52 protein-coding genes (1 of these 52 only partly in view) are annotated in these 57,671 nt (G+C 51.1%); 9 read left to right on the top strand and 43 right to left on the bottom strand.

Features of this window, described 5'->3' with window-relative positions:
• Positions 1 to 17: 17 nt before the first annotated feature.
• The 7 genes from tssG to R5268_RS04180 all read right to left on the bottom strand — a co-directional run bounded on the left by tssG (position 18) and on the right by R5268_RS04180 (position 7,141).
• Positions 18 to 992 carry a type VI secretion system baseplate subunit TssG gene (gene tssG, locus R5268_RS04210; RefSeq protein WP_052926273.1) on the bottom strand — a complete coding sequence of 325 codons (975 nt, stop codon included), beginning with the start codon at positions 990 to 992 and terminating at the stop codon, positions 18 to 20.
• On the bottom strand, positions 982 to 2,829 hold the full coding sequence (tssF, locus tag R5268_RS04205) for a type VI secretion system baseplate subunit TssF (RefSeq protein WP_317418613.1): 1,848 nt from the start codon (positions 2,827 to 2,829) through the stop codon (positions 982 to 984). Before tssF ends, tssG begins: the two co-directional genes overlap by 11 nt.
• Positions 2,830 to 2,863: 34 nt before the next feature.
• The gene (locus R5268_RS04200; protein WP_046893640.1) at positions 2,864 to 3,307 is read right to left on the bottom strand and encodes a type VI secretion system baseplate subunit TssE; all 444 of its coding nucleotides are present in this window, start codon (positions 3,305 to 3,307) and stop codon (positions 2,864 to 2,866) included.
• A gap of 100 nt (positions 3,308 to 3,407) precedes the next feature.
• Complete coding sequence (locus tag R5268_RS04195) at positions 3,408 to 3,926, bottom strand: Hcp family type VI secretion system effector (RefSeq protein WP_107680400.1); 519 nt, start codon at positions 3,924 to 3,926, stop codon at positions 3,408 to 3,410.
• A gap of 132 nt (positions 3,927 to 4,058) precedes the next feature.
• Positions 4,059 to 5,573, bottom strand: coding sequence for a type VI secretion system contractile sheath large subunit (gene tssC, locus R5268_RS04190; RefSeq protein ID WP_317418614.1), 1,515 nt, complete (start codon positions 5,571 to 5,573; stop codon positions 4,059 to 4,061).
• Entirely contained in the window at positions 5,570 to 6,127 is a 558-nt protein-coding gene (tssB, locus tag R5268_RS04185) for a type VI secretion system contractile sheath small subunit (protein WP_046893643.1), read from the bottom strand. Before tssB ends, tssC begins: the two co-directional genes overlap by 4 nt.
• Before the next feature lie 30 nt (positions 6,128 to 6,157).
• On the bottom strand, positions 6,158 to 7,141 hold the full coding sequence (locus R5268_RS04180) for an ImpA family type VI secretion system protein (RefSeq protein WP_317418615.1): 984 nt from the start codon (positions 7,139 to 7,141) through the stop codon (positions 6,158 to 6,160).
• Between the two features lie 429 nt (positions 7,142 to 7,570).
• Between R5268_RS04180 and R5268_RS04175 the strand changes: the two genes are divergently transcribed.
• Positions 7,571 to 8,281 (top strand): DNA -binding domain-containing protein, encoded by a 711-nt coding sequence (locus R5268_RS04175; RefSeq protein ID WP_182104774.1) that lies wholly within the window; start codon positions 7,571 to 7,573, stop codon positions 8,279 to 8,281.
• Positions 8,282 to 8,432: 151 nt separating this feature from the next.
• Here the strand turns inward: R5268_RS04175 and R5268_RS04170 are convergent, their stop codons facing one another.
• The 5 genes from R5268_RS04170 to R5268_RS04150 form a co-directional block, all read right to left on the bottom strand.
• On the bottom strand, positions 8,433 to 12,002 hold the full coding sequence (locus tag R5268_RS04170) for an autotransporter outer membrane beta-barrel domain-containing protein (RefSeq protein WP_317418616.1): 3,570 nt from the start codon (positions 12,000 to 12,002) through the stop codon (positions 8,433 to 8,435).
• Between the two features lie 445 nt (positions 12,003 to 12,447).
• The gene (locus tag R5268_RS04165; protein WP_218455176.1) at positions 12,448 to 12,789 is read right to left on the bottom strand and encodes a YfiM family lipoprotein; all 342 of its coding nucleotides are present in this window, start codon (positions 12,787 to 12,789) and stop codon (positions 12,448 to 12,450) included.
• A 56-nt stretch (positions 12,790 to 12,845) separates the two neighbouring features.
• Positions 12,846 to 14,204: a CDP-diacylglycerol--serine O-phosphatidyltransferase gene (gene pssA / locus R5268_RS04160; protein ID WP_317418777.1), complete on the bottom strand. Its 1,359-nt coding sequence runs from the start codon at positions 14,202 to 14,204 to the stop codon at positions 12,846 to 12,848.
• A 183-nt stretch (positions 14,205 to 14,387) separates the two neighbouring features.
• A complete protein-coding gene (locus tag R5268_RS04155; protein ID WP_218455177.1) occupies positions 14,388 to 17,045 on the bottom strand; it encodes a bifunctional acetate--CoA ligase family protein/GNAT family N-acetyltransferase in 2,658 nt (885 codons plus the stop codon).
• A gap of 37 nt (positions 17,046 to 17,082) precedes the next feature.
• Positions 17,083 to 17,787, bottom strand: coding sequence for a tRNA-uridine aminocarboxypropyltransferase (locus R5268_RS04150; RefSeq protein WP_218455178.1), 705 nt, complete (start codon positions 17,785 to 17,787; stop codon positions 17,083 to 17,085).
• 181 nt (positions 17,788 to 17,968) lie between these two features.
• Here R5268_RS04150 and R5268_RS04145 point away from each other — a divergent pair, with 181 nt between their 5' ends.
• Positions 17,969 to 19,093 (top strand): tRNA/rRNA methyltransferase, encoded by a 1,125-nt coding sequence (locus tag R5268_RS04145; protein ID WP_317418617.1) that lies wholly within the window; start codon positions 17,969 to 17,971, stop codon positions 19,091 to 19,093.
• Positions 19,094 to 19,140: 47 nt separating this feature from the next.
• On the opposite strand, the gene R5268_RS04140 is transcribed toward R5268_RS04145, so the two are convergent.
• The 12 genes from R5268_RS04140 to nrdH all read right to left on the bottom strand — a co-directional run bounded on the left by R5268_RS04140 (position 19,141) and on the right by nrdH (position 33,373).
• A complete protein-coding gene (locus tag R5268_RS04140) occupies positions 19,141 to 19,317 on the bottom strand; it encodes a hypothetical protein (protein ID WP_218455180.1) in 177 nt (58 codons plus the stop codon).
• Positions 19,318 to 20,028: 711 nt separating this feature from the next.
• Positions 20,029 to 21,564, bottom strand: a complete 1,536-nt coding sequence (gene emrB, locus R5268_RS04135; protein ID WP_218455181.1) for a multidrug efflux MFS transporter permease subunit EmrB — start codon at positions 21,562 to 21,564, stop codon at positions 20,029 to 20,031.
• Positions 21,565 to 21,576: 12 nt separating this feature from the next.
• The gene (emrA, locus tag R5268_RS04130) at positions 21,577 to 22,755 is read right to left on the bottom strand and encodes a multidrug efflux MFS transporter periplasmic adaptor subunit EmrA (protein WP_046893654.1); all 1,179 of its coding nucleotides are present in this window, start codon (positions 22,753 to 22,755) and stop codon (positions 21,577 to 21,579) included.
• Between the two features lie 243 nt (positions 22,756 to 22,998).
• Positions 22,999 to 23,514 carry a transcriptional repressor MprA gene (gene mprA, locus R5268_RS04125; RefSeq protein ID WP_107680386.1) on the bottom strand — a complete coding sequence of 172 codons (516 nt, stop codon included), beginning with the start codon at positions 23,512 to 23,514 and terminating at the stop codon, positions 22,999 to 23,001.
• Positions 23,515 to 23,998: 484 nt separating this feature from the next.
• Positions 23,999 to 25,225, bottom strand: coding sequence for an MFS transporter (locus R5268_RS04120; RefSeq protein WP_107680385.1), 1,227 nt, complete (start codon positions 25,223 to 25,225; stop codon positions 23,999 to 24,001).
• Between the two features lie 331 nt (positions 25,226 to 25,556).
• Entirely contained in the window at positions 25,557 to 26,555 is a 999-nt protein-coding gene (gene proX / locus R5268_RS04115) for a glycine betaine/L-proline ABC transporter substrate-binding protein ProX (protein WP_107680384.1), read from the bottom strand.
• Between the two features lie 88 nt (positions 26,556 to 26,643).
• Positions 26,644 to 27,783 (bottom strand): glycine betaine/L-proline ABC transporter permease ProW, encoded by a 1,140-nt coding sequence (gene proW, locus R5268_RS04110; protein ID WP_317418618.1) that lies wholly within the window; start codon positions 27,781 to 27,783, stop codon positions 26,644 to 26,646.
• Positions 27,770 to 28,975 carry a glycine betaine/L-proline ABC transporter ATP-binding protein ProV gene (gene proV / locus R5268_RS04105; RefSeq protein ID WP_046893659.1) on the bottom strand — a complete coding sequence of 402 codons (1,206 nt, stop codon included), beginning with the start codon at positions 28,973 to 28,975 and terminating at the stop codon, positions 27,770 to 27,772. The genes proW and proV overlap by 14 nt, the downstream gene beginning before the upstream one ends.
• Before the next feature lie 605 nt (positions 28,976 to 29,580).
• On the bottom strand, positions 29,581 to 30,543 hold the full coding sequence (gene nrdF / locus R5268_RS04100) for a class 1b ribonucleoside-diphosphate reductase subunit beta (protein WP_004235573.1): 963 nt from the start codon (positions 30,541 to 30,543) through the stop codon (positions 29,581 to 29,583).
• A 21-nt stretch (positions 30,544 to 30,564) separates the two neighbouring features.
• Positions 30,565 to 32,685, bottom strand: coding sequence for a class 1b ribonucleoside-diphosphate reductase subunit alpha (nrdE, locus tag R5268_RS04095; RefSeq protein ID WP_317418619.1), 2,121 nt, complete (start codon positions 32,683 to 32,685; stop codon positions 30,565 to 30,567).
• 30 nt (positions 32,686 to 32,715) lie between these two features.
• Entirely contained in the window at positions 32,716 to 33,132 is a 417-nt protein-coding gene (nrdI, locus tag R5268_RS04090; RefSeq protein ID WP_052926261.1) for a class Ib ribonucleoside-diphosphate reductase assembly flavoprotein NrdI, read from the bottom strand.
• A 22-nt stretch (positions 33,133 to 33,154) separates the two neighbouring features.
• The gene (nrdH, locus tag R5268_RS04085) at positions 33,155 to 33,373 is read right to left on the bottom strand and encodes a glutaredoxin-like protein NrdH (protein ID WP_046893662.1); all 219 of its coding nucleotides are present in this window, start codon (positions 33,371 to 33,373) and stop codon (positions 33,155 to 33,157) included.
• A gap of 308 nt (positions 33,374 to 33,681) precedes the next feature.
• Between nrdH and mnmH the strand changes: the two genes are divergently transcribed.
• From mnmH to cspE, 3 genes are all read left to right on the top strand, one after another.
• Positions 33,682 to 34,764, top strand: coding sequence for a tRNA 2-selenouridine(34) synthase MnmH (gene mnmH, locus R5268_RS04080; RefSeq protein WP_317418620.1), 1,083 nt, complete (start codon positions 33,682 to 33,684; stop codon positions 34,762 to 34,764).
• Between the two features lie 181 nt (positions 34,765 to 34,945).
• Positions 34,946 to 35,413: a methylated-DNA--[protein]-cysteine S-methyltransferase gene (locus R5268_RS04075; RefSeq protein WP_107680379.1), complete on the top strand. Its 468-nt coding sequence runs from the start codon at positions 34,946 to 34,948 to the stop codon at positions 35,411 to 35,413.
• Positions 35,414 to 35,604: 191 nt separating this feature from the next.
• A complete protein-coding gene (cspE, locus tag R5268_RS04070; protein WP_004235583.1) occupies positions 35,605 to 35,814 on the top strand; it encodes a transcription antiterminator/RNA stability regulator CspE in 210 nt (69 codons plus the stop codon).
• 91 nt (positions 35,815 to 35,905) lie between these two features.
• Here cspE and R5268_RS04065 read toward each other — a convergent pair whose 3' ends face one another.
• From R5268_RS04065 to rsfS, 10 genes are all read right to left on the bottom strand, one after another.
• Positions 35,906 to 36,754 (bottom strand): EamA family transporter, encoded by an 849-nt coding sequence (locus R5268_RS04065; protein ID WP_107680378.1) that lies wholly within the window; start codon positions 36,752 to 36,754, stop codon positions 35,906 to 35,908.
• Between the two features lie 188 nt (positions 36,755 to 36,942).
• Positions 36,943 to 37,908, bottom strand: coding sequence for a lipoyl synthase (gene lipA / locus R5268_RS04060; protein ID WP_317418621.1), 966 nt, complete (start codon positions 37,906 to 37,908; stop codon positions 36,943 to 36,945).
• Positions 37,909 to 38,039: 131 nt separating this feature from the next.
• Positions 38,040 to 38,672, bottom strand: a complete 633-nt coding sequence (gene lipB, locus R5268_RS04055; RefSeq protein ID WP_317418622.1) for a lipoyl(octanoyl) transferase LipB — start codon at positions 38,670 to 38,672, stop codon at positions 38,040 to 38,042.
• A gap of 142 nt (positions 38,673 to 38,814) precedes the next feature.
• Positions 38,815 to 39,078, bottom strand: coding sequence for a DUF493 family protein YbeD (gene ybeD, locus R5268_RS04050; RefSeq protein ID WP_046893668.1), 264 nt, complete (start codon positions 39,076 to 39,078; stop codon positions 38,815 to 38,817).
• Positions 39,079 to 39,147: 69 nt separating this feature from the next.
• Positions 39,148 to 40,362 (bottom strand): D-alanyl-D-alanine carboxypeptidase DacA, encoded by a 1,215-nt coding sequence (gene dacA / locus R5268_RS04045; RefSeq protein WP_218455190.1) that lies wholly within the window; start codon positions 40,360 to 40,362, stop codon positions 39,148 to 39,150.
• Positions 40,363 to 40,453: 91 nt separating this feature from the next.
• Complete coding sequence (rlpA, locus tag R5268_RS04040) at positions 40,454 to 41,443, bottom strand: endolytic peptidoglycan transglycosylase RlpA (RefSeq protein ID WP_317418623.1); 990 nt, start codon at positions 41,441 to 41,443, stop codon at positions 40,454 to 40,456.
• A gap of 17 nt (positions 41,444 to 41,460) precedes the next feature.
• On the bottom strand, positions 41,461 to 42,573 hold the full coding sequence (gene mrdB / locus R5268_RS04035; RefSeq protein WP_107680414.1) for a peptidoglycan glycosyltransferase MrdB: 1,113 nt from the start codon (positions 42,571 to 42,573) through the stop codon (positions 41,461 to 41,463).
• A 5-nt stretch (positions 42,574 to 42,578) separates the two neighbouring features.
• Positions 42,579 to 44,459 (bottom strand): peptidoglycan DD-transpeptidase MrdA, encoded by a 1,881-nt coding sequence (gene mrdA, locus R5268_RS04030; RefSeq protein WP_317418778.1) that lies wholly within the window; start codon positions 44,457 to 44,459, stop codon positions 42,579 to 42,581.
• A gap of 56 nt (positions 44,460 to 44,515) precedes the next feature.
• The gene (gene rlmH / locus R5268_RS04025; RefSeq protein ID WP_004235593.1) at positions 44,516 to 44,986 is read right to left on the bottom strand and encodes a 23S rRNA (pseudouridine(1915)-N(3))-methyltransferase RlmH; all 471 of its coding nucleotides are present in this window, start codon (positions 44,984 to 44,986) and stop codon (positions 44,516 to 44,518) included.
• Between the two features lie 3 nt (positions 44,987 to 44,989).
• Entirely contained in the window at positions 44,990 to 45,316 is a 327-nt protein-coding gene (gene rsfS, locus R5268_RS04020) for a ribosome silencing factor (RefSeq protein ID WP_317418624.1), read from the bottom strand.
• A gap of 287 nt (positions 45,317 to 45,603) precedes the next feature.
• On the opposite strand from rsfS, the gene R5268_RS04015 reads away from it, so the two are divergent.
• A complete protein-coding gene (locus tag R5268_RS04015) occupies positions 45,604 to 46,131 on the top strand; it encodes a YbgA family protein (RefSeq protein ID WP_317418625.1) in 528 nt (175 codons plus the stop codon).
• Here the strand turns inward: R5268_RS04015 and R5268_RS04010 are convergent.
• Entirely contained in the window at positions 46,101 to 46,460 is a 360-nt protein-coding gene (locus tag R5268_RS04010) for a winged helix-turn-helix transcriptional regulator (RefSeq protein ID WP_046893672.1), read from the bottom strand. The genes R5268_RS04015 and R5268_RS04010 overlap by 31 nt on opposite strands.
• Before the next feature lie 103 nt (positions 46,461 to 46,563).
• Here R5268_RS04010 and R5268_RS04005 point away from each other — a divergent pair, with 103 nt between their 5' ends.
• A complete protein-coding gene (locus R5268_RS04005) occupies positions 46,564 to 47,283 on the top strand; it encodes an SDR family oxidoreductase (protein ID WP_052926256.1) in 720 nt (239 codons plus the stop codon).
• A gap of 1 nt (position 47,284) precedes the next feature.
• On the opposite strand, the gene nadD is transcribed toward R5268_RS04005, so the two are convergent.
• From nadD to R5268_RS03965, 8 genes are all read right to left on the bottom strand, one after another.
• Positions 47,285 to 47,941: a nicotinate-nucleotide adenylyltransferase gene (gene nadD / locus R5268_RS04000; protein ID WP_317418626.1), complete on the bottom strand. Its 657-nt coding sequence runs from the start codon at positions 47,939 to 47,941 to the stop codon at positions 47,285 to 47,287.
• Entirely contained in the window at positions 47,922 to 48,965 is a 1,044-nt protein-coding gene (gene holA, locus R5268_RS03995) for a DNA polymerase III subunit delta (RefSeq protein WP_317418627.1), read from the bottom strand. Before holA ends, nadD begins: the two co-directional genes overlap by 20 nt.
• Positions 48,962 to 49,516 carry an LPS assembly lipoprotein LptE gene (gene lptE / locus R5268_RS03990; protein WP_107680533.1) on the bottom strand — a complete coding sequence of 185 codons (555 nt, stop codon included), beginning with the start codon at positions 49,514 to 49,516 and terminating at the stop codon, positions 48,962 to 48,964. The genes holA and lptE overlap by 4 nt, the downstream gene beginning before the upstream one ends.
• A gap of 13 nt (positions 49,517 to 49,529) precedes the next feature.
• Entirely contained in the window at positions 49,530 to 52,112 is a 2,583-nt protein-coding gene (leuS, locus tag R5268_RS03985) for a leucine--tRNA ligase (protein ID WP_218455194.1), read from the bottom strand.
• A gap of 216 nt (positions 52,113 to 52,328) precedes the next feature.
• Positions 52,329 to 53,054 (bottom strand): amino acid ABC transporter ATP-binding protein, encoded by a 726-nt coding sequence (locus tag R5268_RS03980; protein WP_218455195.1) that lies wholly within the window; start codon positions 53,052 to 53,054, stop codon positions 52,329 to 52,331.
• Positions 53,051 to 53,728 carry a glutamate/aspartate ABC transporter permease GltK gene (gene gltK / locus R5268_RS03975; protein ID WP_046893679.1) on the bottom strand — a complete coding sequence of 226 codons (678 nt, stop codon included), beginning with the start codon at positions 53,726 to 53,728 and terminating at the stop codon, positions 53,051 to 53,053. The genes R5268_RS03980 and gltK overlap by 4 nt, the downstream gene beginning before the upstream one ends.
• Complete coding sequence (locus R5268_RS03970; RefSeq protein ID WP_046893680.1) at positions 53,728 to 54,465, bottom strand: amino acid ABC transporter permease; 738 nt, start codon at positions 54,463 to 54,465, stop codon at positions 53,728 to 53,730. Before R5268_RS03970 ends, gltK begins: the two co-directional genes overlap by 1 nt.
• A gap of 198 nt (positions 54,466 to 54,663) precedes the next feature.
• A complete protein-coding gene (locus R5268_RS03965; protein ID WP_247719169.1) occupies positions 54,664 to 55,566 on the bottom strand; it encodes a glutamate/aspartate ABC transporter substrate-binding protein in 903 nt (300 codons plus the stop codon).
• 423 nt (positions 55,567 to 55,989) lie between these two features.
• Here R5268_RS03965 and R5268_RS03960 point away from each other — a divergent pair, with 423 nt between their 5' ends.
• Together R5268_RS03960 and R5268_RS03955 are read left to right on the top strand one after the other, a co-directional pair.
• Positions 55,990 to 56,358 (top strand): hypothetical protein, encoded by a 369-nt coding sequence (locus tag R5268_RS03960; protein WP_046893682.1) that lies wholly within the window; start codon positions 55,990 to 55,992, stop codon positions 56,356 to 56,358.
• Positions 56,359 to 56,415: 57 nt separating this feature from the next.
• Positions 56,416 to 57,671 carry the 5' portion of a protein-disulfide reductase DsbD family protein gene (locus tag R5268_RS03955; RefSeq protein ID WP_317418628.1) on the top strand. Its footprint extends 781 nt past the window's final position, so only the first 1,256 of its 2,037 coding nucleotides appear in the window; it begins with the start codon at positions 56,416 to 56,418; the stop codon falls past the right edge of the window.

The raw sequence follows: 57,671 nt of genomic DNA, 5'->3' as shown, positions 1-57,671 counted from the left end.
ATATCGGGTTAATTGCATCAGGCTGCGGTTGTATACAGGGACTGAATCCGGATTGTGCCGTCCGGTTTCAGCCAGCCGCTGCGGCCCAGTTTTCCGCTGCCGGTGTGACCGGCCATATCAGGGGATGTCCGGATCAGCAGCTTCACATCCAGTACACGGCGGTGTGCGACAAAATCGTTGCAGACCGCCACCAGCACTTTCAGACGTTCACTGCCGCGCTGGAACAGGTGATATTGCTGACTGCCCACCGGGCCTATCTGTACCGACAGGCTGTGTTCGACATCAAAAAAACGTTTTCCGGCGCGGGTTTTGCCGAGGCGTCCCATCCGCTGGCTGGCGGCATTCTGCGGATCATCAATCCACATACCCTGCCTGGCCTGAACAGTGACGGGAACGGCAAAATAGTGTGTCAGCAGTGACTGTAAGTTTTTCAGGATACTGCGCCCGGGCAGATAGCAGCCGGGAAACGCCTGCCGGAGCCGGTGAACATGCTCACCGGCAGAGAGCTGCGGTGAAATGCCGGTCACCTGGTTCATCCGCTGCTGAAATGCATTTTTATTGTTTTTGTCATGTCCGGCCGCGACATGCAGCTGAGTCTGTGCCCGGTAGGAAAACAGCGCCAGACGCTGGCTGAGCAGCGATGAAAAGTCCTGAAAAGCATGGCTGCGGCGCGCCAGTAATTCGGTACGGGCATGCTCGGTAATGTGAATCGGCAGCGGGCCGTAAGGGGCAAACATCCCGAAATGGCGGCACCAGACGGTAATTTCCGCGGCATTGGTGACCGGATTGGCAGACTGGCGGATATCGGCTACCTCACGCGGGGCAAATCCGGTATCGGCGGTCTGGATTATCCGCAGCCGGGCGGGGCTGCTTCCGCGCACCACACCGTTTGCCGCGAGATCCGGGCTGACCCGTTCAATGCGGCGCAATACTTCGGCAAAATCCTGTCTGGCACTGAGCCCGTTGATACGGAGCGGTGTTTTATCTGCCATCAATCGGCTCCCATTGTGCAAGTGGTTCACTATCAACATTCAGCTGCATCCTCAGTGTCTGCCCCAGTTCGCAATACTCCGCGAGAGCATGATGAAGAATGCGGGCAAACAGCCACGCACCGCGGTCACTGTGATGATTACCCCGTAAATCGATTGTGATTTCCGCGCCCCGGCTCCAGGCCAGCGGGCCGGGCAGCGGGTTACATTCAAAGCGGTGTGCAATAACGGCGTGCCGCAGACTGTCGATCCGGCGCTGCTGGCGGCTGTCATCCGGCGGACAGAACAGGGAAAGCCATTCTCTGAGCAGCTGGCTGTTATCCGGAAAATCCGGCAGGGCGTAGCGCAGCGGGTTGACAGAGAGCAACTGGAGCACTTTCCACGCCTGTGTGCTGCACGGTACGCCCTGCGGGCGGGACGGTGTGCGCAGGATTTCGACCGGACCTACCGGCAGCGCGGTATCCGGCCGGAAAACCGGCTGTTGCAGACGGGAAGGATCAAGATGGCGATCACACACCAGTGCTTCAATGCTCAGGGAACGGACACTGTCCGGCGAAAAATTATCGGGACCGGCGGAGAGCGAGATAAACAGGCTGTCTTTCGGCATGGCCGGTGCGCTGTCATATTTGTCTTCTGTCACCCGGCGGACACGGCGCAGGCTGTAACCGGCGGAAACCTGCGGCTCGTCAAAGCGTGCATAGCCGTGCAGCGGGGAGAAGGGCACATAGCCTTTATCCGCCAGCAGGCCGTCCACCTGTAACAGATGATGGATTTCATACAGACCGGGGTTGAGTTTATCGACAATAACCGGATATTCGGTATGCTCGCCGTTGATCAGCACCGGGCTGCACCGGCGGCGCGATAAATTAATCACCGGGGTGGAAAACAGACGGAAATCATCCCTGCTGACATTACCGGTTAACTTGACCGGCGTTTTATTCAGCACAAAAATCATGTTGAATTCCGTGCATTTGTCGCCCGCCTGTAAAAACGGCATCAGGCCGTGCAGTTCAATACTGAAAAAGCGGGACGGGGCGGCAAAGTATTCCCGCAGCAGGCGGCTGCCCGGCAATTCCCCGCTGACCGCCGGTAACAGTGCATCTTCCGCCTGTAACCCGGCCTGACGGATATTTCCCGGCTCCAGCAGATGCATCTGCGGTGCTTTATTATCCTGTCTGCACCACAGGATCACTCTCAGCGTATCACTCTGAATAGCGGTCAGCAGTTGGTTGGCATGCACGATATCGCCTGCAAATGTCAGTGTCATCGGCGAAAAATTCAGTTCAGATAATGACACTACCCCCTGTGTGTTCATGGTCAGGGAGATATGTGCTCTGCCATCCTGCATGCATTGCAGCACGGACTGCGGCAGTTGTGCTGACGGGGTGGTGGCACATTCGGCATGTGCAATCACCAGCGGCTGAATATTCAGATCACGGCCGGTGGTAAAGGTCGCATTTCTGTGGCCGGGAGCGGTATCGTGAAGCGTCAGTTTACTGCCCCGCGGCAGTGTGACATCCGAATGCCACTGCGGGGACGTCAGATCCGGTTCCACAGCGACAGTGGCGATGGAGGGCAGCGGGGTAAACCAGTAAGGCGCGAGGCGGTTTATCATCTGAATAGCCACTTCCGGCTGTTCATTATTGAGCCGCTCATGCACACGCGCGCTGAGAAAAGCGGTACCTTCCAGCAGGCGTTCAACGAAAGGATCGAGAACGCCGTCCGGCATCATGCCGAGATGCTGCGCCACCTGGGGATTGGCTTTGGCGAACAGCAGCCCTTCCTCCCGCAGGAAACGCAATTCCTCGTTGTACAATGTCAGAAAACGGTCACTCAGCATAAGGGTATCCTGTCGTTAAAGTCAGTGTGCCGGATCAGATGACGCGGACACTGCCGTATGAATAATCCAGGGCGATACGTAAATTCACGGTAAGATCTTCACCCGGCAAATTGGTTTTGGCATAAATGTCGAAAAGCAGTGCCAGGGTCCAGGTTTCATTCTTATTCACAAACGGCGTGACCCGGATTGAGCGCGGGTCTAGTCTCGGTTCAAATGTTGCAATGATTTGCTGTATTTTTTTTGCCAGCACAATCGGGTCTGTATTTACCGGAACTTTTGCACTGAGTGTCGGCAGCCCGTAATTAATCACTGAATTAATACAGTATGTTTTTTTATCTAATGCTAATGAGGCGCTGTGTGCGGCGTCATTTAATAACAATTCAATATCGCGCAATAAAACATCACGCCACTGCGGCAAATGTATTCTTCGTCTGTTCAGACTTAATTTATCAAATAACATCGGAGCGGATGATTTCATGTTTTATTTTCCGTAAAGGGAAAACCATACCGCAATACATTATTTATCCGTCTTACAGATAAATAATAATCGCGACATAGTTTTCCTGTATTACAGCCGGTTAAATACGGGCGTTTGCCTTCAGGTCATAACCTGCTTTAATAATGGCACCCATGGAACCATCATTTTTCTGCTCTTTATATTCCACTTCAATGCGGGCAAAGTTCAGACTGATAACATCTGTCGGCAGTACGGTATCTGTATCCACTTTAGTCTGCGGGTCCAGAGGCATATTACCGACCGTTTTAAAGGTTGAAACCAGACAATTACTGAAGGTAACAGTCATAAAATCCTGCTGACCGTTACCGGATTTACGGCATACCAGTTTTGCCTGCGGAATATGTTCCCCGGTCGCACACATCAGAAACAGTTTTGGTGATGCTTTGTTACTGATCATGCGGAATTCAAAGTCTTTCATTTCCACTTTACCGGAACCGCCGCCACTGCCGAAACCCCAGCGTCCGGCGTTTTCTTCGGACCATTGCCAGGCCTGAAGCTGGATCCAGCCGCCATATTGCTGATCCGGAGATTCACCCTCAACACCTTCAATTTTTAAAAAATAATCGACTAATGCTGTCATTTAATTCACTCCTGAATTGATATTACGACAATTAAATATATTTCTGATATGAAATATAGATATCATTTTCTCGTCCCTGAGAATGTATCTCCTGATGGTAAAAATACGTATTCATGCTCAGCAATAAATCTTTTATTTATTATTTTCTTTACTGGAAGGTAATTTAGAAACCAGGCGCAATGACACGGTCATTCCTTCCAGCTGATAATGCGGGCGTAAATAAAAATGTGCTTTATAAAAACCCGGATCATCTTCAACATCTTCCACATGCACTTCGGCAGCGGCTAACGGACGTTTTGCTTTTGTGGCTTCCGTGGAAATAGTCGGATCGCCGTCAACATATTTCATCAGCCAGTCATTCAGCCAGATCTGCATATCATCCCGTGAGCGGAAAGAACCGATTTTGTCCCGCACAATACATTTGAGGTAATGTGCAAACCGGCAGGTGGCAAAAATATAAGGCAGGCGGGCGGATAATTTCGCATTCGCAGTGGCATCCGGATCTTCGTAAATCACCGGTTTGTGCAGTGTGCAGGAACCGATAAAGGCAGCAAAGTCAGAATGTTTGCGGTAAACCAGCGGTAAAAATCCGGCATTGGATAATTCATTTTCCCGGCGATCGGAAATGGCAATTTCCGTCGGACAGGTCAGCTCATAACCGCCTTCGTCTGACGGGAATGCATAAGCCGGTAATTCTTCCACCGAACCACCCGATTCAATCCCGCGGATACGTGAGCACCAGCCGTACTCCGCAAAGGCGCGGTTGATATTCACCCCCATAGCATAGGCCGCGTTGGTCCAGCTGAAGTCATTGACATCATACGGATTCACGACTTCCTCGAAGGCGAAATCCTCAATCGGATTGGTTTTCTCACCATACGGCAGGCGGGAGAGAAAACGCGGCATCGTCATCACCAGATAACGGGAGTCATTGCTGTCACGCAGACGCCGCCATGTCGCATATTCCGGCGTGGTAAAAATCTTACCGATATCACGCGGGTTCCCCAGCTCCTGCCAGTTATTCATCTGCATGATGGATGGCGCGGCGGAGGTAATAAACGGGCAGTGCGCGGCGGCGGCAATTTTGGAAACTTCTGTCAGCAGGGAGACGCTTTTGTTGCTGTGATCAAATTCAAAGTCGCCGATCATGCAGCCGAACGGCTCACCACCAAACTGGCCGTATTCCTGTTCATATACCGCTTTAAATACCGGGCTCTGATCCCAGGCGGAACCCCGGTAGCGGCGGAGCGTTTTGGACAGCTCATCTTTGCTGATATTTAATACACGGATCTTCAGTGTTTCACTGACATCCGTATTATCAACAAGATAGCTGAGTCCGCGCCAGGAGGATTCCAGTTTCTGATACTCTTTGTTGTGAAGTATCCGGTTCATTTGCGCAGATAATTTATCATCAATCTCCGCGACCATGGATTCAATGGTCAGCACCACATCCCGGCTGACTTTTACTTTACCGAAATTGGCGTATTCCGCCAGGGTGTTGATGGCACTGCGGACGGCGACAGACGCTTCTGTGGTGCTGGGTCTGAATGAACGCTGTAACAGAATATCTAATTCACTCTGTTCACCGGAGGCAGTCAGTACCGACTGTTCTGTTGCGCCCGTACTCCGGGCTAATTGCTCACTCATTCGTCATTCTCCCCGTTCACATCAGTAATACCGGCTTCGGCAGAAGCAACGGTGCCTTTCGCATCATTTGCCAGGCGGATTAAGAAGTCGGGCTGTTCCAGTAATTGCCGGATTACATCTTCGGCACTGGATTTTCCGTCCATATAGGTGATCAGATCCGTCAGATGTGCCCGTGCTTCCAGCAGTTTCTGCATCTGCGGGACCCGGGCAGCAATCGCACCCGGCTCGAAGTCTTCCATCGATTCAAATTCCAGCTCAATATCCATCAGCTCTTCAGGATTGTCGCCGAGCATATTTTCGACATAGAAGGCAAGGCGGGGACGAATTGCCCGCATCCTGGAGTCAAAATTATCCTGGTCAAAGGTGAGGAACTGACGTTCTTCCACCGATGGCAGCGGAGCGGCGCGATGTCCTGATAAATCAGTCATAACGCCGGTAACAAACGGAAGTTCAACTTTCTTTTGCGAACCGTAAATTTCGACGTCATACTCAATCTGCACACGCGGTGCATTATTTCTGCCGATAAATTTCTGAGAGCTGATATCTTTGGCCATCTCACAATCCTCATTGCAATAATGGAAATATTACTTTCCGGTAAATTGTTGTAATGTGCTGACTGACTCCGGAAGGAGTTTTTCAACGATTGAGGCGAAATCCATTCCAATCATTTGTTTGGATCGCTGGATAAATATCGGAACCGGGTGGCTGGGTTCATAACGCTGAAAATAATCAAGTATGCAGTCCAGCATAATTAAGACTTCCTGACGGGAACGTAATGTAATATCCGTAATTCTGACCGGCCCGTTTGGTGATGCGGTTACCGGCGTATCCGGATGATTGCCGTCAGGGAGTAACGCCTGCGGTTCTTCATGATTATCTGCATCAGAGAACGCGGTCAGATGATTAAGGGTAGTGATACAGCGCGTCAGGAATTGTTTCAGTACGCTGCAATCGAGAATATAACCGTCAGTATATTGGTTGGCATACTCTTCAATTTTATCAAGCGACTGTATAACCGAGGAAAAATGCCCGGAAATATTACTGATATTAATCTCATCACTGTTTGTGAGAGATGTTAATAATGCACTCAGCGATGAGGCATAATTATCCCGTATTTCACTGCTGTCGATGGAGGCGATATCATTCAGGGTATAATGATGGTCAGTGGTGATTTTTGTCTGCTTCAGTTCTGAAATACATTGCGATGCAGATAACCATCCCAGCGCCGCAGCATGACCGCTGCGGATATTGCCATCCTCTGATTTCGGATATAATGATTCACTGTTACTTTCAACCAGTTCACTTAAGTTTTTTATTCCGCTGAATAATGATGAAATTCCGTCAATATACAGATTTGCCCGTAATGACCACAGCAGGACACGCAGATCTTTATACTGATATAATAACTCGCTGGTTTTTTCTGAAATAGTAATCCAGTTAATTTGCGGAAGTTCATCTTCTCCTGACAACGGATTTGCTGACTCTTCAGACTGAGTCAGAATAGCTTCAATCTCACTGAAAAGCGGGTCGAATTCCACACCGTAAATATCGTGATCATTTATATTCATTATCACACCCCGAAGCTATTAGCGCCCTGTTTTATTTTATCCTAATATCGGAGTCTGTTTTTGAAAAAGGGATAAATTTAAAATTATAATTATCACCTTGTAGGATTTACGAGGACAAATCTTAATGTTGTTATATTTTACAGAAGCGTGAAATATAAGGATTTGTCTTAAAATCAGGGAGTGTAACTATAAATTAAAACATGGCAATGTCATTGATAATCCATCTTTTTCATAAGTTTATTCAGTGTTGTTATGTTAATTATCATTTTATGTTCTTTTACTTCGGCATGATTTTAACATAAAAATAGAATATTGTTGTTTCTGGTTGATTGATATAGCTATATATATTAATTTTATTTTTAATAATTTAGTTAAAAAAATACAATCATCTTTATATTCAGATAGTATCAGGTCAGCAGAGGTATTGTTATGAGTATCAAAGGAAGTATCGACATCGCATGGGAGTTTCTGCGCAGAATTCCAGAGTACGCTGAAGACTGGGAATTACACTGTAATACATCCGGGATACATCACTACGACGACCCGCAAAGACAAACCACCGCAGATATGAATGCGGAAACAAAATGGGGTTTATTAAGGTATGTAAACCCGGAGTGTGCAGCGGATGATGTTTTCTGGGCAGAAGGGCTCAGCAGACGCTCATTCAGGGTATTGCTGAGCCATGAAGGCAATTTATCAATAGAGAATATCTTAAAAAAAGAGAATATCGATTACAGAACCATCATTTTAAATAATGGAATATACTGTATTAAGGTCTTCAATAATCACGGTTACTTCCAGTTTTTTGTTAATCCCGGAAGTGATACTGAGGATATATTTAATAGATATATATATATATCCCTGGAGTTGAACAGTAAAAAGAATAATATAGACATTATCAATGAGGTGCTTGATAATAAATCAAAATGTTCATCACTCTCTGAGGATAATAAGTTATTACTAAGAATCATGGATAACCTTAACAAAGGTTGTTCTCAGCGTGAAATTGCATCACGTTTGTTTGGCCAGGAAACGGTTGATAATGAATGGACACAGGACAGCTGGTTGCGTTCAAACATTCGTTATCGTATAAAGAAATTGAATGACATTATCCGGCAAGGCTATCTTGATTATATTTGATTTTTTCTTCCTGCATTATCTGTAAAGTGACTGATATATTATTTCTGAGGGTAATATATTTTTCATGGCATTTATTATTTACTGTGAATGTATCATTAACCAGATGAAAAAAGCTGCCATAAGGCAGCTTTTTTCAGGTTCTGACAATGCATCAGAAGTTATAGCGGATACCGATCTGTCCGTTGATTGGCGAGTAAACTGCATCACCGGCAATATGCTGTAATTCCATGAAAATATTCATGTTGCTATAGCGGGCATTGAAACCGGCACCGAATTTACCTGTGCTGCCGGATAGATCGCTGTTAATGGTGTTATAACGGTTAAATTCAACTTCATTTCCGTTCTCATACTGATGATTCCACGCTGCTTTTACGTACGGGGAGAACATCAGGCCGTTATTGAAACTGAAATCTTTACCGGCATTCACACCCAGTTCACTGGTGAATGAACGCTGATTTTTGATTTCAGCTTCCATTTCATTGCTCAGTGTGATGTTTTTACTACCCATCTGGTTGTAGGCTAACTGACCGTACGGCGTAATAAAAGTCTGGTTACTGAAGGTAAAGGAATAACCGGTTTCCAGTGCCATCCCCCAGACAGAGGTGGAATAATTATCGCTGCTGACATCATAACCGTTGGTGGACGTTGTCTTCAGTTTATTATCAAAATGGTTATATTTCAGTAATGCATCTGCATACCAGCCATTGGTATTCAGGTAAGTGGCATAGGCACCGAAGGTGTAGCTGTCGATATCGCTGGTACCGGCCCATTCATTTTTGACATCACCTTTATCAAACCCGGTGAATCCGCCCAGAACCAGTTTACTGTCACTGTTTAACGCCAACTGATAATCTGCGCCCAGCTCCAGACCGGCGTGTTTCAGTTTGTACTGAACCTGATCTTTATCCACTTTGGTATTATTGCCGATACCCTGCATCCAGAGACCGTTCTCAACACTGTCACTGGTACGCAGCATGTGCAGACGGGCGCGCAGATGATCAACTTCGTTGTTGTACATCAGCTGCGGTGCGGAGGAGAGTGCAAGTACCGCACGGGCGCTTGGTGTCAGGCGATTTGTCGCGGTGAATGACCATGTGGTGTCATTACCGGCACCGGTACGGGTCTGAATATTGTGGATATAAGTACCGGCATCCATCAGATCCAGAATTTTCCCGTCAGCATCTTTCATGCCAAAGAGAGCATTGCTGTCACCGGCCACGTTTTTCACATAGGCAAAATCGGCGGACTGAGGACGGTTCAGAACCGCTTCTTTACCGGTATCCCGCTCAATGATGGTGACATAGTGCTGACCATACGCATTATCCGTATTGATAAAATCAGAATTACCATTGAGGATATTACTGTTCAGGGTGAAATCTAACGTGGTGTTATCATATTGAGCCGGATCATTGTTACCCAGATTATTGATATTCATCTGAGTATGACCTGCCGGGTTGCTCCGGTGGTCAAAATTCACCGCTGCTTTACCGTTTAATTTACCGATAGTGACGGTATCGTGCTCCTGAGTGCCTTCATAAACGGTGACGGTGCTTTTGCCTTTGGTCTGGCTAAGAGCAAGATCTTCCGCATACGCACCATTGATGGTGGCAGCATACAGATCCAGATGGTTTTTACCGTTAAAGATAGTTTTACCGGTAGCTTTACCGTTCGCCTCAACAATCATATTGATGTCGCCGTTGAGGGTATTATTTTTCGCTTCACCGCCATTTTCAACGGTTAAGTGAGAATTGCCGGTCAGGGTATTATCGGTGGCAAGGCCGCCTTTCTTAATCACCTGACTGACATTGTTCAGCTCGTTAGTGGTTGCTGTACCACTGACAATCTGTTCGCCCGGTTTTTTGGCATCAGTATTGTTGATGGTGTTATTAACGGCAGTACCGCCGACATACTGATTACCATCAGTGATGTCATTTTTAACTCCGGCCAGACCGCCTTTTTTAACTGTCTGATTGGTATTAGTCAGTTTGTTATTATTAGCAGTACCGCTGATAACCTGCTCACCACGTTTGTCTGCCTGATTAGTGATGGTATTGTATTCAGCAAAACCCTCCACAATCTGGCTGCCGTTGGTGATGTTGTTTTTAATGCCGGCAATACCGTTTTTACCGACAAATTGATCCGTTTCGGTCAGAGTATTGTTATTGGCTGTGCCGTTAATAACCTGCTTACCGCGATTACCGTCTTTGTTAGTGATGGTATTGTTTTCGGCAAAACCCTCCACAACCTGGCTGCCGTTGGTGATGCTGTTTTTAATCCCGGCAATACCGTTTTTACCGACAAATTGATCCGTTTCGGTCAGCGTATTGTTATTGGCTGTGCCGTTAATAACCTGATTACCGCGATTACCGGCTTTATTAGTGATGGTATTGTTTTCAGCAAAACCGTCCACAAGCTGGCTGCCGTCAGTGATATCGTTTTTAACGGAGGCGCGGCCATCTTTCTCAACACGCTGATCGGTGTTGGTCAGCGTATTATCAATCGCTTTACCGCGCACGACCTGGATGCCGTGATCAGCACCGGCATTATCGATAACGTTATTTTTTGCGGAACCCTCTTTTTCAATGACCTGACCGGCGTTTTTCAGGGTATTGTCAGTTGCTGTACCACTGACTAACTGAAGGCCGTGAGTGCCATTGGTGTTATCAATACTGTTTGTGGTGGCATTACCGCCGGCACCAATGGTCTGATTACCATTAGTGATGCTATTTTTTTCTGCTGTGCCTTTGACAACCTGATCACCATCTTTAATGGTGTTACCTTTGGCAACACCACCGGTATTGATAGTCTGGTCGGCATAGTCAAATTTTGAATCAATCGCCAGACCGTGATTATTGACAGTCTGTCCGGCCCGCTGACCCGTCGTTTTATCACCGGTAAAGGTGGAATCAAGAGCAATAGCTTTGCGGGAGTCACTTTCGCCGTTCAGATACTGCTGGCTGGCACCGGTAAATTTAGCGTTACGGGACAGTGATTTGTTGTTAACGGTCTGAGTTGCGTTATCTATGAACGTGTCACTGTCAGATACTAAATACTCACCGTGATCTGTAGGGTCCAGACGCCCGTCATCAATAAACGTTCCTCTGGTGGTGATTGTCGCGGCACCAACTGTTTCTGTTTTGCCCATCGCAGAGCCATCCAGAACCTGTTCCGAGTTATCACCGTACGTACCACCGGAGGTACCCAGAGTGATAACGGCAGACGTGCGGTTTATATTATCGCCGTATGTTTCGTTATATCCCGGTACGGAAATATGCGGCACTGAAGCACCACGGTATTTTGCATAAGCATTCGCACCGGTTATTTTAACAACCGATTTTCCGCTGACCTTAAGTTTATCGGCCTGTCCGTTGATATCGGCAGAAGAATTAACGATATCCATAGCGTTTACATTGACCGGAGAGTAGTAATAACTGTAGGTGTAATGATAATGGTCGATGTTATGTTCGTCAGTTGTTATGGTTACGTGGCGGGTTCCTGACTCTGCACCGGTAAAAACAGACGTTACATTACTGTCTTTGATTGAGCCGGTGTATTCAACAGCAGAATTAGTCAGGGAGTTACCGGTAAATTCTGTCTGATAAGACCCGGTACCACCGGATGTCTTATTGCCAACGATATCAATATCGGTAGCCGCCATTCCCGCAGATACGGAAAGCGCACTAACTACCAATACGGTAATTTGTGAAAGTTTGAATGTCATAATAGTAGCCTGTGTTCGGAATATAGGTAAAATGAAAAAGGATGATAGTTATAATTATCAGGCAATTACGGGGTTTTTACTATGAAGGAAATAAGTGGATTCTTATTGCTGTCATCTAACGTTGTGAATACGTTATTATTTTATTTTTAATATAGGTGTTTGCACTTAGACATATTATTTTCATTCCGGATTTTTTATTTTAATCATTATTTTTCTTGTTGTTTTAATGATGAAAGTATTATTTTCATATCGGTATTTTTTACGTTGAATTAAATTTAATTTTCACCATTAAAAAACAAATGGAAATAAATAACACGATTTAAATCGAAAGGTTATTAATTATTTAAATTTTCAGGGGAGATGTTACTGTTTAAAGACAAAAGGTAACAAATCATTTTGTGTGTGATATTGCTCACAAAATTAACACTGTCCGGTCATCGGATTTTTATTTCAGCGATTGGTACAGACTGTAACCGGCAACTGCACCGGCGACATCCCAGACAAAATCTTTCACACTCCAGCCGGTACCGCCGGGGCGGCTGTCGTAAAATTCTTTGGCCGCACCCAGTGCGACAGAAAATCCGATACCGAATTGTGCGCTGTGCCGGTGCTGCCAGTTCTGGTGATCGCCGTAAGCATTAGCGGCAATCGCTGTTGCGGCTGAAAAAGCAAAATGCTGCGCTTTATCGCGGCCGGTCCAGCTGTCATTGGCAAGATGCATCGAGCAACCTGAATTCAGCAGCAGGCTGAAAGACACGATTAAACCGGTACGCAATGTCACGGACATAACCACACTCCGCAGATGAGATAAAAAAAATCCCGGCCGGAGCCGGGAGGTGTGTATCAGAGGATACGGCTGATCAGACGGTCAAGACGGACGCGGCGCAGACGGCGCAGCAGTTTTTTGATTTTGACCGGATAGTCACGGATATTATCCAGCTCGCTGTAGCTGCGGATAATGGTTGTATTAGTGCGGATATTGGCCAGCTCTTCCTGACGCTGCGCATGCAGTTCCTGTTTCGGATCGCGGATAAGGATCGCATTTTCCAGATCCAGTCCCCAGGCGCGCGGGTTAAGGTTGTTACCGGTGATGAGCTGCCACTGATCATCCACCCACATCCCTTTCAGGTGATAGGTGTTGTCATCATCTTTCCACAGACGAATGGTCAGTTGCTCATTATCCGAGAACCGGCGGAAACGCTGCATAAAGCGGCGCAGGTTGATTTCATAGAGATAAGGCAGACCACCGATGATTTTAAACGGCTCTTCCGGCGGGATATAGAAATCATTTGCGGTTTTGTCACCGATAATGATTTCAACTTTTTTCCCGTCCCGCAGCAGGCGGCTGATAATACGTACCAGCGTTGACGGCAGGTTGAAATACGGCGTGCAGATAACCACTTTTTCCTGCGCGGAACACATCAGATGCTCAATGGTGTTATTGAGGCGGTTCTTTTTGCCGAGGCCAATCAGCGGCGTAACGGCCAGCTGATCATCAGGAAGTGCCTGAGGTGTGAAATGGTATGCGGCCTGGCGCAGTTTCATGCGGAAATCACGGATCTGGTTTTTGATCTCCGGTGTTTTTACGCGGGTTTCGGTATCCAGTTTCTGCACTGCCTGTTCCGGCAGCAGCATTTCATCAATAAACAGCTTCATCGCCGCCGCCAGTTCCGGATTGCGCAGGAAGTGGTAACGGTCATAACGGTATTTATCATGCTGATACAGATAGACATTATTGACGCTGGCACCGCTGTAAATGACGGTGTCGTCAATAATAAAGCCTTTGAGATGCAAAACACCCAGTGCTTCGCGGGTATTTACCGGCACCCCGAAGATCGGGATAAGCAAATCAGAGTGAGATGCCGCAACGGAATGATACCAGTCGGCGTTGGTGGCATTAGCTTCTGCGCCGATACGCCCGCGCTGTGCACGGTGCCAGTCAACAAAGACTTTAATATCCAGTTCCGGATTGGCCTGTTTGGCAGCATACAACGCATCCAGGAAATCCCGGCCTGCATCATCATGCTCAATATATAACGCAGAAATATAAATGGTTTTTTTTGCACCGGCGATTTCTGCTAACAGACGCCCTTTAAAGTCGCGGGTATGGAACAGCGTTTCAACATCATCCGCTGACTGTGCTAACTTCGGCAGTTGTGCAAGGTGCTGTTGGTGTTTCGCGGATTTGAATTTTGACAACATCACAGTGCGAATTATCTCTTTAGTTATAGGCGGCGGTGACAGAATAACCAAAACCGGGCCGGTAATGAAAAGATGAACAGATCAAAAGATTATATCACCAGTTTGTCTGATTGTGCGCAGCAATTCACTTTCTGCTTAAGTGAGCGCTAAGTCTGTGTCATCTATCACGTTGTTCGTTTTTGGCTATTGCGCTGCGGCCATTTCGGAATTCAGATGAAGCGTCAGGTTGACGATACCGTCCTCAAACTGCGTTTCAACGGTAAAACCGAGTTTTTTAGCCAGCCGGATCATATTGCGGTTCTCCGGCATGGTGATGGCCGTCAGCAGGAGGATGCCGCGCGATTTTGTGTAGGCGAGCAGTTTGTGCATCAGCTGATAACCCAGCGTATTACCTTTCATATCTGACCGCACCAGCACGGCAAATTCGGCTTCCCGGTTATCCGGGTCGGACATTGCCCGCGTCACCCCGATAATCTGACCGCTGCTGTCCACCGCTACAAAGGCCATTTCACGGTCATAATCAATCTGAGTCATTTTTGCCAGGTCATCGTGGGTAAATTCGCTGATTTCGCTGAAATAACGGTAATAAAGATCTTCTTTGGTGACCCGGTCAATAAAGGCTTTCAGTAACGGTTCATCTTCCGGCAGGATAGGGCGGACATGTACTTCAGCGCCGTCTTTTAACCGGAAATTCTCTTCCAGCTCTGCCGGGTAGGGGCGGATAGCCGGGCGCTGACGGCCGTCACCGGAAGCCGGTGCCAGCGTCATGGTGGCATCCAGAATAGTAAAGCCGGAGCCGGATGCGAGCAGCGGGTGTAAATCGAGCTTAACGACCTGCGGGCAATCGGTAATCAGATTGGAAACCTGTACCAGTACCCGGCTCAGTCCCGCGATATCCAGCTGATTCAGCGCACTGCCGGCAGCCAGCTTATTATTTTGAATGGCCTGAATGACCAGATAACGGGCGAGCGCCATATTGAGCGGCGGCAGGGCAACGGCAGCCGGGGATTCGTCATGCCACGGGCGGCTGGCATCCCCCAGCATAATCACCGGGCCGAAAACCGCATCCTGTTCAACGGCAATCCGAAGTTCCTGTGCTCCGGCACGGTTAGCCATCGACTGAACAATCAGGCCGTCTATCCGGGCATCGGGAAAATTCTGTGTCACGCGATCAATAATGGCCGCTGCCGAGGTGGCGACTTCCTGTTTATCCCGCAGATAAAGCATGACACCCTGCACATCGGATTTATGCACGATATCCGGTGAGCGAAGTTTCAGTGCCACCGGATACCCCAGTGTTTCGGCGATAGTGACGGCATCTTCCGCAGAATGCGCAATCCAGGTCGGCAGAATATTCAGCCCGTAGGCATCCAGCACCGGTTCGACTTCATACGTATCAAGTATGGTGTGCTGACGGCTCAGAGCGCTGTCAATGCAGTGATGTGCCTGCTGCCGGTTGGCGGTAAGTCCTTCGGACAGGGCGGGCGTTTCCGCCAGCTGTTTCTGGTTGCGGCGGAATTCCACCATATGCATAAACGCCGTCACCGCCCCTTCCGGTGTCCGGTAAGTGGGGATACCGGCCTCACCGAACAGGCGGCGCGCTTCCTGTGAGGAGTATTCGCCGCTCCAGTTGGTGAATATTGTCAGCCAGCGGCTGCGCGGATGCTGTGCGACAGCGGCAATAATCCGGGCGGCGGCTTCTTTGCCCGGCGCAACAGCGCTGGGGGAATGCAGGATCAGCAGAGCATCATGATCGTGGCTGTCGAGCAGGATATTCAGGGTGGCGATATAGCGATCCACCGTGGCATCATCGCGCAGATCCAGCGGGTTGTTTATCACAAAATCATCCGGCAGCACTGCCGCGAGTGCGGCACTGCTTTCGTCACTGAGACCGGCAATTTTACCGCGGCGGCGGAAGAGTTCATCCAGTGCCATGGCTGCCGGTGCCGCGCCGTTGCTCATAATGGCAAGGCGTTCGCCGCGCAGCGGCTTCATAAAGGTCAGGGTTTCCACGGCGGAAAACATTTCGTGGGTATCCTGTACCCGCAGCAGACCGGCGCGCTGGATCGCCGCATCATAGGCGATATCCAGACTTGGTGTCTCACCGGTCAGCAACTGTGCGCGCTGGGTCCGGCCGCTTTTGACCACCAGAATCGGCTTGTTGCGTGAGGCACTCCGGGCGGCGGACATAAAACGCCGCGCATCATGAATATGTTCGAGATAGAGCAGAATGGCGCTGGTTTTGCTGTCACGGGCAAGAAAATCCAGCATATCGTCGATATCAATATCCGCACTGCTGCCGAGTGAAATAAAGTAAGAAAACCCGGTTTCCCGTTGTTGTGCCCAGTCCAGCACGGTATTGGAAACGGCGGCAGACTGAGAGATAAATGCCAGTTTACCTTTGAGGACCGGTACCGGGGAAAAGCTGGCATTCAGTCCCTGCCAGGGCGCAAGTAATCCCAGGCTGTTCGGGCCGAGCAGGCGGATATTATAGTGCTGGCAGGTCTGTTTCAGTTCAGCGGTTTGTGACGCCGGGGCAGAGAGAATAATCACCGCCCGGCAGCCGAGCTCACCGAGTTCATTCAGCAGGCCGTTATTGCGTTTGGGGTGGGTGCAGATAATGGCCAGATCCGGCACCAGCGGCAGAGCAGCAACAGACGGATATGCCAGCACTCCCTGCACGGAACGGCGTGATGGTGTGACCGGCAGAACCGGTCCGGCAAAACCGCCGCTGAGCAGATTGCTCATCATCCGGGAACCCGCCCGTCCGGGTTTTTCGGATGCACCGATAACCGCAATGGATTGAGGCCGGAGTAATGCTTCAAGGCCGCGCTGACTCATGGTGTTCTCCTCAGACCGGATTCCCGTGTGCTTTAATTTAGCCTAAAAGCAGCTCCTCTGCTCTGATTTGTGCTACCGGAAGATGTGACTTACCCTTCAAATACTGACGGCGGAAGCAGGTGAAGTGATCCAGCAGCTGTTTTCCGGCTGCGGTATCCCCGGCCATCATCAGTGCGGCGGCAGCCACTTCGGCGGTGCAGTGCTGATCTTCCCGGGCGGCGACCCGCAGAAGATAATCTTTCTGAGCCAGATCATTGATGGAGAGCAGCGGGATTCCGTCCAGATACGGGCTTTTGCGGAACATTTTGCGGGCTTCCGGCCAGGTGCCGTCGAGCAGAATAAACAGCGGCGGTTTTGTCTTTTCCGGTACATCACTGAATACCTGACGCGGCGGTGTGGCATACGCCTGCGGGAAAATCAGGTACGGCTGACGGGTGTCATCTTTCAGGAGTGTGAGCAGAGCCTCGTCCGGTTCGGTACGCGACCACAGAAATGCCTGTGTATCCGGCAGAACATCGGCAATCAGCTTCCCGGTATTGCTGGGTTTCAGCGGCTCTGTATCATACATCAGCAGGCAGAACTGACTGCGTGCATCCTGTGTTTGTATGGTATCGCACAAACAGTTTTTTTCGGGTAATAAACAGTAATTACAACGGACTACACGGCATCCGCGGGCGCGGAAAACGCGGGTGGATTGTGCAAGACGCCGCTGGCGTAACTGGTAAACAGAATTGGTCTTCATTTTTATCGGCTGGTTTCACAAAAAACAGTATGCATTGTACTGTTAACGCTGCACAATAGCATGATTTTTCGCGGGGGCGCCTGAGTTCAGCGCCTCCGGCGGGGGCGGCCGGTGACAGTAACCGGCAGGTCCGGACGATATCGGGTAATCTTCGCCCCCGGAAATGGCGTGGGAGAAACACATGAACGACTCTTTAAATGGTAAAAACGGCAAAGTAAAAGTGATGTATGTCCGCAGTGAGGATAAACCGGACGATCAGAAAAAATCAGACAGACGCGGCGGCCGGGGATCGGATCGCGGCGACCGTAACAGCCGCGGCCCGCGCGGGGAGCGTAATGAACGCAGCAACCGTGGCGAACGAAGTGACCGCAGTGACCGCAGTGACCGCAGTGACCGTGGTGATCGCGGCGATCGCGGCGAACGCAGAGGTCAGGGCAGTTATTCCGATGACGGCCGTTCACCGTGGAAAACGGTGTCCCGCCAGCCGTCAGAAGACGGAGAAGCACTGCTCCCTGATCACGGTGGTATCAGCGGTAAAAGCCAGATTGATCCTGCCCAGCTGCGCCGTCAGCGTCAGGAAGAAACCCGTATTTACGGGGAAAATGCCTGTCAGGCAATGTTCCGCAGCCGCCCTGAGCGTATTGTGCGGGCCTGGTTTGTTCAGTCCGTCACACCGCGTTTCCGCGATGCCCTGAAATGGCTGGCGGCCAACCGCAAAGCCTATCATGTGGTGGATGAGGAAGAGCTGGCAAAAGCGTCCGGCACAGAACATCACGGCGGCGTTTGTTTCCTGATTAAAAAACGCGGCGGTGTGAGTGCGGAAACCTATCTGGAAACTGCCGGTGAGCAGGATTGCGTGCTGGCGCTGGAAAACGTCGGTAACCCGCATAACCTCGGCGGTATTATGCGCAGTTGTGCCCACTTCGGTGTCAATGGCGTGATCCTCCAGGATGCATCGATACTGGAATCCGGTGCGGCTGTCCGTACTGCGGAAGGCGGCGCTGAGCATCTGGTCGGGATTGATGCGGATGGTCTGACTGACACGCTGGATTTATTCCGTAAAAAAGGTTACGCCATCGTCACCACCTCCAGCCATAAAGGCAGCACTGATCTGGCGAAAGCCACACTGCCTGCAAAAATGGTACTGGTTCTGGGTGAAGAGAGTGACGGCCTGAGTGACGCGGTCTGGGAAGGCGGGGATATGCGCCTGTCAGTCGGCGGCACCGGCAATGTGGAAAGCCTGAACGTATCAGTTGCAACGGGGATTATCCTGGCGCGCTGGTGGCAGCAGAATAAAGTCAGCTGATATACTTCTGACAGCGATTGCTCAAAACCCGGCGTGTGCCGGGTTTTTTAATTGATCAGATGAAGTGTCAGCAGGCTTTTGATGGCATCAGAGTCCAGAGCCCGGTGATACCTGGCGATATCACCGGTAAAACAGTCAAACGGCCGCCAGCATTTAATCCGTCCGTCATCCAGTGAGAGTTTTCCGGCCATCAGAACATCACCTTTATTATTAATGATGTTCATGAATGTTTTTTCTGAAATGTGATGCTGAAGATTATTTGTCGGTGATAATGGCAGTACACAATGGACCTGATCAAGATATTCAGCAAGAATATAAAAGTAAACATCACCCTGTAAACACAAATAAATATCTTTTGTGATGTTATGGCGAAAATAATAATGCTCTGCAATTCGTGTCAGATGATAATCCGTCAGTATGGTATCCTGGTTTTTATTCTGATTACCCGGAAGGTAGTTATGAATATCCCACTTCGGAATATTACAGAGATTTATGAATTTATCTAACAATGCGCTCATGGATATCCTGCAGTTTGTTCACCTGTCTGTCAGCGCGCCAATCATACCGGCTGTAGCGGAATGACTGCTATTAATAACAGATATTAATATTATAAAAAAACCATGCCGGAGCATGGTGCAAAAATATGCATTAAAAATAAAAATTATGGCAAACCGTATTAATGATGCTAAATCATGGTCACACTCCCTTGTGAATGTTATATAAATAATCATCCGTGATATTAATACCGCAACTGAAAAGTGTTTTTTCCTGCGGTGAAATAAGAATAGCAATTTAATGATTTTAAGAGCAAGTGATTATTCTGTTAATAAAGTTGTGTTTTATTATTGTTTAATAAATCATAAAATGAATATATCTCATCTTATTATTTAAGCTGGAAATAAAAATAAAGGCACCGAAGTGCCTTTCCTTTTTTCTTAATGCGCGCCGCCGCCGTCACCGCCACCGGCAGTAAACGGAGGTCTGGCAAACCAGACCAGCAGCATCAGTACCAGGAAGACACCGGCTGAAAGCCAGAAAATCTCATTGGCAGAGATAATCAGCCCCTGGTCGGTGATCACTTTTGCAATATAAGCCGACGATTGCTGCTGCGACATCCCCATTTCACCCAGCGTGTGATACATCTGCTGTGTATCCGGGCTGAACGGGTTGATATGCTCGGCAAAATTGGCGTGATGCATCGATTCCCGCTGTGTCCACAGCGTGGTGGTGATGGATGTCCCGATAGCCCCTGCCAGTGTCCGCGTAAAGTTTGACAGACTGGATGCCGACGCCATTTTTTCCGGCGGCAGGCCGGAGAGGGTAATGGTGGTCAGTGGCATAAAGAAACAGGCAATTGCCAGCCCCTGTACAAACTGCGGCCAGGCAGCGGCAGCAAAGTCCATGCCCGGTTCAAATGTATAGGCGCGCCAGTAGAAACAGACGGTATACATAATGAAACTGAATGTCACGATGATCCGGTAATCCACTTTATGCGCATATTTACCGATAAGCGGCGTGATCAGCAGCGGCAGAATACCGACCGGCGCGGAGGCCAGTCCTGCCCAGGTGGCAGTGTAGCCGAATACCCCCTGTAACAACTGCGGCAGCAGAACAATGGTGCCGAAATAGAGCATATAAGCAAGACTGAGGCTGAGACAGCCTATCGTGAAGTTCCGGCTTTTAAACAGTGATAAGTCCACCACGGGGTGGTCATCCGTCAGCTCCCAGACAATCAGGAAGGCGATGGCGATCACCGCAATCACGGTCAGGACAATAATCTCCGTTGAGTTAAACCAGTCCAGCTCTTTGCCCTGATCGAGCATAATCTGTAAGCAGCCGACCCCGACCACCAGCAGGATCAGCCCGACGGTATCGATCGGACGAATTTCCGTTTTGGTTTCCCGGCCTTCCAGGGTTTTTGCGGTCAGCATCATGATCACAATCCCGAACGGCACGTTAATAAAGAAAATCCAGCCCCAGTGATAGTTGTCACTGATATAACCGCCGAGGATAGGCCCGCAGATCGGGGCGATAACAATTGTCACCGACCAGAGTGCCAGCGCCATGGTGCGTTTTGCCGGGGGATAGTTATTGAGCAGCAGACTTTGTGATAACGGGATCAGCGGCCCGGCCACCAGACCCTGGATCACGCGGAAAAAGATCAGCATGCCCAGGCTGTTGGAAATACCGCATAACCAGGAAGAGATGGCAAATAATGCCGTCGACCACATAAACAGACGGACTTCGCCGATCCGTTTGGCCAGCCAGCCGGTGATCGGAATGGAGATAGCATTCGCCACCCCGAATGAGGTAATCACCCAGGTTCCCTGAGAGTTAGAAGAACCGAGGTTACCGGCGATCGTCGGGATCGCCACGTTAGCGATGGTAGAGTCGAGCACCTGCATAAAGGTCGCCAGTGACAGGGCGATCGTCATCCAGGCCAGTTTTGCTCCGGTCAGTGGCGCCTGCATAACCCTGACTCCTTACTGACCGGCATTGCGGCTGATTATCTCTGAGATCATCTGATCAGCCGGTTGCATATCAATGCTCAGGGCATTGGTATGATAGGCCGGATCGGTGCGTACACTTTTTGACAGCACCGGGCCGTCAGTATTCTGAGTGTCCACGGTGACATCACCGGAAAGACCGATACGCAGCGGGTATTGCTCCAGTTGCGCCGGGTCCAGTGCGATACGTACCGGCAGGCGCTGAACGACCTTAATCCAGTTACCGCTGGCATTCTGTGCCGGAAGCAGTGAGAACGCGCTGCCGGTACCCATATCCAGTCCGGTAACGGTTCCGGTAAAGACCACTTTATCGCCGTAGAAATCGGTGATCACTTCAGCCGGCTGCCCGATACGCATAGCACTGAGCTGTGTTTCTTTAAAGTTGGCGTCAATCCACATGCCGGTTGCCGGTACGACCGCCATCAGCGGGGTGGCTGGCGTGATCTGTGCGCCGACCTGCACACTGCGGCGGGAGACATAGCCGTCCACCGGACTGCGGATATCAGTCCGCTCCAGCGCCAGCCAGGCATTGCGTACTTCAGTAGCCGCTTGTTTTACCGCAGGCTGTTCGCCCAGCGGGGTATCGAGAATAACGGCTTTATTGGCATTAAACTGCTCAGTGGCGACATCCAGCTGTGCTTTGGCGCTGACTACCGCTTCGCGGGCATGCTGAAGCTCTTCTTTGCCAATCAGATTTTGTGCACCCAGCACTTCCCGGCGGCGGAGGTCATTTTGCAGACGGGTCAGTTCTGAGCGGCGGACTTCAATACCGGCCAGTAACTGGCGGCTGTTGATCATCTGCTGATGTGTCTGGCGGACGCTGTTTGCCAGCGCGACCTGTGCTTTTTCCAGCGCCAGTCCGGCATCCCGCTTGTCGAGCTGAACCAGCAGTGTGCCGGCGGTCACGTAGTCGGTATTATCCACACTAACAGTGGTGACACTGCCGGATACCTGTGACATCACAATGACCTGATTACCGGTCACATAGGCGTTATCGGTTGATTCATGGTGGCGGAGTACCATAAACCAGTAAACGGTATAAGCCGCCCCCAGTAATACAAACAGTAACGTCAGCAACATCAGCGCATTACGGCGTTGTCGTTTTTTGTTACGGACAGGGGGCTGTGCAGCCTGAGTTTCCTCACTGACACTCATCAGTTATCTCCGGATCTTGTTCTTTTTTTAAGGTGTTGTATGACATAACCGCAACAAAGACAGGCTTGCTATTGTCGTCACTGTGGTTAACGACAACTGCAAGCCGGGATGGTCAGCACATCAATTGATGTCAGAAATGTCAGCCTGTGAAGAATAAAGGATCCGGGCCAACAGAAAAGGTTTTTTTACACATACTTATTGAGAAAAGCTCTTATTCATTAACCTTAAACAATAAAAGGTTATTTAGTTGTCGCTCTTATCGAGCTGAATAAGTAATTTTCGCATCAGTTTTTCCAGGTCTTTCTGCTCATTATTGTCCAGCGCTGACCAGATATGACGTAATGCATCATGCTGAGGCGGAAGCAGGCTGTGCAGAAAATCGGAACCTTTTTCTGTCAGGTGCAGATGCAGGCAGCGGCGGTCATTGTGGCTCTCTTTGCGCTCAATCCAGCCGTTTTTCTCCAGTTCATCCGCGATACGGGTCGCATTGGTGCGGGAGGAGCCGAGTGCTGCACTGAGTTCTGAAGGCTGAATGCTGTGAGATTCTTTAGTATCCAGAATCATCAGGGCCATGAATAATGTTTCATTTATCCCCTGAGATTTCAGCATATTGTTACGTTTTTCTAATAATTTACTCTGAACGTGCATTGAAAGCCGGGTCAGTAAAATTTCCTGATACGGCAGATCCGCACCCAGATTATTCTGTTGTGTGATCCGGCTGTTAAGCAACTCTTCTGTCGGTGTAAATGAACTTTCCATTATTGAGATACCTTATTAGTTTCTGTTGGTATGTTAACCCGGCTATGGCCCGGCGGGGTGGCCGGTCAAAAGATTAATTTAACAATTATAGCAGGTTAATATCACTACATTTCTTCTGATAATGCCAACTCATTCATAAATTTTATGAATGTTAGTCACAAATATCACTTATTATTTAGCAAATCACTTACATTTTCATTACCGGGTGGCTGACTCTGATTATGCGTAATTTTTGCTTCATAAATTACGTCAATTTTTATTAGTGAACCATGATAATGAAGAATATCAAATGACTTTCATTAGCCGTTATGTCAGTGATTATTGCTGTAGTATCTATTTTACGTGGTCAAAAATTATTTTCTTTGATTAACAGTGTTATTTGTAACTTTTTATGAAGGGATAATCCACGAGTGGTAGATTATTATGCGACTTTTGTTTGATTTTTGAGTTTAAAAAGCACCGGAAGGTGCTTTTTACGGAGGAATCAGGTGTGTGAGGGCTGCTGATGCGTGGCTGTTTCGCCGGATTGCGGGACATCATACTTCTTCCCGGCAAGCCAGATCACCAGGCCCAGGGCACTGACGGCGGCACCGCTGTAACAGACGCCATCCCAGCCGTAGTGGCTGTATGCATAGCCGGAAAGCAGTGAACCGAATGCACCGCCGCAGAAATAACAGGTCATATAACCCGCGGTCAGGCGACTGCGTGCCTCCGGCATCATCCGGTAGAGGGTACTCTGATTGGTGACATGAACAGCCTGCACGGCGAGATCAAGGATCACCACACCGGCCACAAAAGCCGCGACAGAATATCCGCTCAGCGCCAGCGGTATCCAGGAGAGCAGCAGAAGCAGCAGACCGGCGCTGGTGGTCAGGCGGCCTTTGCCTTTATCGGCAAAACGTCCGGCGGGACCGGCCATCAGTGCACCGGCGGCACCGGCGAGGCCGAACAGTCCGATGGTGCTTTCGGAATAGTTAAACGGATCGGATGCCAGCAGGAAGGCCATTGATGTCCAGAGCAGACCAAATGCGGCAAAGACAATGGCACCGAGTGCGGCGCGGACACGCAGAACCGGGGTGCGGATAAACAGTGTCACAATGGAGGCCAGTAACTGACCGTATTTCAGATCAGACACCTGTTTGTACTGCGGCAGGCGCAGATACAGGATCAGCGCCAGCAGAACGAGCAGTCCGGAGGCTGCCCAGTAGACCGTCCGCCAGCCGCCGAATTCCGCGAGCACACCAGCCACGGTCCGTGCCAGCAGAATGCCGAGCAGCAGGCCGCTCATAATGATCCCGACCGCTTTGCCGCGATGCTGTGGTTTGGCGATAGTCGCCGCCAGCGGGATAAGAATCTGCGCCACCACGGAAAACATCCCGGCCAGTGCGGTACCCAGCAGTAACTGCCAGAGCGTCTGTGACAGGGCGGAGATGACCAGCCCGATTGCGGACAGCAGTGTCATGGTGACGATCAGGTTGCGGCGCTCAAATTTATCCCCGAGCGGTACCAGAAACATCAGACCGGCGGCATAGCTGAGCTGCGCGGTCGTGACGATAAAGCCTGCCATACCGGCAGTTACACCGAATTGTGCGGCAATCGTCTCCAGTAAAGGCTGTGCATAATAGTTACTTGCGACTAACAACCCGGTTGCTATTGCCATCAGGCAGATAAGCTGAGGTGTCAGAACCGCATCAATGGTTTTCTTTTTCATGATTATTATAAGATTGATTGAGTATGAAATGATTACGGGTACTACGGAGCGGTACTATATAGAAAGCAGACCGGAAAGGGTATCGGTTTTGTGATGTTTGTCACGTTTTATTGAGGAAAAAAAGCGGCCATATTGCTATGGCCGCCCGGGCCGTTGACAAACCCGCAGGGGGTGGCGACGACCGACAGAGGTTGTAAAAATAAACCGGGAAAATCAATTTATTGATTTTCGGCTGATAACACAAAGCAGGAAAAACCACGTTTTATCCTGCTTTGTCAGCAATCTCAGCGGCCATATTGCTATGGCCGCCGGACGGATTTTTCAGATCCGGTTATTTATCAGCGGCTTTTCGTGCCTGTTCAATCCAGCCGTCGAACTTAGCCTGATTGGCTTTAATCCAGGCATTGGCGTGACGTTCAATATCCGCCTGTGAATTTTCGCCGTTATGCATGCGCAGGTTCTGGGCGTTAATTGCCGAAACCGGCAGTTTCATGACGGCAAACAGCTCTGCGGCAGCCGGGTTCTGTTCAGCCCAGACTTTGTTAGCTGCAATATGCATGGTGCTTGGCGGGAAGCCGTAGTTTTTGCCGTTCGGCAGTTTGGTATCGATCTTCTCACCGTCAGGCATGGAGGAGAACGGTACTTCCAGCCAGACCACATCACGGCCCGGTTTCAGGACATCACTGATCCAGTACGGTGTCCAGGTATAGTAGAGAACCGGTTTGCCCTCTTTATAACGGGTGATAGTGTCTGCCATCATCGCGGCATAGTTCCCCTGGTTATGCTCAACCGTATCTGTCAGCTTATAGGCTTTCATGTGGTTGTTGATGGCGGCCTCGCAGCCCCAGCCAGGGTTACAGCCGGTCAGATCCGCTTTACCGTTGCCGTTACTGTCAAACAGTTTGGCAATTTCCGGATCTTTCAGCTGCTCAATGTTGGTGATGTGGTATTTTTCAGCGGTCTTTTTATCAATCAGATACCCCTGGGCGGCATTCACGACATAATCCCCTTTGCGGTAGAATTTGTCGTCACCCCCGGCAGCTTTGTACTGGGAGTTGTGCAGCGGCACCCAGCTTACTGCCATAAAGGTGGCATCACCGTTGGCGATTGACGCATAGGCCACGTTGTAATCCACTTCCTGGATAGGCTGCACATCATAGCCGAGTTCTTCCAGTGCTTTGTTGACGATAAGGGTCTGAAAGGTTTCTTCAGTAATGGTGCTTTGTACAGGCAGCACTTTGACCCCTTTGCCCGGCTGCGCGGTGTCCGCGAAAGCCTGAGTACCAATGAGTGCCGATAAGGCGATTGCTGCGATTGCTGTCTTACGCATCGTTTTCCCTCTTGTTGTGCCTGCCGCCGCGATAACAGCGGCAGGGTGATAATGAGCGGGAGCGGAAACTCCCTGCCGCTGCCGCGGATTACGGCGCGCGGCGGAACGGACGGGTGATAAGCCCGGCAGGGCCGGTGTGATACCAGCGGCGGCCGGCTTTGCTGCGGGAATCTTTCCCGAGAGATTGCGTCAGGCGGTCAAGAATAATGGCGAGAATGACAATTCCGGCACCACCGACGGACGCCAGCCCCATATCCAGACGGCCGATACCGCGCAGTACCATCTGCCCCAGGCCACCGACGGCGATCATGGAGGCGATAACCACCATTGACAGTGCCAGCATCAGTGTCTGGTTGATCCCGGCCATGATGGTCGGCATCGCCAGCGGTAACTGTACTTTAAACAGCATCTGACGCGGATTGGCACCAAAGGACTCAGCCGCTTCCACCAGGTCGGCGGGCACCTGACGGATACCGAGGATAGTCAGGCGTATCACCGGCGGCAGGGCGAAGATAATCGTTACCACCACGCCCGGTACGTTACCGATACCAAACAGCATGACAATCGGCACCAGATAGACGAAGGCCGGTGTTGTCTGCATGGCATCAAGCAGCGGACGGATAAATTTTGCGGCGCGTTCATGCCGCGCCAGGGCAATACCTGTCGGTAAACCGATGATAATACAGAACATCAGGGCGGTCAGAACCAGTGACAGAGTCACCATCGCCTCGTTCCATGCCCCGATGGCACCGATAAAGGTCAGTGATACCACGGTGGCAAGCCCCAGTCCTTTGCCGCTCATCTGCCAGGCGAGCAGGGCAAAAATAAGAATCGCGATCGGCGCGGGAATGGCGGTCAGCCCCTGTTCAAAGGTCGTGAGCACAAAGTCGATCGGTACACGGATACCCTGAAAAACCGGGCGGAAGTGCAGCACAATCCAGTTGATGGCATCGGTCACCCAGCTGTCAAACGGGATCAGCGAGTGGTCAAACGGGTTTGCCCAGTCAAAGGCGGGACCGGTATCCGCCGGTGCGGCATCCAGCCAGTCACTGCCGCTGTCAGCCGCGCCGCCCCACGGGTCGGCATCCGCACCGCCGGTATCGGCGGCACTTCCCCACGGATCACTGCTGTCTGCGGCATCCGGGGCTGTTTGTGCTGATGAAGTATCCTGTTCTGACGTTGCCGCCCATGGATCAAGCTCTGTATCCTGTTGATTATTCCGGCTCATTCGGCGTCTCCTTATCTAAAGCCTGCAAAAGCATCCCTTTTGAGATAACCCCGGCATAGCGGTTGTTGTTGCCGACCACCGGAACTGCACACGGTGACTGCGCGACAACGGTCAGCAGCTCATTCAGCGGCGTGTCGGCGCTGACCGCCTGCGGCTCGCTCAGAATGGCATCTGTGATAGGTTTTTTCGCTTTCAGTGCCGCCTCCAGAGAGGCAACAGAAACAATACCGGCAAATTTTTGTCCGCGTTCAATCAGATAGCCGTACTCACGATCATCATCATTGAGCACTTTCAGTGCCGAACGCGGGCCGAAGCCCGGTGCCACATGCAGCAGCGCATCCGCACGGCGGCGGGCAATATCTTTGGCGCTGAACACATGACTGATATCCACGCCGCGGAAGAACGTGCGGACATAATCATTGGCCGGATTATTGAGGATCTCATCCGGTGTGCCGACCTGCACCACAACACCGCCCTGCATAATGGCAATACGATCGCCGATACGCATAGCTTCGTCGAGGTCATGGGAAATAAAGACGATGGTACGCTGTTTATCCCCCTGGAGACTCAGCAGCTCATCCTGCATTTCGGTGCGGATCAGCGGGTCAAGGGCGGAGAACGCCTCATCCATCAGCAGGATATCCGGGTCATTTGCCAGTGCGCGGGCAAGCCCGATCCGCTGACGCATCCCGCCGGACAGCTCATCCGGATAGGAATTTGCCCACTGTTCCAGGTTGACCTGTTTCAGCGCATCCAGCGCGCGTTCATGACGTTCGGTTTTGCTCATCCCGGCCAGTTCAAGGCCGAATGCGGTATTATCGATAACCGACATATGCGGCATCAGAGCAAAGGACTGGAACACCATACTGATTTTTTTGCGCCGCACCTCGCGCAGTGCCTGATCGGAAATCACAGCGATATCTTCGCCGTCGATCAGCACCTGGCCGCGGGTCGGTTCTATCAGGCGATTGAGAAGACGAACTAAGGTGGATTTCCCTGAACCGCTCAGTCCCATGATGACGAATATTTCGCCTTCTTCAATGGCCAGATTGGCGTCCTGTACGCCGACGGTAGCACCGGTCTTTTCAAAGATATGTTCTTTGTCCAGGCCCTGTTCTAATAATTCAAATGCCTGTTTCGGGTGCTCACCGAATATTTTATAGAGATTTTTAACTTCGAGTTTTATTGCCATGCAGTATATCCATTCAGAATAACGTGGATGTGAAATGGGTAAATGTGAATCCTCTCCCTGAAAAAAAACGTTATTTACCCTAGCATACGAGATAATGCTGACAACCCCTTGTTTATGAGAATTAATCAAAAACAGCGGATATATTTTTAGTGTAAAATCACTGATATCCGGTAAATACACTGGTTTATTAATATATGAATTATTTGCGGGGAATAAGACAGGGATATCCCCGGAAAGTTAACCAGGCGCTTGTTTTAGCCGCTTTTTATCCGGAATACCTGAAAAGAGAATATGATGATATTTTGCCGCATAATACCGGCGTCAGTAAGTTGTGATGTTTCTCCCGAAAACAGGGAAAAAAAATCACGCCACATTAAACATACTTATTAATAATGATATGTAATTAATGCCGTGATAACGGATATTTAGGTTAAGTTTAAAAATAACTCGATAAAAATACCCCAATAACCGGAAAATAGCTCCGGAAAAATTGATAATTCAGGTTGTTTTATGAGCAAAAAATGCACTGATATAAATATGCTGTAATATCAGTGCATTAATAAAACCGGTGTTTTTCACATGACACTTAAACGGAAATTATTGATTTAAAAATCCCAGTCCTCATCTTCGGTATTCACCGCTTTGCCGATCACATAAGAAGAACCGGAGCCGGAAAAGAAATCGTGATTCTCGTTGGCATCCGGTGACAGCGCCGATAATATTGCCGGGCTGACATCCGTCACACTCTCCGGAAACAGTGCTTCATAACCTAAATTCATCAGTGCTTTATTTGCGTTGTAATGCAGGAATTTAATCACATCCTCAGACCACCCTGCACCGTCATATAATTTCCGTGTATAACTGACTTCATTTTCGTATAAATCAAATAACAGACTGAACGTAAATTCCTTTATTTCTTTACGGGTTTGCTCGTCATAATTCTGTAATGAACGCTGGAATTTATAACCGATATAATAGCCGTGTACTGCCTCATCACGGATAATCAGGCGGATAAGATCGGCAGTATTCGTCAGTTTGGCGCGGCTTGACCAGTACATCGGCAAATAAAAGCCGGAATAGAATAAGAAGGATTCCAGAAACACACTGGCGACTTTCTTTTTCAGCGGGTGCGGGTCACGATAGTAACCGAGAATAATCGCCGCTTTGTTTTGCAGTGTCGGTTCCTCCTCACTCCAGCGGTAGGCGTCATCAATCTCCTGTGTGGAGCAGAGCGTGGAGAAAACCGAGCTGTAAGAGCGGGCATGCACCGCCTCCATAAAGCTGATATTGGAGAGCACAGCTTCTTCATGCGGTGTCAGGGCATCCGGGATAAGCGCCGGTGCACCGACTGTGTTCTGAATAGTATCCAGCAGGGTCAGCCCGGTGAAGACACGGATAGTCAGCTGCTTCTCTGCCGGGGTCAGCGTCTGCCATGACGGAATGTCATTGGAGAGCGGGACTTTTTCCGGCAGCCAGAAGTTGCTGGTCAGACGGTTCCAGACTTCAAGGTCTTTGTCATCTTCAATCCGGTTCCAGTTGATCGCGGAAATGCGGCTTAATGTGGTCATATCATATCTCTTAAAAACGGGTTATACGGCGCAGGAAACACAGCCCGCCACTTCGGTGCCTTCCAGCGCGGACTGGCGCAGGCGCACGTAATAGAGGGTTTTTATCCCTTTGCGCCAGGCGTAAATCTGTGCACGGTTGATATCGCGGGTGGATGCCTCATCACTGAAAAACAGGGTGAGGGATAAGCCCTGATCAACATGCTGTGTGGCAGCAGCGTAAGTATCGATGATCTTTTCCGGCCCGATTTCGTAGGCGTCGCGGTAATATTCAAGGTTATCGTTGGTCATATACGCCGCAGGATAATAGACGCGGCCAAGCTTACCTTCTTTGCGGATCTCAATGCGGGCTACAATCGGATGAATGGAGGAGGTTGCGTGATTGATATAGGAAATCGATCCGGTCGGCGCAACCGCCTGTAAGTTCTGGTTGTACAGCCCGTGCGCCATGACACTCTCTTTCAGCTGCTGCCAGTCTGCCTGCGACGGGACGGTAATCCCGGCATCCGCAAACAGGGCGCGGACTTTTTCTGTCGCCGGTTCCCATTTCTGCGTAATGTATTTGCTGAAGTATTCCCCGCTGGCATAGGCTGACTGTTCAAAATTGCGGAATGTCTGCTGCCGCTCAATTGCCAGCTGATTTGAGGCTTTCAGGGCATAGTAGGCGATGGTTAAGAAATAGATATTGGTAAAATCAATACCTTCTTCCGAACCATAATGGATATGCTCCCGCGCCAGATAGCCGTGCAGGTTCATCTGCCCGAGCCCGATGGCATGAGAGCCGCGGTTGCCGTGATCAATGGACGGCACACTGCGTATTTCACTCATATCCGATACCGACGTCAGTCCGCGTACGGCGATGTCAACGGAGCGGGCGAAATCCGGGGAATCCATCATTTTCGCAATATTCAGCGAGCCGAGGTTACAGCTGATATCACGGCCGGTGTGGCGGTAGCTCAGGTCGTCGTTGTATTCACTGGCGCTGTTGACCTGGAGGATCTCCGAGCAGAGATTGCTCATATTAATGTAACCGGCGACCGGGTTGGCCCGGTTCACATTATCCTCAAACATGATGTAAGGATAACCGGACTCAAACTGGATCTCCGCCAGGATACGGAAAAATTCACGGGCATTGATTTTGCGCTTGCGGATGGCCTTGTTATTCACCATATCCGCATAGTGCTCTGAGATGCTCAGTTCTGACATCGGTTTGCCGTACACCCGCGCCACATCGTACGGAGAGAAGAGATACATCGGCTCGTTGTTTTTGGCCAGCTCAAAGGTGATATCCGGGATAACCACACCGAGGGACAGCGTTTTGATGCGGATTTTTTCATCCGCGTTTTCCCGTTTGGTATCGAGAAACGTGAGGATATCAGGATGGTGCGCATGCAGATACACGGCTCCGGCTCCCTGACGCGCGCCCAGCTGATTGGCGTAAGAAAAGGCATCTTCCAGCATCTTCATCACCGGCACCACGCCGCTGGACTGGTTTTCAATCAGTTTGATCGGCGCGCCGGATTCGCGCAGGTTGGTCAGCAGAAACGCCACACCGCCGCCGCGCTTCGAGAGTTGCAGCGCCGAGTTCACACTGCGCCCGATGGATTCCATATTATCCTCAATGCGCAGCAGGAAGCAGGAGACAAACTCCCCGCGCTGCTTTTTGCCGCAGTTGAGGAACGTCGGGGTGGCGGGCTGAAAACGTCCGCTGATGATCTCTTCCAGCAGATGTTCTGCCAGTTTCGTATCTCCCCGCGCCAGCGTCAGCGCCACCATGCAGACGCGATCTTCAAACCGCTCCAGATAACGCTGGCCGTCAAAGGTTTTCAGGGTATAGCCGGTATAATATTTCAGGGCACCGAGGAAAGTCGCAAAGCGGAATTTTTTACTGTACGCCTGCCGGAACAAATTTTTAATAAATTCAAAATCATATTGTCCGATAACATCAGCTTCGTAATAGTTTTCATTAATCAGAAAATCGAGTTTTTCCCGCAGATTATGGAAAAACACGGTGTTCTGATTAACATGCTGACGGAAGTAGTGGTGTGCGGCCGTCACATCTTTATCAAACTGGATTTTTCCCTCTGTATCATACAGATTGAGCATGGCATTCAGGGCGTGGTAATCCGTGTATTCAGTGGTCATCGTGTTATTCCGGTATCAGATAAGCAGCATTCAGCAGGCGGATTCAGCGGCCTGCTGCTGCCAGAAATGGTGTAAGCCGCGGCGGACGTTATCCACATCCGCCTGCGTGCCGAGCAGTTCAAAGCGGTATAAAAACGGCACCTGACATTTGGCGGAGATAATGTCACCGGCAATGGCATAAGCGCGGCCAAAATTGGTATTACCGGCGGCAATCACCCCGCGCAGCAATGCCCGGTTCTCAGGGCGGTTCAGAAAATGGATCACCGGACGCGGTACCGCACCATTGTGATGGCCGCCGCCGTAGGTCGGTACCAGCAGCACAAAGGGTTGTGTGGCAGCCAGATTCCCGTCTTCCGGCAGCCGGGTGGCCGGAATTCCCAGCTTTTCAGTGAACCGGTGACAGGTTTCTGAACGGGTGGAAAAATAAATCAGTGCCTGTGTAGTCATGGTGCCTCCGGGGATATGCTGCTCAGAGGGCGGCGAGTTTGTCGGGACGGAACCCGGCCCAGTGTTCCTGACCGGCGATCACCACCGGCACCTGCTGATAGCCCAGTGTGCGGACATGCTGATACGCCTGTTCATCCTGAGTGATATCGATGACACTGAACGGGATATTTTTCCGTGTCAGCATCTGATAGGTGGCATTGCACTGTACGCAGTCGGGTTTGCTGTAGATAGTCACTGTCATGGTGGTATCCCTTGGTTATGGCTGCCCGTTATGAGCAGATATCGTGGGTTAGCTGTGTCTCGAATACTATATGTAGATTTTAAATATATCAACCACACTATATATGGTGCTTTTGTAATTTGAATGATTATCACTATTATTAATCCGGATGTGAGTAAATGCGCGATGAACTGTCCGCACGGTGAGTATGCGGCGGCGGAAAATCCGCAGCGACAAATGCCGCGGGCAGGCGTACAATAAAAAAATCTGAACTGTCTTTTACAGACAGCTGAATCTATTGGCACCTGAACTGAAATCACACATTTATTATGGAATTAGCCCCGTCTTCCCGAACCATCCGCACACTTCTTGCTTCTGATACTCCGCTGATTGATGTCCGCGCACCGGTCGAATTCAGTCAGGGAGCGATGCCGGCTTCACATAACCTGCCGCTGATGAATGATGAGGAGCGGGCGGCTGTCGGCACCTGCTATAAGCAGCAGGGATCTGAAAAGGCGATTGCGCTGGGGCATCAGCTGGTCAGCGGTGAAATCCGTGAGCAGCGGATGACGGCCTGGCTGGCGGCCTGTACAGAATATCCGCAGGGGTATCTCTGCTGTGCCCGCGGAGGGCAGCGTTCGCATATCGTGCAGCAGTGGCTGCGGGAGGCCGGGACGGAATACCCGCTGATCACCGGTGGTTACAAAGCATTGCGCCAGGCGGTCATTCAGGTGACGGAAGAGCTGGTGGCACGTCCGGTTATTCTGATCGGCGGCTGCACCGGCAGCGGTAAAACCACACTGGTGGGCGAACTGGCGGACGGTATTGATCTGGAAGGGCTGGCGCATCACCGGGGATCGTCTTTCGGCCGCACGCTGGAGGCGCAGTTTGCCCAGGCGACATTTGAAAACCATCTCGCTGCTGCGATGATAAAAAAAGAAGAAACCTGTACCCGCTGGGTGCTGGAAGATGAGGGCCGCGCTATCGGGGCTAACGGTCTGCCGGAACCGCTGCGGGCACAAATGGCACAGGCGTCGCTGGTGGTGGTGGAAGATCCGTTTGAGCGCCGTCTGGAACGCCTGAAAGAAGAGTATTTTGACCGCATGACCTGTGATTTCACCGCCGCATACGGCGAAGAAAAGGGACGTGAGGCATACAGTGAGTATCTGCATCACGGGCTGTCTGCTATCCGGAGGCGGCTCGGCACACAGCGTGCGGCAGAACTGACCGCGCTGCTCGATAGTGCCCTCGCGGAGCAGTGGCGCAGCGGCAATACAGAAGCGCATTTCTCGTGGCTGTGTCCGCTTCTGGAAGAATATTATGACCCGATGTACCGCTATCAGCTGAGTAAAAAAGCCGATCGCATCCTCTTTCGCGGCACGTATGAGGCCGTCGCCGACTGGCTGAAATAATCAGCTGTCTCATCATTCGTCATAAATCAGTCCGCCGGGATATCATTTTCCGGTGAACTGACTTGCATGAATTCATTTGCCTCGTTATTTTCTCTGTTGTGAGATGAATGACGTAAATGATGTTTGTCTCTTTATCATAATTAGGTTTTGCTATAGCAAAACCAGCACAAAGGGCAAACGTATGGCGACGACTTATATAAAGGCTCCAACCGGATTTCCGCGCCGTTTTATCATTATCAGTGCGGATGAGCAGGGGATCACTGAACTGGGATTTGATGATACTGCACCGGAGCAGACAGACAGTGATAATCCGCATATCAGACAGTGCATTCATGAGCTGGATGAATATTTCGCCGGGAAACGGCAGGATTTCAGTGTAAAACTTAATCCGTACGGTACGGAATTCCAGACCAGGGTGTGGGCGCAGTTATCAACGATTCCGTTTGCGATCACCTGGTCCTATAAAGATCTGGCATTAAAACTGGGATCGGCTAATTATTGCCGCGCGGTCGGTATGGCAAACGGGCGTAACCCGATTTGTCTGATTATCCCGTGCCACCGGGTGATTGCCCACGACGGCTCAATGGGCGGATACAGCAGTGGCCTGGATATCAAGCAGTGGCTGCTGCGCCATGAAGGGATCATCTGAGGGATAAATACAATTGTCCGCTGAAATAACCAGGACAAATCCTCTGGTATATCAGCGAAATATCACTCAGAATACCATTATCCGACGGGTAGTTTAGTATCGAACCAGATTGCCCGGCAGGATCAATACAGTCTGATGATGACTGGCCGGGTACTGATGAAATACTATCACTTGTAAAAAGGTTTTTTTGAATGTCAAAGCGCAAAGGTAACGTGAAGTGGTTTAACGAAGCAAAAGGTTTCGGTTTTATCACTCCGGAAGACGGCAGCAAAGATGTGTTTGTTCACTTCTCTGCAATTCTGAATGATGGTTTCAAAACACTGGCAGAAGGCCAGAAAGTGGAATTTGAAATCGTTGATGGCGCAAAAGGCCCGTCTGCTGCAAACGTTGTCTCGATTTAAGTTGTAACTCGCTATACCGTAGCCGTTATTTTAATTCGACATTACCGTGACGAAAACCCGTTACTCACCATAGTAACGGGTTTTTTTTATATCAGCGCCGGTTAGCGACCTGACTGAGCCAGACACTGCCGATAACCACCACAACACCGGCACACTGCAACAGGCTCAGTTGCTGATCCAGCACAAACCAGCCCAGCAATACGGCAGTCAGCGGGCTGAGAAAACCGAGTGATGCGACTGAATTCGGTCCGAGGATCGCCAGTCCGCGAAACCAGAACAGATACGTCAGTGCCGCACCAATCAGCCCCAGATACAGCAATCCGCTGATATTGAGCAGTGTCAGCGGCGGCAGTGCCGGTTCGAGCAGCAGAGAGACCGGGAGCAGGAGCAATCCGCCCGCAGTGAGCTGCCACGTGGTAAAGGTCAGCGGTGAGACATCAGGCTGCCAGCGGCGGCTCAGTACCGTACCGGCGGCCATGGAGAAGGCACCGGCTAACCCGGCAATGATACCGATGGTGTCAAGTTTTGCCTGCGGCGTCAGTAACAGCAGTGCCACCCCGCCTATCCCGCACAGTGCGCCGATCACCGCCAGCGGTTTCAGCACATTTCCCAGCACCATACGGGAGAGCAGCAGCACAATCAGCGGCTGAATAGCGCCGACCGTTGCAGCCACGCCGCCCGGCAGACGATAGGCTGAGACAAACAGCAGCCACCAGAATACGGCAAAATTCAGCGCGCCGAGCACGAAAATCCGCCCCCACCAGATCCCTTTCGGCAACTGACGGATAAACAGCATCAGCAGCAGACCGGCCGGTAAAGCGCGCAGCATGGCGACAGTCATCGGGTAGCCTGCGGGCAGCATTTCGGTGGTCACCAGGTAAGTACTGCCCCAGACGGCGGGAGCCAGTGCTGTCAGGCATAAAACGCCACTACGTTTCATAATTTACTCATTATTAATGTGTTATGGCACGCATCATAATCAGTATCAGTAGTGGTGGGAATAGCGGCAGAGAGGCAGAGCACAAAAGACATATATCATTGAGCTGTTACCAGCGTCATCACCGGAGCGGCATAAAAAAACCGCCGTTTTGCAGCGGCGGTTTCCGGTATTCACAGAACGGCGGGAAATTATTTAACTTCTTCGCCTTTGGCCTGCAAATCAGCATGGTAAGAAGAGCGGACAAACGGGCCGCAGGCAGCGTGGGTGAAGCCCATCGCCATGGCTTCGGCTTTCATTTCCTCAAACTCTTCCGGGCTGACATAACGCTGAACCGGCAGGTGGTGGCGGCTCGGCTGGAGATACTGGCCCAGCGTCAGCATGGTGACGCCGTGGCGGCGCAGGTCGCGCATAACATCCAGGATCTCGTCGTTGGTTTCGCCTAAACCGACCATCAGACCGGATTTTGTCGGGATCTCCGGATGTGCTTCTTTAAAGCGTTCCAGCAGCTTCAGCGACCAGTCATAGTTCGCGCCCGGGCGTACCTGGCGGTAAACACGCGGTACGTTTTCCAGGTTGTGGTTGAAAACATCCGGCGGGGTGGCGGTCAGGATTTCCAGCGCTTTATCCATACGGCCGCGGAAGTCCGGCACCAGAGTTTCAATTTTAATGGCCGGGCTGTGATCGCGGATAGCGGTGATACAGTCAGCAAAGTGCTGAGCGCCGCCGTCACGCAGGTCATCACGGTCAACAGAAGTGATCACCACATAGCGCAGTCCCATATCTTTGATGGTCTGACCCAGTTTCTGCGGCTCGTTGGTATCCGGCGCATTCGGGCGGCCGTGGGCAACGTCACAGAACGGGCAGCGGCGGGTACAGATAGCCCCGAGGATCATAAACGTGGCGGTACCGTGGTTAAAGCATTCGCTCAGGTTCGGGCAGGAGGCTTCCTCACAGACAGAATGCAGGCCGTTACGGCGCATTGCATCTTTGATCCCCTTGATTTTATGGGAATCGGCCGGAAGTTTGATTTTCATCCAGCTTGGTTTGCGTAATCGTTCGGTCGTCTCTGATACCAGGTTTTTGACCGGGATAAGCGCCATTTTATCGGCGTCGCGGTACTTGATACCGCGCTCCATCTGAATTGGTTTACTCATGTTTATGTCATTTCCGGTTAGATTCATCGGATTGTGATTGATGAGCGCCGTGGTGACGGCCTGTCTGCTGAATGTAACAATATCATCAATCTTTTAAAAATCTTTTTAAAAATGTTAAAAAAATTATATCACTATTCTGTGGCAAGTTGGAATCCTAATTGCCGGCAGAATTGTGCGGTCAGCACAGGCTGAACATCCGCAAGGGTAATACCGGGAACAAAATCAGCCATTTGCGTCATGGCAAGACCGGCATAACCACAGGGATTAATGCGGTGAAAAGGTTCAAGATCCATATTGATATTGAGCGCCAGCCCGTGGAATGAGCGGCCGTTACGGATACGCAGACCGAGTGAACAGATTTTGTTACCCGCCACATAAACGCCGGGGGCGTCCGGGCGCGGATAAGCATCAATATTCCACTGTTTCAGGGTTTCAACCACGGCATTTTCCAGGGCGGATACCAGTTCGCGCACACCGATTTTGTCACGCTTAAGGTCAATCATCACATACATGACCTGCTGTCCCGGGCCGTGGTACGTCACCTGGCCGCCGCGATCGGATTGGATCACCGGGATATCGCCGGGTGCCAGGACGTGTTCTGCTTTACCGGCCTGTCCCTGGGTAAAAACGCGCTCATGTTCGACCAGCCAGATCTCGTTGCCGGTGTCCGCCGTACGCTGCTCAGTAAATTGGTGCATGGCTTCGGAAACAGGATGATAAGGCCGCAGGCCCAGCTGACGTAAAATGATGGTGTTATTTTGCAAAATGATATCTTCAGTTCGGTATGCCGGGTCAGCAGTATAACGCGCACGGCAAATACGTACCAGTGACGGGCATAAAATGTTCAGCGGGATAAAAAAAAGGCCGCCCTGAAAGGCGGCCTGAAATGATGAAGAAATGACAGTGTTATAACACCATTCTGACACGTTCTAACGCGCCTAATTCTTCGTACAGATTCTCGATCTGCTCGATGTGTGTCGCATCAATCGTCACAGAAACGGAATGATAGGTTCCTTTGCTGCTCGGTTTGATTGACGGACTGTAGTCACCCGGCGCGTGGCGCTGAATCACTTCCAGAACATCATTCACTAATTCCGGTTCAGCGGCACCCATCACTTTGTAGGTAAATGAGCAGGGGAACTCTAACAGTTCATCAAGTTTGGTTTTCATGGGTGCTCCTTAATAAAGCAAAACTTCAGATGAATTAAATATGGGGATAGTTCATCTGATTTCAAGTCTTCAGCCGAACCAGCGGTGAAACAGCAGGCGGATATAGTCGATCAGACGACTGAAGAAGTTACCTTCCGGTACCGCTTCAGTGACGACCAGCGGCCGGGTTTCAATAATCTGGTTGTCGAGCTGGAAGTTAATCGTGCCGACCACCTGGTTTTTGGCCAGCGGAGCGTGCAGTTCCGGATTGGTCAGAACAAAACCGGCTTTCAGATCTTTCAGGCGGCCGCGCGGAATGGTGATATAGACATCATTTTCCACGCCTAACTGCACTTTGTCTTTATCCCCGAACCAGACGATTTCCGAGACCAGCGGGTTATCTTTCTGCATCGGTTTGACAGTTTCAAAGAAACGGAAACCCCACGTAAGCAGTTTTTTGCTTTCCGCATTACGGGCTTTGGCTGATTTGGTGCCCATCACAACGGAAATAAGACGCATATCCCCTTCAATGGCTGATGCCACCAGGTTATAGCCCGCGCCGCTGGTGTGGCCGGTTTTAATCCCGTCCGCATTCAGGCTTTTATCACCCAGCAGGTCGTTACGGTTTTGCTGGGTAATATTATTATAGGTGAATGAACGCTCTTTATAGATAGCGTATTCATTCGGTACGTCACGGATCATTGCCTGACCAATCAGAGCCATATCCCGGGCTGTACTGTACTGACCTTCGGAATCCAGGCCGTGAACGGTTTTAAAATGGGTATTTTTCAGGCCGAGTTGTGACACATAAGCATTCATCTGGCTGACAAAGGTATCCTGGTCGCCGGCAACAAATTCCGCCATCGCCACACAGGCATCATTACCGGATTGCAGGTTAATGCCGCGGCTCAGGTCAGATACGCTGACGCGTTCGCCCGGTTTGAGGAACATCAGTGAGGAGCCGCGGAACACCGGGTTACCGGTCGCCCAGGCGTTTTCCCCGATAGTGACCATGGTTTCCGGTGTGAACTTTCCGGCATTCATCGCCTGTCCGATGACATAGCTGGTCATCATTTTGGTCAGGCTGGCGGGATCACGACGGATATCGGCATTTTTCTCAGCCAGTATTTTTCCGGAGTGGTAATCCATCAGAATATAGGATTCCGCTTCAATATCCGGTACGGCCGGGATTGTGGTATTCAGATTCGGAACATCAGCGGCAGAAGCTGCGGCGCTCAGTGCCAGGGTCAGGCCGAATGCGGCCAGCCGCCCGGCGCGGTGTTGATAAGTCGTTGCGTATTTCATGAGTGTTAAAACAACATTGATGATGCCGGTGAAAAAGAAACGCTATCATAGCAAAGTGCCATGACAGCGCGTAGTGTTATCACAGCCTGTTTTACGGTGCCAGGATAAATGAATTCATATTCAGCTGCTGCTGAAGGCGTCCCTGAACCTCTGCGGCCTGTTCACGGCTGGCAAACGGCCCCAGCTGAACACGGTAAATATCGCCTGTGGTTTCTGTCATTCCGGGTACGCCCAGTTTGCCGCTGAGTTCTTTCTGCCATTGTGATGCGCGTTCCTCGCTGGCCACCGCACCCACCTGGACACGGTAACCACTCACCGTGACCGGTTGCGGTGCGGGAGCGTTTGTATTTTCAGTCTGCGCATCTGCCGGTGCTGCGGGCTGTTTCACGACAGGGATAAGTGCGGATTCCGGCTGCGGTTGTGCCATAACCGGACGGCTGTTGATCGGCACGACCGGGGTGGTGTTGGTTACCGGTGTACCCAGCGCACTGGTTTTTCCCAGCTCAGGGCGGCCCGGCAGGGCATAGCTCTGTTTGGCGACAACGGTGCCGACAGTCCCGGTTCCGCTCAGAGAGCCGTCTTCCGCGACCACAATCGGGTCAATTTTAATTTTGGTGTTCGGCAGCAGGTTCAGGCGATCTGCAACCGCACGGGAAAGCCCGATTTGTTTGCCCGGCATATACGGGCCGCGATCATTTATCCGTACCACCATCATACGGTTATTCGCCATATTGGTCACACGTGCATAGCCCGGGATTGGCAGAGTCGGGTGGGAAGCGGTCAGTTCGGCGCTGTTGACGATCTCGCCGGTGGCTGTCCGGTTGCCGTTCTGCGCCTGGCCGTAAATCCAGGCATAACCCTGCTGACTGAAGTTTTCCGGATCACGGACAATCTGATATTGCTGACCATTACGGACATAATCATTATTCGCGCCCGGATGCAGCGGCTCATAGGCCGGTACGGCGCCGAGAATCTCTTTTGCCGGTCCCGGCGGCGGTGTCTGTTTAACCGGCTGTTGCACTGACGGGCAGCCTGCCAGCAGGGCGGCCATTGCTGTGACCGCAATCCATTGTAAACGCATGAAAACCTCGTAATGTATTATAAGCTTTTTGACAGCATCTTACGGTGTGTATGAATTGACATGACAATACCAAACCCTGCCATTAATACAATCAGAGCGGAGCCGCCGTAACTCATCATCGGCAGCGGTACACCGACCACCGGCAGTATCCCGCTGACCATACCGATATTCACAAACACATAGACAAAGAAGATGAGCATCAGGCCACCGACCATCACCCGCCCGAACGTATTCTGGGCACGGGCGGCAATCATCAGCCCGCGCATAATGATCAGCAGATAGAGTACCAGTAAAAAGATCACGCCGACCAGCCCCAGCTCTTCCGCGAGGACCGCAAAGATAAAGTCAGTATGACGTTCCGGCAGGAATTCCAGCTGGGACTGGGTGCCCAGCATCCAGCCTTTTCCGGCCAGCCCGCCGGAGCCGATGGCAATTTTTGACTGAATAATATGATAACCGGCACCGAGCGGGTCGGTTTCCGGATCGAGCAGCATCATCACACGGCCGCGCTGGTAATCGTGCATCAGGAAAAACCAGAGCAGCGGAATAAAGGCGGCAAGCAGCAGGAGGGCTATTGCGATCAGGCGCCAGCTCATACCGGCCAGAAACAGCACAAAAATACCGGAAGCCGCCACCAGGATAGATGTCCCGAGATCGGGTTGTGCAGCCACGAGTAATGTCGGTACCACCACCAGCAGCAGGGCGATAGCCGTATTTTTCAGGGTCGGCGGGCACTGGTCGCGGTTCATAAACCGCGCCACCATCAGCGGAACCGCAATTTTGGCAATTTCAGACGGCTGGAAACGGACAATGCCCAGATCAAGCCAGCGCTGTGCGCCTTTACTGATCTGCCCGAACACATCGACAAAGATCAGCAGGATGACACAGACAATATAAAGATGCGGCGCCCAGGTTTCATACACCCGCGGCGGGATTTGCGCCATGATCAGCATAATAATGATACCGGAGAAAATCTGCCCGAGGCGGCGTTCCATCATTTCTGTGTCCAGCCCGCTGGCACTCCACAGTACAAACGCACTGTAAACCAGCAGGATCAGCAGCAGCACCAGCAACGGGAAGTCGATGTGCATGCGGGTCATCAGAGATACTTTGCGCGGATTATCAGTCATGGGCATTACTCAGTTTCACTGCCGGGCGGCGATGGCGGGGCATCAGGCAGCACCGTGTTGTTATCACCCAGCAGGACATGATCAAGGATCTGACGGACCAGGGTCCCTACTGCCGGGCCTGCACCGCCGTTTTCCAGAATGATAGTCACTGCCACCGTCGGGTTATCGTAAGGTGCGTAGGCAATCATTAATTTATGGTCGCGCAGACGTTCCGCCAGTTTGCTGGCGTTATAGGTTTCATAGCTGAACACCTGTGCTGTACCGGATTTTGCGGCCGCTTTGTATGGTGTTCCGGCAAAGAATTTGCGGCCGGTGCCGTTCGGTGCGTTAGCCACGCCGTACATGCCGGATTTTGCCAGCTCCCAGTAACCTGAATGAATATCGCCGATAGTAGTATAGTCTTTCTGCTCATACGGCAGCATGCCGTCACCCTCTTTGGTACCGAGCAGCAGATGCGGCGTTTTTACCACACCATCATTTATCAGGGTATTCAGCGCTTTTGACATCTGGATGGGGGTTGATGTCCAGTATCCCTGGCCGATCCCGACCGGGATGGTATCACCCTGATACCACTGTTTCTTGTAGCGCCGCTGTTTCCATTCGCGTGTCGGCATCACACCGTTGTATTCTTCTATCAGATCAATACCGGAATATTCACCGTAACCGAAGCGGGTCATCCAGGCGGACAGACGGTCGATCCCCATGTCATACGCCACCTGATAGAAGAAGGTATCCGCAGATTCAATAATCGATTTCACCACGTTCAGATTGCCGTGACCATAGCGTTTCCAGTCACGGTAACGTTTTTCTGAACCCGGTAACTGCCACCAGCCTGGGTCAAAAATGGTGGTGTTGCGGGTGATCACTTTTTCACTGAGAGCTGCCACCGAGATAAACGGTTTCACCGTGGATGCCGGCGGATAGAGTCCCTGAGTCGTACGGTTAATCAGCGGACGATCCGGATTATTGAGCAACCCCCGGTAATCCGGGCCGGAAATGCCGTTCACAAACAGGTTCGGGTCATAACTCGGGTTAGACACCAGTGCCAGGATTTCACCGTTGCGCGGATCACTGACCACGACAGCTGCCCGGCTGGTGGTCAGCAGTTTTTCGATATACATCTGTAATTCAAGATCTATCGTCAGATAGATATCTTTCCCGGCCTGCGGTGCCTGCTCGTGTAACTGGCGGATCACCCGGCCGCGGCTGTTGACTTCCACTTCCTCATAGCCGGTTTTGCCGTGCAGGACGGATTCATAATAGCGCTCAATACCCAGCTTACCGATATCATGGGTGGCAGCATAGTTTGGTAAAATCCCGTCTTTATCCAGACGTTCGACATCTTTGTCGTTAATTTTGGCCACATAACCAATGACATGGGTCAGGGCGGACCCGTAAGGGTAGAAGCGGCGCTGATAACCTTTGATTTCCAGTCCCGGGAAACGGTACTGATTAACCGAAAACCGCGCCACCTGAATCTGACTGAGCGGGGTTTTCAGCGGAATAGAGGTAAAACGGCGCGAACGGCGGCGCTCTTTTTCATAATTTGCGATGTCTTCGTCGGACAGGTCAACGATTTCGCGCAGCTCATTCAGTACATCCGGCATGTCAGTGACCTTCTCCGGTATGATTTCGAGCTGATAAATCGTTCTGTTTTCCGCCAGCAGAGTGCCTCTGCGGTCATAAATCATGCCACGGCTCGGCGGAATAGGAACCAGTTTTATCCGGTTATCATTGGAACGGGTCTGATAATCTTCATGGCGGTTAATCTGGAGATGATAGAGATTCACCACCAGTACGGCAGATAAAATAACAATACCGATAAACGCAACCACCGCACGGCGGATGAACAGGGCGGATTCCGCACTGTAATCGCGGAAATCCATCCGTTGCTTATGTTTTTTCTTATCGCCGTCAGGCGGATTCAGACCGGGCACTGCGGTTATTCCCTGTGATACGGATGATTGGCAGTAATACTCCAGGCGCGGTACAGACTCTCTGCGACCAGCACACGCACCAGCGGGTGCGGCAGGGTCAGCGGGGAGAGTGACCAGCTCTGTTCTGCTGCGGCTTTACAGGCAGGCGAAAGGCCTTCCGGGCCACCGATAAGCAGGCTGATATTGCGTCCGTCCTGCTTCCAGCGTTCCAGCTGACCGGCCAGCTGCGGAGTATCCCAGCGTGCGCCGGGAATATCCAGTGTGACAATCCGGTTACCTTTGCCCGCTGCCGCCAGCATTAATTCGCCTTCTTTTTCCAGGATACGCTTAATATCCGCGTTTTTCCCCCGTTTTCCGGCCGGAATCTCAGTCAGTTCAAACGGCATATCTTTCGGAAAGCGATGGAGGTAATCCTGAAATCCGGTTTCGACCCAGTCAGGCATTTTGGTGCCGACGGCAATGAGCTGTAACTTCAACACTCAGCTCCAGAGTTTCTCTAATTCATACATACGGCGGCTTTCATCCTGCATGACATGCACGATAGCTTCACCGAGATCGACAACAATCCAGTCAGAAATTCCCTGACCTTCCACGCCGAGCGGTATCATACCTGCCTGACGGCAGTCAGTGACGAGGTTATCGGCCACGGATGCCAGATGACGGCTTGATGTGCCGGTACAGATAATCATGTGATCGGTAATACTGGATTTACCGCGTACATCAATAGTAATAATATCCTGCGCTTTTGAGTCTTCGAGTTTATCAATAATAAACTCAAGCAATTCTGTGCCTTGCAAAAGGTTCACCTTATTCCGGATTAATGGATAACAGAAACACATCCCCGTCAGTAGTACCGCCATGCAGTTCAGGCGCGGGGTTGCTGTGTGCCGGGGATCATCGCTATTTTACGTTACACAGGGTAATTTTGCGAGGTTCGCCCTGTGTTGCCGCCGGCACCGCAAGAATAACAGCGAACAGGGGGAATACAAAGCAGTAAAGATTAAAGAAATATAAGGAAATGTACGGGCAGGAAAAACAGAAACAGTGTGTGTTGTACTATAGTCACTCCATAACAGATGAAAAGGCGGAAAATATGACATATCAGCGGCAGCCGGAAGAAGAACCGGAGGAGATAGTATGGCGGCAGACAGTACAGCAGGCGCTCGCGCAGGTACTGAATCCGCCGCTCAGTGCGGGCAGACTGATCCGTGAGCATAGCCGTTATAAATATGCACTGATGGCTTATTCGCCACAGATATACAGAAGCAGCGGGCGGTTGTTGTCACAGGCGGGAACATTATCGCCGGACGAACTGGCGGAAACCGCTGCGGTCTGGCAGCGGGAACTGCTGACCGCATTTTCACATCCCGCGACCCGTGCCAATATGACCAATGCGCTGATGCATATGCAGGGCTATTTTAAACGCCTGCTGAGTCCGGCAGAAAAGCAGCAGATGAGTGAGGCAATTGAGGCTTACCGCACCGGTACCTGTCCGGCGGAAGGGGTGAAGCATCTGTTACTCACCACTGCCCGTCATTATCAGATAGATTATTTATGCGATCAGGCAATATTACAGACGGCAGCACCGGTTCAGTCACACTCCGGGCGCAGCAGTGTGTAGCGATCGCCCATGTTTTCATAGCCCCAGTCACACATCAGCATCAGAATCGGGATCAGTGAACGGCCCTTATCTGTAATGGTGTATTCCACGCGGGGCGGCACTTCGGCAAAGACCGTCCGGGTAAGTAAACCATCTGCTTCCATTTCGCGTAATTGATTGGTTAATGTTTTTTGTGAAATATTGACAATATAAGCCCGTATTTCACCAAAGCGCTGAACGGTTTTTTCAGATAATAAATTTAATATTAATGGTTTATATTTCCCGCCGATAACCGACAGCGTAACTTCTATTTCACTGACCACTACAATTTTCTTTATTTTATCGTCCATTAGTTACCTTCAGGTTACTTTGTGAAATTAATCTGCCTTCTTGATATATGTAATGCAAGGCATAAAATCATGCAACTTTATTTATATTCTCAAGGTAAATGCAATGAAAAAATTAGTGGTTATTACCGGTGCAAGTTCCGGTATCGGTGAATCTGTGGCAAAACGAATGAGTCAGGCAGGGCATCCGGTATTATTACTGGCACGCCGCAGTCAGATTACCGAAGGGTTTCATCTGCCGGACAGTCTGTGCCGCAGCGTGGATGTGACGGATCTTACTGCCATGAAGGCAGCAATAGCCGAAGCGGAAAGCCTGTACGGCAAAACGGATTTATTAATTAACTGTGCGGGCGTCATGCTGCTGGATAATCCGTATGATCAGGATTATGCAGAATGGCAGCAAATGGTGGATGTGAATATTAACGGTGTTCTGACCGGAATTAATATTGTATTGCACGATATGGTTGAGCGTCAGGAAGGGACCATTATTAATATCAGTTCGATTGCCGGACGAAAAACATTTCCGAGCCATTCCGTGTATTGCGGTACCAAATTTGCGGTTCATGCTATTACGGAAAATATCCGTGAAGAAGTGGCATCCGCAAATGTCCGCTTAATCACGATTGCACCGGGGGTGGTGGAAACGCCGTTATTAAGTCATACCACTAATGAAGAAATTAAGCAGAATTACCAGACCTGGAAAAAAGAGATTCAGTCAGGTCTGGACCCGGAAAAAATCGCGGATTGTATTCAGTTTGCTTATCAGCAACCGCAGGATGTGTGCATCCGTGAGATTGTGATTGCCAAAACCCGGCAGGCAGGGTGAGTCAGCGGTAAAGTCCCTGTGCCAGAATATAGTCCTGAACGGCGGGCGCCAGCTGATCACGACAGTCTTCACCGTTTTTCAGCCGTTCGCGGATATTGGTGGCGGAAATCGGAAACAGGGGGGTATCGGCCAGGAAAATATAGCCGGACGGTCTTTTGTGCAGGCTGTCCGGTGTGGTGATCAGATGCTGAACAAACCAGTCTGCGAGCCGTTCAGACGGAAAATCCAGGGTGTACCCCGGCCGTTTGCAGACCAGTATATGGCACAGGGTCAGAATCTTGTCCCATTCATGCCAGGTATCAATCGACAGCAGGGAATCCTGACCAATGATAAAGGCCAGCGGCCGCCGTGAGCCAATTTCTGACCGGTACTGACGCAGTGTTTCCACGGTATAGGAGAGTGCGTCACGGTGCAGTTCGCGATCATCCACCCGGAACAGCGGATCACCGCTGACCGCCAGTCTGGCCATCATCAGCCGCTGTTTTGCATCGGCTTTCGGCTGCGGGCGGTGTGGCGGGACATTATTCGGCAGTAAAATAACCTGTTCCAGACCGGCTTCCGCCGCCATGGCTTTTACGGTATTAATGTGCGCCTGGTGGATCGGGTCAAACGTGCCGCCGTACAGCGCCAGAATCCGGTTATCCGCGTTGTTCGTCATAGAGGATCTGTCCTGTCTGTGCTTTACCGCTCAGAAGCAGTGTCAGTGTCAGTAACTCATCACTGACGGATTGTCCGTAATCCTGCTTGAGACGGATTTCAATACGGGTGATCAGGGATATCGCCACCTGCAGGGTATGCGCATCAAGGCGTCCCAGGGCATCTGTTATCATTCCCCTGCGGTTCTGCCAGATACGGTGCTTATCAAACAGTGTGCGCAGCGGCTGATGACGGCTTTCCCGCTGTAACGTCAGCAGTTGCATCACTTCGCGCTGTGCGGTGCGCAGCAGGATCACCGGCTCATTATCCTCAGCCAGAAGCTGAGTCAGAATATGACAGGCGCGCTTGCTTTTTCCTGCCAGCAGAGCATCCACCCAGTGATACGGGGTAAAATGTGCCGCATCATTGACGGCTGCTTCCACGCGGGGCAGAGTGAGTTTTCCGTCCGGATAAATCAGCGCCAGACGGGATAAAGCCTGTGACAGTGCCAGCAGGTTACCCTCGTAGCAATAGCAGAGCAGACGGACAGCCTGTTCGTCCGGCTGAAGCTGTAACAGTGCGGACCGGGCAGTGACCCATTGCGGCAACCGGTTCAGATCCGGGGTCATACAGGCGATATACACGCCATCCTGTGCCAGCGCTTTAAACCAGGCGCTGTTTTCCTGGGCTTTGGTCAGTTTATGACCGCGCAGGATCAGCAGAATATCGGGATGCAGTAATCCGGCGAGCCGGAGAAGCTGTTCGCCCATTGCGGCGTTGGGACCGTTTTCCGGCAGATACAGCGAGAGTGTCTGCCGTCCGGCAAACAGACTGAGTGACCGGCAGACAGAAAAAATCGCATCCCAGTCAGTATGTTGTTCAAGTGAAAAGGTAAAGTGCTCGTCAAATCCCTGTTCCTGCGCCGCATGGCGGATGGCATCCCGGGATTCCTGGAGTAATAAGGGTTCGTTCCCCCAGAGGAGGTAACGTTCACGCAGCCCCGAACGGAGCTGCGTGATGAGTTGCTCTGGTGAAACTTTTATCATGCCTTCGGTGCGACAATCTCAGCCGCTTCGGCATTTTCAGCCTGTTTATGCTGTTCTGAAGGCTGGATAATCAGCAGTTTACGGACCAGACGGGCAGCTGCCTGTTCACGCATTTCCTGGCGGACCATGTCTTTTTCCGCATCTTTTGCCAGTGCTTCCAGCGGGTTGTCAAAGAATGAGCGCTCAACGCGGACATTGATTGGATACACCGAACCGTTCGGCATAATCACCTGGGCATTCAGGAAATAAACCAGTTCTTTTTCAGCTGCTTTACCGTCCTGGAAAATGGATACCGTCTCTTCCTTACCTTCGGAAGAACCGGTGATTTTCAGTACCGGGACGGAGGCATCACCGCTCTCAATAATCTGTACGTTATTCAGCTGCAGTTGCTGACGGATAGCACGGGTCTGTTCGCCATACGGATCGCCGGTACTGATCTGCATTTTCTGCAGTTCAGGCGGAATTTGTGTGGTGCCGCGCAGATGGAAGCCGCAGCCTGCGGTGACCAGCACCGCAAGCCCGAGCAACAGCGTGATAATGCGATGTCGCACGATATCTCCTTAATTAACCGACGACCAGGTTCAGTAATTTACCCGGCACATAAATGACTTTGCGAACACTCACACCTTCGAGGTATTTCGCGACATTCGCTTCTTCTGACGCCAGCGCCATGACCGCATCCTGTTCCGCATCTGCGGCAACCGTAATACGGCCGCGGACTTTACCGTTGATCTGGATAACAATCAGTTTGGTATCGTCAACCATTGCTTCTTCACTGGCAACCGGCCACTGCGCATCATCCACATCGGTTTCGTGACCCAGCGCTTTCCACAGGGTGAAACCGGCGTGAGGGATAATCGGGGACAGCATACGGATAACGGCATCCAGTGCTTCCTGCATCAGTGCGCGATCCTGTTCTGTTTCCTGAGGTGCACGCTGTAACTCGTTGAGCAGTTCCATAATCGCAGCGATGGCGGTGTTGAACTGCTTACGGCGGCCGGCATCATCGCTGACTTTGGCAATCGTTTTGTGCAGGGAACGGCGCAGATCTTTTTGTGCCGGCGTCAGGCTGCTGATATCCAGCGGTGCGGTTTTGCCTTTCTGAACATGCTCATACACCAGGCGCCATACACGGCGGATAAAGCGGTTTGCACCTTCCACGCCGGATTCCTGCCATTCCAGGGTCAGTTCCGGTGGTGCCGCAAACATCATAAACAGACGAACGGTATCCGCGCCGTATTTTTCCACCATAATCTGCGGATCAACGCCGTTGTTCTTCGATTTTGACATTTTGCTCATGCCGGTGTGAACCAGCTCGCGGCCTTCTTTATCTGTTGCCTTGATGATACGGTTTTTATCATCACGCTCAAGAATGGCGTCTTCCGGAGAAACCCACACGCGGTGACCATCGGTATCGGTGTAGTAGAAAGAATCGGCCAGTACCATGCCCTGACACAGCAGATTTTTTGCCGGCTCATTTGAGTTCACCAGGCCTGCATCACGCATCAGTTTGTGGAAGAAGCGGAAATACATCAGGTGCATGATGGCGTGTTCGATACCGCCGATATACTGATCAACCGGCAGCCAGTAGTTGGCCGCAGCCGGGTCCAGCATGCCTTTGTCGTAGTCCGGGCAGCAGTAGCGCGCATAATACCAGGAGGATTCCATAAAGGTATCGAAGGTATCGGTTTCACGCAGGGCAGGCTGTCCGTTGATGGTGGTTTTTGCCCACTCCGGATCGGCTTTAATCGGGCTGGTGATACCGTCCATGACCACGTCTTCCGGCAGGATAACCGGTAACTGATCTTCAGGAACCGGAACCACGGTGCCGTCTTCCAGGGTTGCCATCGGAATCGGCGCGCCCCAGTAACGCTGACGGGAAACACCCCAGTCGCGCAGACGGTAATTCACTTTGCGTTCGCCAACGCCGAGTGCCACCAGTTTGTCGGCAATGGCATTGAAACCGGCAGTATAATCCAGCCCGTCGAACTCACCGGAATTGAACAGTGTATTTTTGCCGGTCATTGCGGCTTCACTGATATCCGGCTCAGAACCGTCTTCATTCAGAATGACTGGTTTGATCGGTAAATCGTATTTGGTGGCAAATTCCCAGTCACGCTGGTCGTGTGCCGGAACCGCCATCACAGCACCGGTGCCGTATTCCATCAGAACGAAGTTGGCAGCCCAGACCTGGATTTTTTCGCCGGTCAGCGGGTGAATAGCAAACATCCCGGTTGCCACGCCTTTTTTCTCCATCGTGGCCATTTCAGCCTCTGCCACTTTGGTATTACGGCACTCGTCGATAAAGGTTTTCAGTTCAGGATTGTTCTGTGCAGCCTGCTGTGCCAGCGGATGTCCTGCCGCCACTGCCAGATAAGTGACACCCATAAAGGTATCCGGGCGGGTGGTGTAGACACTCAGTTTTTCGGTGCTGTCAGCCACATCAAAGGTGATTTCCACACCCTCGGAACGGCCGATCCAGTTGCGCTGCATGGTTTTGACCTGCTCCGGCCAGTCTTCCAGCGTATCCAGGTCATTGAGCAGCTCTTCGGCATAAGCGGTGATTTTGATAAACCACTGCGGGATCTCTTTGCGCTCAACCGGGGTATCACAACGCCAGCAGCAGCCGTCGATAACCTGTTCGTTCGCGAGAACGGTCAGGTCATGCGGACACCAGTTCACTGCGGAGGTTTTTTTATACGCCAGACCTTTTTCATACAGTTTGGTGAAAAACCACTGTTCCCAGCGGTAATATTCCGGCGTACAGGTGGTGACTTCACGATCCCAGTCGTACGCGAAACCCAGCTTTTTCAGCTGCTGTTTCATGTATTCGATATTGGCATAGGTCCACGGTGCCGGTGCGGTGTTGTTTTTCACCGCCGCGCCTTCCGCAGGCAGACCGAACGCATCCCAGCCGATTGGCTGTAAGACGTTTTTACCCAGCATACGCTGGTAACGTGACATCACATCACCCAGGGTGTAGTTACGCACGTGGCCCATGTGTAGTCGTCCTGAAGGGTATGGCAGCATAGACAGGCAGTAGTATTTTTCTTTACTGTTATCTTCAGTCACTTTAAATGTTTGTTTTTCCTGCCAGTGACTCTGGACTTGTTGCTCTATGTCTTCGGGACGATATTGTTCTTGCATGGCACCGGTATTCCTGTGGTGATGAACTGCCGGACACGGACTGACGACCAGACCGGACGGACAGCATAATAATATATGGTTTTGTTAATATCTGACCCGTAAGCATAGCCGATATGCCCCTGAGGGAACAACAGTTAAGGTCGTAAAGGGATGAAAAAAGCAGGGGAATGATAAAGAGAAGAAGAAAGGCCGGTCTGTAACCGGCCGGTCAGAACATCAGTGCAGAATTTTGGCCAGAAAATCTTTGGCGCGATCGGATTTCGGGTTGGCAAAGAAATCCTCTTTTTTACTGTCCTCGATGATTTTTCCTTCGTCCATAAAAATCACGCGGTCGGCCACTTTACGGGCAAAGCCCATTTCGTGGGTCACCACCATCATCGTCATGCCTTCGTGTGCCAGTTCAACCATAACATCCAGCACTTCGTTGATCATTTCCGGGTCGAGGGCAGAGGTCGGTTCGTCGAACAGCATCGCGACGGGGTCCATACACAGGGCGCGGGCGATAGCCACACGCTGCTGCTGTCCGCCGGATAACTGGGACGGAAATTTATCCGCGTGGCCGGATAATCCCACACGTTCCAGCAGTTTCAGCCCCTTTTCTCTGGCGGCGGCTTTACTGCGGCCCAGCACTTTTACCTGTGCCAGGGTCAGGTTTTCCACGATGGAGAGGTGCGGAAACAGCTCAAAGTGCTGGAATACCATGCCGACTTTAGAGCGCAGTTTTGCCAGATCGGTACGTTTATTATTCACCTGTATATCATTGACGAAAATTTCGCCTTCCTGTACCGGCTCCAGGCCGTTAACGGTTTTTATCAGCGTGGATTTACCGGAGCCGGACGGGCCGCACACCACAACCACTTCCCCTTTTTTGACGTCGGTCGAGCAGTCGGTTAAGACACGGAACTGACCGTACCATTTGGAGATATTTTTCAGGGAGATCATGACACAGTCCTTCTCTTGAGATAATTAACCAGCATTGACGCCGCAAAGCTGATAACAAAATAAACCGCACCCGCAAACAGCACCATCTCGATTTGCGTTCCGTCGCGCTCGCCGATATTGCTGGCGGTGCGGAAGAAATCGGTCAGGCTGAGCACATACACCAGTGAGGTATCCTGAAACAGGACAATACCCTGGGTCAGCAGCAGCGGGATCATCGCGCGGAATGCCTGCGGCAGAACCACCAGACGCATGGTCTGCATTTTGGTCATACCGAGGGCGAGTGAGGCGGATGTTTGTCCCCGTGACACACTCTGGATACCGGCGCGGATAATTTCAGCATAATACGCAGCTTCAAACAGGGAAAACGCTACCATAGCTGAGATCAGACGGATATCTGTTTTTGGTGATATACCAAGAACATTTTGGACTAAGTTAGGCACAATCAGATAAAACCACAACAGCACCATCACCAGCGGAACGGAACGGAAGGCGTTCACATAGAGTGCTGCCAGCCAGCTCACGATTTTGATGGATGACAGGCGCATCATCGCCAGAATGGTACCCCACAGGATGCCGATAACAATCGCCGTGATGGTGATTTTCGCCGTGATAACCAGTCCGTCTAACAGGAACGGCATGCCCGGCATCACCGAACTCCAGTCAAATTCATACATCAGCGGCCTCCTGTCCCGGGCAGACGCACCCGTTTTTCCAGTAAATGCATGGCCAGCATAATAATGACGTTAATGCCGACATAAGCGAGGGTTATCGCTGTAAAGGACTCATAGGCTCTGGCGGAATAATCCAGCAATTTACCGGCCTGAGCGGCCATATCGACCAGCCCGATGGTGGAGGCAATCGCGGAGTTTTTCACCAGGTTGAGCATTTCGGATGTCATCGGCGGAATAATCACGCGGTAGGCATTCGGCAGCAGGACATAGCGGTAAGTCTGCGGCAGTGTCAGCCCCATGGCCAGCCCGGCCGCTTTCTGGCCGCGCGGCAGTGACTGAATGGCGGCACGAACCTGTTCGGTCATACGGGCTGCGGTAAACAGTCCCAGACAGAGGGTGGAGGAAATAAAGAACTGGATATTCGGGTCGAGATCCATTTTAAACCAGTCGCGCAGAGACGGCGGCAGGAATTCAGGGATCACCAGATACCAGGTGAAAAACTGGACGATCAGCGGCACATTACGGAAAATTTCCACATAAATGGTGCCGAGAGAGGAGAGAAATTTATTCGGCACCGTACGGAGAATACCGAACAGAGATCCCACCAGAAAGGCGATAATCCAGGCACAGATTGACAGCATTACCGTGACCTTCAGGCCGGACAGAATCCAGCCGAGGTAAGTGGTGTTGCCGAAGGGGGCGGGCTGAAAAAATATCCCCCAGTCCCAGTTAGCTGACATAGCGCGGCTCCCGGTAAAAGAACGAACTCCCTGTATAAGACGGATAACCAGTGGTTACCGGACAGATAGAGTATTTACATGCTGCGGACTGCGGCTTATCGTCCGCGCCCGCGTCAGTGGTGAACGCGGGCGCGGCGGTCTTAGTTATATCCTCAGTCCGGGCGGCGCAGCCTGTCCGGCTGTCAGCCGCCACAGAGGTTATTCAAAGGCTTTGTCGTTCGGTGCTTTGAACAGGCCTTTCATTTCACCGGATAATTCAAAGTTCAGGTTGAGGTTCTTAGGCGGAATCGGCTGTTTGAACCAGCGGTTATAGGATTTCTCAGCGTCACCGGAGGTTTGGGCATCAGAAACTGTTTTATCGATCAGGGCTTTAAACTGCGGATCATCTTTGCGCAGCATACAGCCGTAGGCTTCTTCGGATTGCGGTGTGCCGACGATCACCCAGTTATCCGGTTTTTTCGCTTTGGCGCGTTCACCGGCCAGCAGGGCATCATCCATCATAAAGGCGACCGCACGGCCGGACTCCAGAGTACGGAAGGCATCCCCGTGATCTTTGGCGCTGATAATGCGCATCTTCATCTGCTTCTCATCATTGAGTTTGTTGAGCAGCATTTCAGAGGTGGTACCTGAAGTGACCACCACGTTTTTCCCGGCGAGATCGGCAAAATCTTTGATGCCGGAATCTTTACCGGTCAGCAGGCGGGTACCGACCACAAAAATGGTGTTGGAGAAAGCGGCCTGCTGCTGGCGGGCCAGGTTATTGGTGGTGGAGCCGCACTCAAAATCGAATGTGCCGTTCTGTAACAGCGGGATACGGTTCTGAGAAGTGACCGGGATCAGCTTAACCTGTAAATCCGGCTTGTTGAGCGTCTTTTTCACCGCATCAACAATATGGTTGGAGTAATCCTGGGAATACCCGACCACGTTTTGCTGGTTATCATAATAAGAGAAAGGGACAGAGGACTCGCGGTGACCGACGATAATCACACCGTTATCATTGATTTTTTTCAGTGTACCGGTCAGCTCTTCAGCAGAAACTGCCGCACTGGCAAGCGCGGCTCCGGTGACCAGTACAGACAAAACTAACTTGCGCATAAACAACTCCTTTTCGGGAACGGTATAAGGACGTGTGTTGCTCTTGTGTTTGTATTGTTAAAAATAGAACACTATTGTTAATAAATGGAAGTTAATTTGTTTTAAATCGGGAGATCCCTCTCACTCTGTCCGATAAAGATGTGCAAGTTACACGTGAAACGCGCATTCACATTAAATTAGGGTATTTTGGTGTGATGTAGTTTTATATGCTGGTTTTGATTGTTTTATTAACCTGTTAATGGTGTTTTTTACTGTCAGGTGAGAGGCTTTTACGGCAGCGAAATACAGTCGTGCCATAATCTGCGGTTGTAACAATCCGGCTGTACCGTGTTAACATTCTATTCCGGCTGATTGTGTAAAGTTATGGTTATCCGGTTGTCTGAAATCGCAGGCTGTGTAAGATAGGCGGTAACTATCGGGGAGCGGGCTATGCTGAAGCAACGCAGGCAGGGTTATCTGCTGCTGTTTTTCACATTCTTCTTTATCATGTTGTGTCTGACACAACGGATGTCTGGTGCGCCACGCATCAGTCTGAGCACGTCTGCGGATCTTATCACCCCTGCGTCGTTCAGTGATACGGAAACCGGGAGTACTCAGCCCGGCAGCACCTGCGATATCAGCGCCAAATCGCTGAGTACGGTGCCGCAGTTTCCGGCCGAACCTCTCTTTTTCGCTCTTCTTTTCTTCGTCATGACGGCGGTTATTGTCCCTGTTCGTTACCGTTCGCGCTCATGGCGTCAGCATATCCCGCCGATGCGGCTGCGCAGGCATCTCCATTTTTGTGTCATGAGGGATTAGCAACCGGCAATCTTTATATTGTCGGGTTTTTTGCTTAATTCGGAGATGAAAAATATTATGCGTTTTGTATTAACAGCGTTTGTGCTGTTTTTGTCCGCGCTGACTTCTGTGCATGCAGCTGATACCGGCTGGACCGAAATGCCGCACAATGATCATGCCCGTGTCAGAGTCACATCAGATCAATGGCAGGACGGAAAGTTACGTCTGTTGCTGGCTGTTGAATTACAACCGGGCTGGAAAACCTACTGGCAGTCACCGGGGGAAGGGGGCGTTGCGCCTGAACTGACATGGCAGGAAAAAACGGCTGCCACACAGTGGTTCTGGCCCGCACCCCAGCGTTTTGACGTCGCGGGGCTTTCCACCCAGGGTTACGGCGGCAGTGTGGTATTCCCGCTGGAAGTCACTGCGGATCAGGCACTGCCGTTACTCAGCGGAACGCTGACCTTATCCACATGCAGTAATGTCTGTATCCTGACCGATTATCCGGTCTCGCTGGACACCTCAGAACCGGCACCGGACGATTTTGACCGGCAGTATGCGATGGCTATGCAGCAGGTTCCGCAGACCGGCGGTGATATCACCATCGGCAGCAGCCGTGTGAACGGCGGAACACTGACAATGGCTCTGCACCGTCCGGGAGGCTGGCAGCAGCCGCAGTTGTTCTTTAATGCGGATAAGGAAACCATTTTTGCCGCCCCGTCATTCACCCTTTCCGGCGATAACCTCACGGCTACCGTTAAAGTAACGGATGACTGGGGGGAAGTGCCGTCCGATCTGAACGGAAAACCACTGTCGGTAGTGGTGACAGACGGCCCGGCGGCACAGGCACTGACAACGGTGATCGGCAGCGGTCCGGATATCACTGTGACATCCGGCAGTGATACATCCTTTATTATGCTGTTGCTGTTTGCTCTGATCGGCGGACTCATCCTCAATGTTATGCCGTGTGTTCTGCCGGTGCTGGCCATGAAACTCGGTTCTGTGCTGTATGTGGAAAACCGCGAACGGCGGGTGATCCGCACCCAGTTCCTGGTTTCCTCCTCCGGTATTATGGTCTCTTTCTGGATCCTCGCGGCACTGGTGTCGGTACTGCGTCTGACGCAAAGTGCTGTCGGCTGGGGAATTCAGTTCCAGAATCCGTGGTTCCTCGGCTTTATGGTGGTGGTGACATTACTGTTCAGCGCCAATTTGTTCGGTGTCTTTTCCATTCGTCTGAGCAGTAACGCAACCACAAAACTGGCGACTGCAGGCGGTAAAGGAATGCGCGGCCACTTTATGGAAGGTATGTTCGCCACGCTGCTGGCGACGCCCTG

The organism is Morganella sp. BCCO 40_0007 (assembly GCF_032989665.1).
Classification (GTDB): Bacteria; Pseudomonadota; Gammaproteobacteria; order Enterobacterales; family Enterobacteriaceae; genus Morganella; species Morganella sibonii.
This window is presented reverse-complemented; position numbering and strand designations above follow the sequence as displayed.

What these genes read in the sequence shown, in the direction of transcription:
- tssG (WP_052926273.1), bottom strand. Translation starts at nt 992, where the DNA reads ATGGCAGATAAAACACCGCTCCGTATCAACGGGCTCAGTGCCAGACAG.
- tssF (WP_317418613.1), bottom strand. Translation starts at nt 2,829, where the DNA reads ATGCTGAGTGACCGTTTTCTGACATTGTACAACGAGGAATTGCGTTTC.
- R5268_RS04200 (WP_046893640.1), bottom strand. Translation starts at nt 3,307, where the DNA reads ATGAAATCATCCGCTCCGATGTTATTTGATAAATTAAGTCTGAACAGA.
- R5268_RS04195 (WP_107680400.1), bottom strand. Translation starts at nt 3,926, where the DNA reads ATGACAGCATTAGTCGATTATTTTTTAAAAATTGAAGGTGTTGAGGGT.
- tssC (WP_317418614.1), bottom strand. Translation starts at nt 5,573, where the DNA reads ATGAGTGAGCAATTAGCCCGGAGTACGGGCGCAACAGAACAGTCGGTA.
- tssB (WP_046893643.1), bottom strand. Translation starts at nt 6,127, where the DNA reads ATGGCCAAAGATATCAGCTCTCAGAAATTTATCGGCAGAAATAATGCA.
- R5268_RS04180 (WP_317418615.1), bottom strand. Translation starts at nt 7,141, where the DNA reads ATGAATATAAATGATCACGATATTTACGGTGTGGAATTCGACCCGCTT.
- R5268_RS04175 (WP_182104774.1), top strand. Translation starts at nt 7,571, where the DNA reads ATGAGTATCAAAGGAAGTATCGACATCGCATGGGAGTTTCTGCGCAGA.
- R5268_RS04170 (WP_317418616.1), bottom strand. Translation starts at nt 12,002, where the DNA reads ATGACATTCAAACTTTCACAAATTACCGTATTGGTAGTTAGTGCGCTT.
- R5268_RS04165 (WP_218455176.1), bottom strand. Translation starts at nt 12,789, where the DNA reads ATGTCCGTGACATTGCGTACCGGTTTAATCGTGTCTTTCAGCCTGCTG.
- pssA (WP_317418777.1), bottom strand. Translation starts at nt 14,204, where the DNA reads ATGTTGTCAAAATTCAAATCCGCGAAACACCAACAGCACCTTGCACAA.
- R5268_RS04155 (WP_218455177.1), bottom strand. Translation starts at nt 17,045, where the DNA reads ATGAGTCAGCGCGGCCTTGAAGCATTACTCCGGCCTCAATCCATTGCG.
- R5268_RS04150 (WP_218455178.1), bottom strand. Translation starts at nt 17,787, where the DNA reads ATGAAGACCAATTCTGTTTACCAGTTACGCCAGCGGCGTCTTGCACAA.
- R5268_RS04145 (WP_317418617.1), top strand. Translation starts at nt 17,969, where the DNA reads ATGAACGACTCTTTAAATGGTAAAAACGGCAAAGTAAAAGTGATGTAT.
- R5268_RS04140 (WP_218455180.1), bottom strand. Translation starts at nt 19,317, where the DNA reads ATGAACATCATTAATAATAAAGGTGATGTTCTGATGGCCGGAAAACTC.
- emrB (WP_218455181.1), bottom strand. Translation starts at nt 21,564, where the DNA reads ATGCAGGCGCCACTGACCGGAGCAAAACTGGCCTGGATGACGATCGCC.
- emrA (WP_046893654.1), bottom strand. Translation starts at nt 22,755, where the DNA reads ATGAGTGTCAGTGAGGAAACTCAGGCTGCACAGCCCCCTGTCCGTAAC.
- mprA (WP_107680386.1), bottom strand. Translation starts at nt 23,514, where the DNA reads ATGGAAAGTTCATTTACACCGACAGAAGAGTTGCTTAACAGCCGGATC.
- R5268_RS04120 (WP_107680385.1), bottom strand. Translation starts at nt 25,225, where the DNA reads ATGAAAAAGAAAACCATTGATGCGGTTCTGACACCTCAGCTTATCTGC.
- proX (WP_107680384.1), bottom strand. Translation starts at nt 26,555, where the DNA reads ATGCGTAAGACAGCAATCGCAGCAATCGCCTTATCGGCACTCATTGGT.
- proW (WP_317418618.1), bottom strand. Translation starts at nt 27,783, where the DNA reads ATGAGCCGGAATAATCAACAGGATACAGAGCTTGATCCATGGGCGGCA.
- proV (WP_046893659.1), bottom strand. Translation starts at nt 28,975, where the DNA reads ATGGCAATAAAACTCGAAGTTAAAAATCTCTATAAAATATTCGGTGAG.
- nrdF (WP_004235573.1), bottom strand. Translation starts at nt 30,543, where the DNA reads ATGACCACATTAAGCCGCATTTCCGCGATCAACTGGAACCGGATTGAA.
- nrdE (WP_317418619.1), bottom strand. Translation starts at nt 32,685, where the DNA reads ATGACCACTGAATACACGGATTACCACGCCCTGAATGCCATGCTCAAT.
- nrdI (WP_052926261.1), bottom strand. Translation starts at nt 33,132, where the DNA reads ATGACTACACAGGCACTGATTTATTTTTCCACCCGTTCAGAAACCTGT.
- nrdH (WP_046893662.1), bottom strand. Translation starts at nt 33,373, where the DNA reads ATGACAGTGACTATCTACAGCAAACCCGACTGCGTACAGTGCAATGCC.
- mnmH (WP_317418620.1), top strand. Translation starts at nt 33,682, where the DNA reads ATGGAATTAGCCCCGTCTTCCCGAACCATCCGCACACTTCTTGCTTCT.
- R5268_RS04075 (WP_107680379.1), top strand. Translation starts at nt 34,946, where the DNA reads ATGGCGACGACTTATATAAAGGCTCCAACCGGATTTCCGCGCCGTTTT.
- cspE (WP_004235583.1), top strand. Translation starts at nt 35,605, where the DNA reads ATGTCAAAGCGCAAAGGTAACGTGAAGTGGTTTAACGAAGCAAAAGGT.
- R5268_RS04065 (WP_107680378.1), bottom strand. Translation starts at nt 36,754, where the DNA reads ATGAAACGTAGTGGCGTTTTATGCCTGACAGCACTGGCTCCCGCCGTC.
- lipA (WP_317418621.1), bottom strand. Translation starts at nt 37,908, where the DNA reads ATGAGTAAACCAATTCAGATGGAGCGCGGTATCAAGTACCGCGACGCC.
- ybeD (WP_046893668.1), bottom strand. Translation starts at nt 39,078, where the DNA reads ATGAAAACCAAACTTGATGAACTGTTAGAGTTCCCCTGCTCATTTACC.
- dacA (WP_218455190.1), bottom strand. Translation starts at nt 40,362, where the DNA reads ATGAAATACGCAACGACTTATCAACACCGCGCCGGGCGGCTGGCCGCA.
- rlpA (WP_317418623.1), bottom strand. Translation starts at nt 41,443, where the DNA reads ATGCGTTTACAATGGATTGCGGTCACAGCAATGGCCGCCCTGCTGGCA.
- mrdB (WP_107680414.1), bottom strand. Translation starts at nt 42,573, where the DNA reads ATGACTGATAATCCGCGCAAAGTATCTCTGATGACCCGCATGCACATC.
- mrdA (WP_317418778.1), bottom strand. Translation starts at nt 44,459, where the DNA reads ATGGATTTCCGCGATTACAGTGCGGAATCCGCCCTGTTCATCCGCCGT.
- R5268_RS04015 (WP_317418625.1), top strand. Translation starts at nt 45,604, where the DNA reads ATGACATATCAGCGGCAGCCGGAAGAAGAACCGGAGGAGATAGTATGG.
- R5268_RS04010 (WP_046893672.1), bottom strand. Translation starts at nt 46,460, where the DNA reads ATGGACGATAAAATAAAGAAAATTGTAGTGGTCAGTGAAATAGAAGTT.
- R5268_RS04005 (WP_052926256.1), top strand. Translation starts at nt 46,564, where the DNA reads ATGAAAAAATTAGTGGTTATTACCGGTGCAAGTTCCGGTATCGGTGAA.
- nadD (WP_317418626.1), bottom strand. Translation starts at nt 47,941, where the DNA reads ATGACGAACAACGCGGATAACCGGATTCTGGCGCTGTACGGCGGCACG.
- holA (WP_317418627.1), bottom strand. Translation starts at nt 48,965, where the DNA reads ATGATAAAAGTTTCACCAGAGCAACTCATCACGCAGCTCCGTTCGGGG.
- leuS (WP_218455194.1), bottom strand. Translation starts at nt 52,112, where the DNA reads ATGCAAGAACAATATCGTCCCGAAGACATAGAGCAACAAGTCCAGAGT.
- R5268_RS03980 (WP_218455195.1), bottom strand. Translation starts at nt 53,054, where the DNA reads ATGATCTCCCTGAAAAATATCTCCAAATGGTACGGTCAGTTCCGTGTC.
- gltK (WP_046893679.1), bottom strand. Translation starts at nt 53,728, where the DNA reads ATGTATGAATTTGACTGGAGTTCGGTGATGCCGGGCATGCCGTTCCTG.
- R5268_RS03970 (WP_046893680.1), bottom strand. Translation starts at nt 54,465, where the DNA reads ATGTCAGCTAACTGGGACTGGGGGATATTTTTTCAGCCCGCCCCCTTC.
- R5268_RS03960 (WP_046893682.1), top strand. Translation starts at nt 55,990, where the DNA reads ATGCTGAAGCAACGCAGGCAGGGTTATCTGCTGCTGTTTTTCACATTC.